Annotated in this window: 42 protein-coding genes and 1 pseudogene; 19 read left to right on the forward strand and 24 right to left on the reverse strand. The window is 61.7% G+C overall.

Features of this window, described 5'->3' with window-relative positions:
- Positions 1 to 192: outer membrane beta-barrel protein (locus tag FJW08_RS28595; RefSeq protein ID WP_140813237.1), on the forward strand; the 192-nt coding region annotated here is incomplete at its 5' end.
- A gap of 581 nt (positions 193 to 773) precedes the next feature.
- On the opposite strand, the gene FJW08_RS28600 is transcribed toward FJW08_RS28595, so the two are convergent.
- Positions 774 to 1,316, reverse strand: a complete 543-nt coding sequence (locus FJW08_RS28600; RefSeq protein WP_181183081.1) for a DUF4142 domain-containing protein — start codon at positions 1,314 to 1,316, stop codon at positions 774 to 776.
- Positions 1,317 to 1,929: 613 nt separating this feature from the next.
- Positions 1,930 to 2,724: a class I SAM-dependent methyltransferase gene (locus tag FJW08_RS28605; RefSeq protein WP_140813239.1), complete on the reverse strand. Its 795-nt coding sequence runs from the start codon at positions 2,722 to 2,724 to the stop codon at positions 1,930 to 1,932.
- Positions 2,725 to 3,914: 1,190 nt separating this feature from the next.
- Between FJW08_RS28605 and FJW08_RS28610 the strand changes: the two genes are divergently transcribed.
- Both FJW08_RS28610 and FJW08_RS28615 read left to right on the forward strand, forming a co-directional pair.
- A complete protein-coding gene (locus FJW08_RS28610; protein WP_140813240.1) occupies positions 3,915 to 4,847 on the forward strand; it encodes a PQQ-binding-like beta-propeller repeat protein in 933 nt (310 codons plus the stop codon).
- A 1-nt stretch (position 4,848) separates the two neighbouring features.
- Entirely contained in the window at positions 4,849 to 5,238 is a 390-nt protein-coding gene (locus FJW08_RS28615) for a hypothetical protein (RefSeq protein WP_140813241.1), read from the forward strand.
- A gap of 245 nt (positions 5,239 to 5,483) precedes the next feature.
- Here the strand turns inward: FJW08_RS28615 and FJW08_RS28620 are convergent, their stop codons facing one another.
- From FJW08_RS28620 to FJW08_RS28630, 3 genes are read right to left on the reverse strand one after another with little or no spacing between them, the layout of a single operon-like run.
- Complete coding sequence (locus tag FJW08_RS28620; protein ID WP_140765529.1) at positions 5,484 to 6,035, reverse strand: phosphatase PAP2 family protein; 552 nt, start codon at positions 6,033 to 6,035, stop codon at positions 5,484 to 5,486.
- 39 nt (positions 6,036 to 6,074) lie between these two features.
- Positions 6,075 to 7,214: a glycosyltransferase family 2 protein gene (locus tag FJW08_RS28625; protein ID WP_246682629.1), complete on the reverse strand. Its 1,140-nt coding sequence runs from the start codon at positions 7,212 to 7,214 to the stop codon at positions 6,075 to 6,077.
- Between the two features lie 17 nt (positions 7,215 to 7,231).
- Entirely contained in the window at positions 7,232 to 8,860 is a 1,629-nt protein-coding gene (locus FJW08_RS28630; protein ID WP_181183083.1) for a glycosyltransferase family 39 protein, read from the reverse strand.
- 372 nt (positions 8,861 to 9,232) lie between these two features.
- Here FJW08_RS28630 and FJW08_RS28635 point away from each other — a divergent pair, with 372 nt between their 5' ends.
- From FJW08_RS28635 to FJW08_RS28690, 11 genes and pseudogenes are all read left to right on the forward strand, one after another.
- A complete protein-coding gene (locus FJW08_RS28635; RefSeq protein WP_210241224.1) occupies positions 9,233 to 10,963 on the forward strand; it encodes a hypothetical protein in 1,731 nt (576 codons plus the stop codon).
- A 40-nt stretch (positions 10,964 to 11,003) separates the two neighbouring features.
- A complete protein-coding gene (locus FJW08_RS28640) occupies positions 11,004 to 12,548 on the forward strand; it encodes a hypothetical protein (RefSeq protein ID WP_140813244.1) in 1,545 nt (514 codons plus the stop codon).
- Complete coding sequence (locus FJW08_RS28645; protein ID WP_140813245.1) at positions 12,548 to 14,011, forward strand: pyridoxal-dependent decarboxylase; 1,464 nt, start codon at positions 12,548 to 12,550, stop codon at positions 14,009 to 14,011. Before FJW08_RS28640 ends, FJW08_RS28645 begins: the two co-directional genes overlap by 1 nt.
- A gap of 160 nt (positions 14,012 to 14,171) precedes the next feature.
- Positions 14,172 to 14,359: pseudogene (locus tag FJW08_RS28650) on the forward strand (transposase); the annotation flags it as partial.
- Between the two features lie 312 nt (positions 14,360 to 14,671).
- Complete coding sequence (locus tag FJW08_RS28655) at positions 14,672 to 15,691, forward strand: sugar ABC transporter substrate-binding protein (protein ID WP_140813246.1); 1,020 nt, start codon at positions 14,672 to 14,674, stop codon at positions 15,689 to 15,691.
- Positions 15,692 to 15,816: 125 nt separating this feature from the next.
- Complete coding sequence (locus FJW08_RS28660; protein ID WP_140813270.1) at positions 15,817 to 17,286, forward strand: sugar ABC transporter ATP-binding protein; 1,470 nt, start codon at positions 15,817 to 15,819, stop codon at positions 17,284 to 17,286.
- A gap of 13 nt (positions 17,287 to 17,299) precedes the next feature.
- On the forward strand, positions 17,300 to 18,325 hold the full coding sequence (locus FJW08_RS28665) for an ABC transporter permease (protein ID WP_140813247.1): 1,026 nt from the start codon (positions 17,300 to 17,302) through the stop codon (positions 18,323 to 18,325).
- 307 nt (positions 18,326 to 18,632) lie between these two features.
- Positions 18,633 to 18,893, forward strand: a complete 261-nt coding sequence (locus FJW08_RS28670; protein ID WP_140813248.1) for a phage integrase N-terminal SAM-like domain-containing protein — start codon at positions 18,633 to 18,635, stop codon at positions 18,891 to 18,893.
- Between the two features lie 329 nt (positions 18,894 to 19,222).
- Positions 19,223 to 21,694, forward strand: coding sequence for a caspase family protein (locus FJW08_RS28675; RefSeq protein WP_246682631.1), 2,472 nt, complete (start codon positions 19,223 to 19,225; stop codon positions 21,692 to 21,694).
- Positions 21,695 to 22,150: 456 nt separating this feature from the next.
- On the forward strand, positions 22,151 to 23,251 hold the full coding sequence (locus FJW08_RS28685) for an OmpA family protein (protein ID WP_140813271.1): 1,101 nt from the start codon (positions 22,151 to 22,153) through the stop codon (positions 23,249 to 23,251).
- Positions 23,252 to 23,258: 7 nt separating this feature from the next.
- A complete protein-coding gene (locus FJW08_RS28690) occupies positions 23,259 to 24,497 on the forward strand; it encodes a caspase domain-containing protein (protein ID WP_140813251.1) in 1,239 nt (412 codons plus the stop codon).
- A 53-nt stretch (positions 24,498 to 24,550) separates the two neighbouring features.
- On the opposite strand, the gene FJW08_RS33125 is transcribed toward FJW08_RS28690, so the two are convergent.
- The gene (locus FJW08_RS33125) at positions 24,551 to 24,778 is read right to left on the reverse strand and encodes a hypothetical protein (RefSeq protein ID WP_224615054.1); all 228 of its coding nucleotides are present in this window, start codon (positions 24,776 to 24,778) and stop codon (positions 24,551 to 24,553) included.
- Positions 24,779 to 24,787: 9 nt separating this feature from the next.
- On the opposite strand from FJW08_RS33125, the gene FJW08_RS33130 reads away from it, so the two are divergent.
- The gene (locus FJW08_RS33130; RefSeq protein WP_246682634.1) at positions 24,788 to 25,219 is read left to right on the forward strand and encodes a hypothetical protein; all 432 of its coding nucleotides are present in this window, start codon (positions 24,788 to 24,790) and stop codon (positions 25,217 to 25,219) included.
- 43 nt (positions 25,220 to 25,262) lie between these two features.
- A complete protein-coding gene (locus tag FJW08_RS28700; RefSeq protein ID WP_246682636.1) occupies positions 25,263 to 25,802 on the forward strand; it encodes an OmpA family protein in 540 nt (179 codons plus the stop codon).
- 83 nt (positions 25,803 to 25,885) lie between these two features.
- On the opposite strand, the gene FJW08_RS28705 is transcribed toward FJW08_RS28700, so the two are convergent.
- From FJW08_RS28705 to tagH (FJW08_RS28740), 8 genes are all read right to left on the reverse strand, one after another.
- Positions 25,886 to 27,118: a caspase domain-containing protein gene (locus FJW08_RS28705; RefSeq protein ID WP_140813252.1), complete on the reverse strand. Its 1,233-nt coding sequence runs from the start codon at positions 27,116 to 27,118 to the stop codon at positions 25,886 to 25,888.
- A gap of 231 nt (positions 27,119 to 27,349) precedes the next feature.
- On the reverse strand, positions 27,350 to 29,776 hold the full coding sequence (locus FJW08_RS28710; RefSeq protein WP_140813253.1) for a M23 family metallopeptidase: 2,427 nt from the start codon (positions 29,774 to 29,776) through the stop codon (positions 27,350 to 27,352).
- The gene (locus FJW08_RS28715) at positions 29,773 to 30,273 is read right to left on the reverse strand and encodes a DUF1036 domain-containing protein (RefSeq protein ID WP_181183084.1); all 501 of its coding nucleotides are present in this window, start codon (positions 30,271 to 30,273) and stop codon (positions 29,773 to 29,775) included. Before FJW08_RS28715 ends, FJW08_RS28710 begins: the two co-directional genes overlap by 4 nt.
- 12 nt (positions 30,274 to 30,285) lie before the next feature.
- Entirely contained in the window at positions 30,286 to 32,931 is a 2,646-nt protein-coding gene (locus FJW08_RS28720; protein WP_140813254.1) for a serine/threonine-protein kinase, read from the reverse strand.
- Positions 32,928 to 33,707, reverse strand: coding sequence for a PP2C family serine/threonine-protein phosphatase (locus FJW08_RS28725; RefSeq protein ID WP_140813255.1), 780 nt, complete (start codon positions 33,705 to 33,707; stop codon positions 32,928 to 32,930). The genes FJW08_RS28720 and FJW08_RS28725 overlap by 4 nt, the downstream gene beginning before the upstream one ends.
- A 135-nt stretch (positions 33,708 to 33,842) precedes the next feature.
- A complete protein-coding gene (gene tssM, locus FJW08_RS28730; protein ID WP_140813274.1) occupies positions 33,843 to 37,376 on the reverse strand; it encodes a type VI secretion system membrane subunit TssM in 3,534 nt (1,177 codons plus the stop codon).
- A 20-nt stretch (positions 37,377 to 37,396) separates the two neighbouring features.
- Entirely contained in the window at positions 37,397 to 38,884 is a 1,488-nt protein-coding gene (gene tssL, locus FJW08_RS28735) for a type VI secretion system protein TssL, long form (RefSeq protein ID WP_140813256.1), read from the reverse strand.
- Positions 38,885 to 39,194: 310 nt separating this feature from the next.
- Positions 39,195 to 40,526, reverse strand: coding sequence for a type VI secretion system-associated FHA domain protein TagH (tagH, locus tag FJW08_RS28740; RefSeq protein ID WP_348642700.1), 1,332 nt, complete (start codon positions 40,524 to 40,526; stop codon positions 39,195 to 39,197).
- Between tagH (FJW08_RS28740) and tssI the strand changes: the two genes are divergently transcribed.
- From tssI to FJW08_RS28755, 3 genes are read left to right on the forward strand one after another with little or no spacing between them, the layout of a single operon-like run.
- Positions 40,507 to 42,834 (forward strand): type VI secretion system tip protein TssI/VgrG, encoded by a 2,328-nt coding sequence (gene tssI, locus FJW08_RS28745; protein ID WP_140813257.1) that lies wholly within the window; start codon positions 40,507 to 40,509, stop codon positions 42,832 to 42,834. The two genes, tagH (FJW08_RS28740) and tssI, sit on opposite strands and share 20 nt — an antisense overlap.
- An 11-nt stretch (positions 42,835 to 42,845) precedes the next feature.
- Entirely contained in the window at positions 42,846 to 43,289 is a 444-nt protein-coding gene (locus FJW08_RS28750) for a DUF6484 domain-containing protein (RefSeq protein ID WP_140813258.1), read from the forward strand.
- Positions 43,289 to 43,624 (forward strand): hypothetical protein, encoded by a 336-nt coding sequence (locus tag FJW08_RS28755; protein ID WP_140813259.1) that lies wholly within the window; start codon positions 43,289 to 43,291, stop codon positions 43,622 to 43,624. The genes FJW08_RS28750 and FJW08_RS28755 overlap by 1 nt, the downstream gene beginning before the upstream one ends.
- A 44-nt stretch (positions 43,625 to 43,668) precedes the next feature.
- Here the strand turns inward: FJW08_RS28755 and FJW08_RS28760 are convergent, their stop codons facing one another.
- The 10 genes from FJW08_RS28760 to tagH (FJW08_RS28805) are packed head-to-tail and all read right to left on the reverse strand — an operon-like array spanning position 43,669 to position 56,381.
- Positions 43,669 to 44,598: a hypothetical protein gene (locus FJW08_RS28760; protein ID WP_140813260.1), complete on the reverse strand. Its 930-nt coding sequence runs from the start codon at positions 44,596 to 44,598 to the stop codon at positions 43,669 to 43,671.
- A 12-nt stretch (positions 44,599 to 44,610) separates the two neighbouring features.
- Entirely contained in the window at positions 44,611 to 45,570 is a 960-nt protein-coding gene (locus FJW08_RS28765; RefSeq protein ID WP_140813261.1) for a DUF4150 domain-containing protein, read from the reverse strand.
- Entirely contained in the window at positions 45,570 to 46,595 is a 1,026-nt protein-coding gene (locus FJW08_RS28770) for a 3-oxoacyl-ACP synthase (RefSeq protein WP_140813262.1), read from the reverse strand. Before FJW08_RS28770 ends, FJW08_RS28765 begins: the two co-directional genes overlap by 1 nt.
- Entirely contained in the window at positions 46,592 to 47,689 is a 1,098-nt protein-coding gene (locus FJW08_RS28775; RefSeq protein ID WP_140813263.1) for a DUF2169 domain-containing protein, read from the reverse strand. The genes FJW08_RS28770 and FJW08_RS28775 overlap by 4 nt, the downstream gene beginning before the upstream one ends.
- Entirely contained in the window at positions 47,689 to 48,231 is a 543-nt protein-coding gene (gene tagF / locus FJW08_RS28780; protein ID WP_140813264.1) for a type VI secretion system-associated protein TagF, read from the reverse strand. The genes FJW08_RS28775 and tagF overlap by 1 nt, the downstream gene beginning before the upstream one ends.
- On the reverse strand, positions 48,213 to 51,755 hold the full coding sequence (tssM, locus tag FJW08_RS28785; RefSeq protein ID WP_140813265.1) for a type VI secretion system membrane subunit TssM: 3,543 nt from the start codon (positions 51,753 to 51,755) through the stop codon (positions 48,213 to 48,215). The genes tagF and tssM (FJW08_RS28785) overlap by 19 nt, the downstream gene beginning before the upstream one ends.
- A 1-nt stretch (position 51,756) precedes the next feature.
- On the reverse strand, positions 51,757 to 53,085 hold the full coding sequence (tssL, locus tag FJW08_RS28790) for a type VI secretion system protein TssL, long form (protein WP_140813266.1): 1,329 nt from the start codon (positions 53,083 to 53,085) through the stop codon (positions 51,757 to 51,759).
- A 4-nt stretch (positions 53,086 to 53,089) separates the two neighbouring features.
- A complete protein-coding gene (tssK, locus tag FJW08_RS28795) occupies positions 53,090 to 54,424 on the reverse strand; it encodes a type VI secretion system baseplate subunit TssK (protein WP_140813267.1) in 1,335 nt (444 codons plus the stop codon).
- Between the two features lie 40 nt (positions 54,425 to 54,464).
- On the reverse strand, positions 54,465 to 54,917 hold the full coding sequence (gene tssJ / locus FJW08_RS28800) for a type VI secretion system lipoprotein TssJ (protein ID WP_140813268.1): 453 nt from the start codon (positions 54,915 to 54,917) through the stop codon (positions 54,465 to 54,467).
- Positions 54,918 to 54,920: 3 nt separating this feature from the next.
- Positions 54,921 to 56,381, reverse strand: coding sequence for a type VI secretion system-associated FHA domain protein TagH (gene tagH / locus FJW08_RS28805; protein ID WP_140813269.1), 1,461 nt, complete (start codon positions 56,379 to 56,381; stop codon positions 54,921 to 54,923).
- Between the last annotated feature and the right edge of the window lie 71 nt (positions 56,382 to 56,452).

Raw genomic sequence — 56,452 nt, forward strand, 5'->3', positions numbered from 1 at the left:
GGGTCTCGGGTGGGTTGGACGGCTGGTCTCGGCGTTGAATACGCTTTCAATGACCATTGGACCGCTGGCGTCGAATGGAATTATTACGATTTTGGCTCGAAAGATGGCGCGAGCAGCCTAGATCCGGCCTTCGTGCTCAGCGCTCGCGAGACCGAGAACACTGTCGTCGCCAGAATTAACTACAAATTCTGAGAGTACGTGTCGGTCGCTTAAGCAGAATTCTTTCGCCGGGCGATAGTGTACGCGAATTCTTGCCCGCCAACCTCGTCGGTCACTCGGATCCAGTCCTTCGCCCATCTTTTAAAGACAGTCTTGCAGGCATTCATTTCCGATGCAGCCGAATCAGGACTATTCGCTTGGACTTCCTTAGACCGAATGACGCGATCATAGTGCATTTCCGCAACAACATAGACAGGCATGCGACCTACCCAACAATGCTATATTTCCCCAATAGGTAGTATTGCGCAGCGCATGATCGACCGCAAGTGGTAGGCCGTATCGGAGCCATATCGCGGAATGTGCTATGGTTCTCTTCGTGGGCAAAAGGCAACGCGGGCTGGGGAAGTGGCTCGTGGAGCGAAGTTGACTGCCCAGTATCCGGTTTGACTGGGCTTCTTGGAAGCTTTTCGAACTTTTTGCCTCGCCCCTCCAGGTGAATTGCGGGCGTTTGTGAAGGAGGTCGGGATATAAAATCCGCTATCGGATAACTTTTGTTGACGCACTCACTCTTTGGACCAGTACCTTCTGGAGTTAGCCATGGCGTCGGCGAAAATTCACGACCCCTGATGCGCTTGGGTCAAGATCCTGGTCTGATCCTGCCTGAGGCTTGCCAATTCGTTGGTCGCGTACTGTTGAACTGAGCGGTCGCGGGAAGCGGCCGCTGCGTTGAAATGGGCTATAAAATAGCGGTAATCGCCTATTTCGTGGCGAATGAAGCTTCTATCGAAATTTGCGCTCGGAATTGATGCAAAGCGATTTTGGACCCTGAGATGCGTCGCCGACAGCCTGCTTGAAAGCGCAACGCCCAACCGGCTTGCAGTCTGTCTCAGCCGGGCCTCAGCCTGACGATGCCGCCCGAGAAGATAGGTGCCGAGTTCTCGGACCGCAGGGAGCTGCGCCCGCCTTTCTGCAATCCTTCCCATGTCCTGCTGTTGAATTTCGATTTGAATCGCCCACTCCAGGAAGGCACGGTCAGAGCGGCTCTGGGAACAAGCCGGCGTGGCTGCTGAAATTCCAGCAGCAAGCAGCAGTCCAAGAAGTGCCCGGAACGGCCCGTTGCCAGGATGATCAGCAACTCGAGCGATAGCGTGCTTCACGTCAGTGATCCATTGGTCTTGATTTAACGACAGTCTAACAAGGCAGCCCGTGCAACGGTTCCCTTCCATGCGATGAAAACGGTGGCTGCCGAAGGCCGAGCGGCAGCGCGAACAACCTGGATCGAATCGCCTGCGAAGCATTCCCACCACCAAAGGGCTCGTTGATGGAAGCTCGGGCATGAAGGTTCGAGCCGTTGGCCAAGCCGAATACCTTGATTCGTACCGAGCGGCTTCATACGCTCATCGAGCGGCTGAAGGGCATCAACGAGATGGCCGATGAGGCCGTGACAAGGCAATCACGGAAGCCGTGCTTGATGTTGGTGGCGTAGCGCCGCAAAGCTGGTGCGAGATTGACGTTGCCCCCAGTTTCTATCCAGTTCTGAGTTCGTTTCCGGCGTTGGGTGTGCCCTGCTGGGCGGATGGAGCGACGGGCGCTGGCGCGGAGCCGTTGGCGTAGCGCAGCGCGAGGGCTATCTGTTGTAGGGTCCAAGAACTTTCCGCGGCTCGCGGCGCCGAGCCGTTTGTTCAGCGCGGGCAAATTTACACTGCCACGATAGTCATCCCAATGGCTGCTGGCGTGCCTGAGATAGCACATCGATCTTGATGGCCGCATTCACCGCTTGCAAAGTCGCGCCACTAGGCCCCGAAAACCGAAGGGCAACCAAACCGTTTGAATATCGATTTGATCTGTTGCAAATGCACTCTGTCTCAAGAAATCTTCCAATCCTTTCCGATCAAATGTTTGCCGGGTTTCCGGACCAATGAATTGCAACCTTCTCCTGGAAGAGCAATCCGTCGCATAGATCGACATTGTTCCGCCCGGGCGGAGAACCCTGCGGGCCTCCGCGAGGGCAGTTCCGATCGGCAAACAAAAATAGATTACGTTTACGGCCAGAATCTTATTGACCGAGACGCTTTCCAGCGGCAGTCGCTCGAAGGTCCCCTGGATCAGTTTCAGCTTTCCATGTTGAATTGCGGCTCGATTTCGGACTTGGGCTTGGCGAACCATGACCGGAGATAGATCCACCCCGGTAATGGTGCCGCTGCGGACTCGTTTGGACATCTCCCTGAGCGCGAAACCCGGTCCGAATCCGATTTCGAGCACATCATCCTGCTCGGCGATGTCCAATATTTCGATAGCGCGCCTGTTGGGCAGATGATTTATCAGCCCCATAACCGCCCCTGTCACGCGCCCGCACATACCCTCCGGCATAGAAAACTGCTGGGCGATAAAGTTATGCAGGCCCAGGGTGCCATCAAGGGTTTTCAAGACCGACTCACGCTGCGGAACCGGAGGGGTGCACGGATAAGGCGCGCCTTGAAGGCCAAGCCCATAGTCTCCGGTGCATCTGTCGACCCTTTGAACCAATTGCATTACCGGCGATTCCTGGTTTGTTTTATCCAACATTCATTCTTGCTTCCGGTTGGAAGCCGACCAAGATGCGTCATTGGCAAGTCAACGATCGGGGGCGACAAATAGGCCCGTCGAGCAAATGATCGGCGAAGTCATGAAGCGCTAGAGTGGCTTTTGGCCATCATGCAATTCGGAGCATGGACCGATGTAAGCCTAGTCCACATATAGCCATTGCGCGACTCACAAATCCGTATGGTTTGGAAGCGGCCAGTCGCTACATGGCGTAGCTCGGCCGAGCACGGACGGCGAAACCGATCAGCCGGATGGCAAGAGGTAGAACGCTACGCCGGCCGCCATCATTGCCGGTTATCGTGGAACAGGCTCTATGCCGTGCCGGTCAGAAAGCAATCAGCCCATTCTGTCCATCACGAACGCGATGACGTTTTCTGGCGGAGTGGTATCTACGACCACGAACACACGCCGACGACGACGGAGCCGTCGCGCTACTGCACTAACGTGGCCGACGAGGGTCAATATTGCAAAGCCCGCTCCCGCGAGGAGTGGATCGCAGGAGTCAATGCCATCAGGAAGTCCGGTGCCCCGGTGAAGGACCATACCACGACGAGGTGTCCGGACGGCCGGATTGCTCTGCCTGTCCGCATTGGCAGACTCGATCCTTACGAAACCGTAAGTTACCGGACAACTGCCGGCAAGGATACTCTCTAGTATATAAGGTCAGCGGTACGCGAAGTGCGCTTCTGCGGCTTCTCTCACAGGCGGCGCGGCGCGTGCTGGAGCCACAACCTGTCATCGCACCGTGCTTTTCGGAGGGGAAGGTGCAGGGCCGAACGTCAAGTCCCCATACGATCCCGTCCACCCCCTGTTGGAGTTTCCTATTCGGCGTGGTGCTCCTCCTTCCTCAGCGATACTCTGCTGTCCTGGGCGCTCGTCTTGATCGTCATTCTCGTTCTCGACCGGCTGATACTCCAGCGGAAGGCGGGCGTCGTTTTCGAATCCTTGAAAGCATGGGTTACGGGCGAATCGAGGGAGCCAGCGCGACCTCGAAAGGACTCGTGACCCAACGGATGCGAGCTACCAAACCGATCCGGCGGGGACTCTTCTTCGCGACGATGGTCACGGTAGCTCTTCTGCTCGCCCGGCCCGGATATTGTGCGCCAGCCGAAAGCTCTCTCCCGGATCAGCCAATCAACACCCCGCCAATACCCATAAGAAAACCGCAGCCGGTGGATCCGGCAGTTGCAGCCACTCCTGCGGACGCGAGCGCGCTCGGCGACTACGACGTTCTCATCGCCGACCGCGGCAATAATCGCCTCCTCCTGGTCAGTCCGCAAAAGAAGATCCTCTGGGAATATCATTTCGCCGACGTTCCGCCCGGCTCGGGCGCGGACGACGCGTTCTTCGCCGACGGCGGCAACAGCGTCATCACCAATCTCGAACATCAGCAGGTGATCCGCATCATCGACCGGAAGACAAAAAAGGTGACCTGGGAATACGGCAGCCTCGGACGGCCCGGTTCGAACCCGGGCTATCTCGACTTTCCCGACGACGCCTACAAGCTGCCGAACGGCGACGTCATTGTCGCCGACATCCGCAACTGCCGAATTCTTGACATTTCCCCTGACAAGAAGATCGTCCGGCAGGCCGGGATCACGGGGCGATGCTGGGGAGAAGCCCCAGCACTCGACTCTCCTAACGGCGATAAGCCGCTGCCGAACGGCCACGTGCTCGTCAGCACGATCCATGATCATTCCCTGATCGAGCTCGACCAGAACTGGAAGGAGATCCTGCATCTCAAGCTGCCGATCCGGTATCCCTCCGATCCGCAAATGACTAGGGCCGGAAATTTTCTAGTGGCGGGCTACACGAAGCCCGGAAAAATCATCGAGATCAGCCGCGCTGGCAAAATCGTCTGGCAGTACAAGCCCAAGCCGGACGAAGAACTCAACCGTCCCTCGCTGGCTATCGAGCTGCCGAACGGCAACGTCCTTGCAACCGATGATCTCAACCAGCGCGTGGTCGTCATAGACAAAGCGACCAACACGGTGCTCTGGCAATATGGCGTCACGCAGCACCGGGGAAGCAATCCAGGCTATCTGCACATCCCTGACGGCCTCGACATCATCAAGACGGACCAGGACCTTGCAAAGGCAGACTGACATGAACAACCTTTCCATCCGGCGAATGTTCGCGTGCTCGGCGCTTGCCGCACTGATGATTCTCACCTCGGCTGCGACCTCGGCCGACGCCGCCGGTGCGCTGCATCGGATCGGCGCGGTCACATGGCAGCCGAAGCGCTATATTGGTCAGGAACTGGAACTTATGGGATTTCCGCTCGCGCGACATTCCGACTACGTGCTGTTCTCGGACGAGGCGCACGGTCGGATCTCGGCGCATGATCTGCCAGTTGTCGGATCGGGCATTGCCGGTCTGGAATTGCATAGGCGGTATCGAATCCGCGGCAATTTCGTCCGTGGTGGCCTCAAGGCCATCAACGGCAGCCAGTATCATCTGGAACTGACGGCGCCTCCGTACCTCACCGACCGCTAAGAGCCTGCCGTGGCGCTGACGATCGCCCCAACTCTCGTCGAATTCACACAGAAGTCAAGTTCGCTGGGTGCTCCGGTTTATCTGTCAAACGGCTTCCAAAACCCCCGACGCGCGGACCGGTTTGGCTCGGTCATTTTCTGAAATTCTGAGAGTATTTCCGGGAAATTCTGCGCAGGTATCGGACCACCCGCGCATTTTTCCAAAAATCGGGTGAGATAGCCGGTCGCCATTCGACTAATACCTCTTTACAATATGCCGGTGATCAAACGGTCGGCTCGCGTGTTCTGCCTGTAGGCTGCGCGCACCAGCGTAGCCGCCATGATTGCAGAGACGGCCCCGCCGAGAATGTCGCTGACATAGTGCGTTCCCAAATAAACGCGTGACAGCACGACCAGCAATGCGGCCGCCAGAAATGCGAGCCCGCGGCGATGCAAGCCGTGCACCAGAAACGCCGCCGCGATGGCAAAGCTCGCGGTGGCATGGTCGGACGGGAATGAGAAATCTACGGTCCGCCCGATAATCAGATGCGTGACATGAGCGTCGTAGGGACGCACCCGCTGTACGAACAGCAACACCAGCTGATTGATTCCGAGACCAAGCAAGAACGACAGGCCGGCTGCCACTACCACATGGCGCATGGTCCGGTCCGGCTGGGGCGGCCACCATTGCAAGGCGACTGCCAGCACCATGAGCGGAACGCCGAGCGTCGATATCCAGACCATGATGAAATCGACTGCGGGAGCATGTCCCGCCCAATTGTTGATCCAGGCGGTCACTGCGGCATCGATTTGGTACATTTGGGGATTTCCGTCTGTTTTCGGGCTCGTTTCGGGCGATCAACGCACGCGCCAGGTGATGGCGGAGTTGGTGATATAGTTCCAAGCCGAGCCGACGGCGGCGGCGGCAAGCCCGGCCGCCCACCACCGCGACGGACTGGTGTAAAGAAGCGTCGACACGCCGACGCCCGCCACCACACCAAAACTGCACAACGCCGCGAATATCGCGAATCCGGTGACGAAGCGCCAGCCCAGCCGGCGCTGGTCGCGATAGGTGAATGTGTTGTTCAGTGTATAGTTGAACGCCATGGCCGTGAACATGGCCGCGGTCTGGGCTACCGCGAAAGGCAGGCCATGGGCCAGCAGCGTATGCAGCACGCCGAGGTGGACCACGACACCGGCCGAGCCGACAAGACCGAAGGAGAGAAACCTCGTCGAGATCAGATCGCCCGACGCCTTGGCGACCAGCAGTCCCAGATATTCAAGCACAATCAGGGAATCGAGCTTGCTTTGTCCATGCAGGCGCGGACCGAACACATAGGGGATTTCCCGGATGTGAAGCGGCGTCGGCGACGATGCGACAATGTCCAGCAGGATCTTGAAGCCTTGCCGCGACAGGCGCGGCGCCACCGCATCGACGATGTCACGCCGCACCATGAAGAAGCCGCTCATTGGATCACTGAGCGGAACCCTCAGCAACAGCCGCGCGAGATGCGTCGCCAGCCGGCTGCCTCCCGAACGCAGCCGGCTCAGTCCACTGTTAGCATCGCCATCGTCTCCATAACGGCTGGCCACCACTAGGTCGGCCCCGCCGCCTCGCATCGTCTCGAACATCGCGGCAAGACATGTTTCATCGTGCTGGAGATCGCCGTCCATGACCGCAACGATGGGCGCCGAGCTGGACAGGACGCCCTCGAGGCATGCCCCGGCTAGGCCGCGGCGGGCGATGCGCCTTATACCGCGAACCTGACAATCATGGCTGGCAATGTCGCGGACAGCCGCAATCGTCCCGTCTTTTGAATCGTCATCGACAAAGACCACTTCCCAATTGATCCCGAGCAGCGACTTGTGCAGCCGCGCAACCAGCAGATCGATGTTGGCGCGCTCGTTCAGCGTTGGGACGACGACCGTGAGTTCCGCCCCGCGGCGTTGCAGCGATGCACCGCTGCTTGTATCCGCCGCCAGTTCGACGTCTGGCACTGGGTATGTCGCCTGGTTCAAGGACGCGGTCCGCCATCGTTTGCTTGGCCGTCGCCCGGCAAGTGTGCTTGCGATGCCACAATGCGGTTGACCGGCAGGATCAGGATTTCGAAGACGGGAAAGCCGGCGATGCGCTGTATCAGGCGCCGGGGCGGGCCATCGACGACGTATCGTCCGTCAAGGCTGTCGCGATACTCCTTCTCGCGAGCCGCTTCCTTGCCGAAGTCCAGGGCGCCGACGAAGAAGCCCGCGCTTCGCGTCTTCAAGCGCCCGTCGTCCATGAACTGGAAATGGCGCGGGTCGCCCGGCAGCACCTCTATCGGTACGTCCGGTCCAAGGGCGTTGGCGGCCCGCGCCGCCTGCATCCAGTTCGATGCGACCACATAGGCGTTGGCGCCGCTGAGATCGCTGCCCTGCGGCTCACTGGTCAACGCAGACCACTCGATGAATTGCCAATTGACGTCGAATTTCGGCGCTCGTTCATAAAACGCCCGCGTGAAGGCGCCGGTCCGGACCTGCACCGCAAACCCCATCGTCAGCAGCGGAACGACGATGGCGGCGATAGTGAAGGACAGCCGCAGCAATCCAGGTCGGCGTTCGGCAAGACGGCTGCACCATTGCCCGAAAAGCGGAAAGGCGAACAGGAAGCCGCTCATCGACCAGTGCGGCAGGGAATGGGCGCTGAACAGGGCGACCAAGTCGAAGAACACCACCGGCAGCGCCGCGATGGTCACGAAGAACCGATCGGCCACCGAACCGCTGCGGGCTGCGCCCCACATGCACCCCATGGCCAGAAGCCAGGTCGGCGGCCACAAATAGCCAGCCTGGCCCAGCAACGTGATGGCAAGATTTCCAGGATGCAGGGCATGGCCATCCTCGGCAAGGCCGCGGCCGGTCTGGAAGGCAAACGAGATCCAGCCATGGTCCATATTCCAGATGATGACGGGCAGCAGGCCAAGCGTCGCGATGGCGCCGGCAATCCAGGGGCCTGGCGTTCGCAGTTCGGCCCGGCCGGACTGCGTCGACACCAAGACAAGCAGGGCCGAGATGCCAAACAGCCCGGCCTGGTACTTCGACATCAGCGCCACACCGAAAGCGACGCCGACGATGATCCAGCGGAGCAAAGCGAAGCGCGGCCGTTCGCCCAGAACCATGGGCATGGCGGCACAGGCGCTGGCCAGAAGAAAGAAATCGAGTGGCCCGTCGGGCACGACGAAATGCCCTGCCGAAATAAGAAAGAACGGCGCAACGGTGAACCAGGCCGCGGCCCAGAATGCGGCAACCTTGCCGTAGGCATGGCGCGTCACTTCGAAAAGCAGCAGCGTCGAGAGCGAGCCGAGCAACACATAAGGCAGCCGGACGACTAGCCGGCATTCACAGTCGAAAACATCCGCCATCAGACGGGCCAGCGCGAAACCCAGTGGCGGGTGGTCGAAATATGAAAGCGAATGGCTGCGCGATACCACGACCGCATAGGCCTCGTCGATCGACAGCGGAATGACCGAGGCAAGTCCAATCCGGAGCACCAGAAATGCGACGACCACGACAATCAGCTGGAAAACAGGGGAAGCAGGAGTGCCTTTGGCCAGGCTTGCAACGCGCGGCCTGGCAGCACCGGTATCGTCCCAGAACTGATCCAACAGCATTGGGTTACCAGACCCAAAGCACGTAAGAACGTTCGTCCGCGAGCGGTCCATGGCCGGGCATGACGATCAACAGGCAGACAATGGCGAGAAGAGCCACGGTCGTGGCGATCCGGATCCACTTGCCCGATAGGGTGGAGTAACCGCAGTCCAGCATCTTTGGAAGTCACCCCTCGAACTCGCCAGCTTATGGACACGTAGCCGCTGCGGTTCGTCGGCGACTATGTCCGATCAAACATACGGGAGCGTTGCCGGGGTATTACAAATCCGTAAGGCCCGTTTGCCTGCATGCACAAGGCTCGCACAAGCGCTGAGAGCAACAATCCGCCATCGTGTTGGGCAACGGAGTCGAGGCCGGGACGGCCGCACCACCGCGTGACGGAAGGGCTTGAGACTTTGAAAAGCGCGGTAGCCAAGGCACAGATGTCGGAAAATTCGAACCTCATCTTGGGTAAGGCCCCCATAGTCCGCGCCGTCTTTGAAGGAAGGGATATTTCCCCAATATGGGACGGGCTGTTCGCGCGCGTTTCTGCTGATCTCAACGATGCCGCCGCGTTCCTGGACGTATCGATCCTTCTCCACGCAATCGGAGAGGAAGACAAGGCTGTCATCAGCCAGAAGGCCGCGCTCGAGATCAGTCGACAATACCGGATACGCAACGGACAAGGCACAGGACCGAACGTCCTTGTTTTCGTGACGGCCGGCGACTTCATGGCGAACACGCCGATTGAATTTCTGCTGGAGGGCTCCGACGCGAACCTGCTGCTCCACTACGTCGACGCCGACACCGCGGACCTGAACGATGTTCCCGAGCATGATGTCGCCTTCGTGGCCGTCGGAGAGTCCGCGGTAAATCTTCCAGTACTGGAAAACCTTCACCGGCTGCTGCGCGGCTGGTCCGGCCCCATAATGAACAACGCGCCACGTCTCATCATGGCCCTGTCCAGGGACGGGGTCGCGGAGGCGTTGAAGCATGAGCCTTCGATCCTTGCCCCGCCCGCAGCGCGCGCTGATCGGGCGCTGATCAAGAGGCTGGCTTCGGGGGAAATCGAGGTCGACGCAATCCTCGCGGCGGCCGCGTTTCCTGTGATTGTCCGCCCGGTCGGCACGCATGCCGGCAAGGGAATGGAGAAGATCTCCACGCGACCGGAGCTCTCCGCCTATCTGAATTCGCAGGACGAGAGCGAATTCTACATCACGCCGTTCATCGACTACAGCGGGACGGACCGCAAATTCCGCAAGCAGCGCGTCGCGTTCATCAACGGGCGGCCCTATGCCAGCCATCTCGCGGTCTCCGAGCATTGGATGGTTCACTACCTCAACGCCGGCATGACCCAGCACGAAGACAGGCGCGCCGAGGAAGCGTTGTGGATGGCAAACTTCGACAGCGATTTCGCGGTACGTCACGCTCGTGCATTCGATGCTCTTCATCGACGGCTCGGGCTGGACTACTTCGCCATCGATTGCGCCGAACTCGCAGATGGCCGTCTGCTGGTGTTCGAAGCCGATGTCGCGATGATCGTTCATTCCATGGATTGGGAGAGCATCTTCCCCTACAAGAAAAGCGCCATGCGCAAGCTCTTCGCGGCATTCGAAGGCGCACTGGCACGGCGCGTGGCGCGGACGACGTCCACGCCAGCGATCGAATGCGCCCATACGGGAAAACCTGCGATCTATCAGAGAACTGATGACGACTGCCTGGTCTGTGTCCTGGCGATGCTCACGGGCCGAACCTACGAACAAGTCGAGGAAATCGCACGAAGCTGCGATCCCGCATACCCGCTCGGCGGACCGATGAGCCATTCCATCATGCGGGGCGTGGCCAACAAGTGCGGTTTCGTTCTTCTGAGCAGTATCTACATGCTCTGGGCCAAACCCGCGATCATAGGCGTGGTTTCACCGACCGTTCCAAACACCGGCCATGCCGTTTTTTGGGACGGCGAGAAGATCATCGACCCGGGTTTTTGCGAACGCGTCGATCGATCCTATGTCGACCGATGCGGGTTGGAGTTCACTCAGCGGGCGAGCGATCTCGAACCGTTGATCAGTCATGACGCCAAGATCTCTTACCTGGCCGGTGCCGTGGCGGTCAGTGAACCGCTTTAACCGAAACCAGTTCGCTATCGCCCCGACTACGGAGAACGTCATGCCTGCAATTCAGCTTGGTATCCCGCAGGTGCCGGCGAATCCGACCTCGGAAATGGGTGGGTGGGATCGCGAGCTCCATTCGCCGGCCTCCCTTTCATTCCTGCTCGGGACAGGTGGCGACAGGCGCATCTGGCCGGATGCAATCACACGGCGCAATCGTTATGGAACGCGCACGACTTCGGCGGACGATGAGATCTCATTCTCGTCGACAACGGCCAGCAACGCCTCTCGGGAGGGGTTGATGGCGGCCGGGGTCGAGCTGCGACGCCTCATTGATATCGAATCACGTTCGCCTGTCGCATCCGATCGATGGTTCGGTGACATTCGAGAGCGAATTGTTTCCGATCTTGGCTGTACGGGAGCGCAAGTCATTCTCGCCGCTTCCGGGACGGATGCGGAGCTTCTCGCGCTCTGCACGATTGCAGGCCTCTCCAGGCGCCCCTTGACCAATTTGCTTGTTGCACCTGACGAAACAGGAAATGGGGTTCCACGGGCGGCGGCAGGGCGGCATTACTCGGATTTGACGGCACTCGGTAGCGCAGTCGAGACTGGTGCTCCCCTTGAAGGGCTGTTACCGGGCCGCATTGAAGTGCGCACGATTGCCATCCGCGACGAGAAAGGCAAGCCTCGACATCAGCATGAAATCGATGCCGACATCATCGCCATCGTCGAACTGGAGCTCAAGCTAGATCGAGATGTCCTTGTCCATGTGCTCGACACATCGAAAACCGGCTTGCCGGCCGTGACCCGACAAGCCGCGCGCCACGCCGCGGCTCTTGCCCCAGGTCGGGTGCGGGTTATCGTCGATGCCTGCCAGTTCCGTGGCTCAATTTCCCAACTGAAGCAGGATCTGGAAGACGGTTTCGTGGTGGCTGTGACGGGATCCAAGTTCATCGCCGGGCCTCCTTTTTCCGGCGCACTTCTCATCCCCGCGGGATTGGCCGGAGATATTGCGGCAGGGTCCGATATTCCGGCAGGCCTGGCGGAATATACCGCGGCTCAAGACTGGCCGGCGACCCTTCGCCAACGGATGACCTTCGCGTTCAAGTCGGAATTGAATCTGGGCCTGGGTTTACGGTGGGTCGCTGCGTTGGCTCATCTTGACCCCTATGCAGAGATCGATGAACCCCGGCAACACCTTGTCAAGGAACAGTTTGTTCGCCTGGTTCGCTCACGAACTGGTCCGCTCAGCGGTATTTCCCTGCATCAGGATGATGACGGCGACCATCTCGGCTCACGGGCAATGGTCCCGCTGACCGTCACAAATAGCGCGGGCTCCTTCGCTTCGTTCGAGGAGTGCCAAACCATTCAGGTGCTGATGCGCGGTCTCAACGAGGGCCCGATCTGCCACGTCGGGCAAGCCGTGCGTGTCGGTCCGCGCACGGTGTTGCGCGTCGCGGCCTCCGCCCAGGATGTGATCAGCGTCTCGAAGAGGATATCGGCGGGCCAGTCGTTGCATCAGGCGTTCGCTCCGATCGAATCAAGGCTCGATGTATTCTTCGAGAAACTATCTGCTGTCCTCCGACATCCGCTAGATGCCTGATGTCGCGATCCATCGAGCAGAAACGCCCAGCAGGAAAAGGTGTGGCCGAGACCTCCACCAGCCTTGATCCATCGAACTGGGATCAGTTTCGCGAGGTAGCGCACGGCTTGCTGGCCGACATGATCGCCCACATCGAAACGATCAGGCAGAAGCCGGTATGGCAGCGACCGACCGATGAAACGCGCGAGAGGTTTGCCCGCCCGCTACCGAACGGTCCTCGCGAATTGGGCGATGTCCTGGACGATGTGCGCAAGCACATCATGCCATTCGCGACCGGCAACCTGCATCCGTTGTTCATGGGATGGGTTCATGGTGCTGGTACGCCGATCGGAATGTTGGCGGAAATCGTAGCGGGCGGGCTGAACATGAACTGCGGCGGCCGCGACCATGCTGGCCTGGCGGTTGAACAACAGATCGTGCGCTGGATGAGCGAAGCCCTTGGCTACCCCACAGGCGCGAGCGGATTGTTTCTCACCGGCTCTTCGATGGCAAACTTCGTCGCGGTCACGATCGCCAGGAACGAAGCGTTGGGTCAGTCCGTTCGGGAGACCGGCCTGGGGAACTGCGACCGCCAGCTCGCCGCTTATGCGTCCAGAGAGGCTCATTCCTGCATCGCGCAGGCAATGCAATTGTCCGGGATCGGATCGGCAAATCTGAGGACCGTCGCGGTTGACGACGCCGGAAGGATGCTGCCTGACGCACTGTGCGCAGGCATCAGGGAGGACCGGGCGAAGGGACTTTTGCCATTTTTGGTCGTAGGTACCGCAGGTACGGTAAACACCGGGGCTATCGACCCACTTGCGGAAATCGCCAATATCGCGTCCGCGGAAAAACTCTGGTTTCATGTCGATGGAGCTATTGGCGCACTCGGCGTGTTGTCAGATTCCCTGCGCGGTTTGTTCAAAGGCATCGAAAAGTCGGCATCGGTGGCCCTCGACTTTCACAAGTGGGGCCAGGTTCCTTACGATGCCGGATTCCTGCTGGTGCGAGATGGCGATGCCCAGAAGCGTACGTTCGTGCAGCCCACCGCCTATCTACAGCGAGGCGAACGCGGGCTTGCCGCTGGCGAAACCTGGCCTTGCGATCTAGGTCCAGACTTGTCGCGCGGATTCCGCGCGTTGAAAACATGGATGACAATCGAGGCGCTTGGAACGGTTCGCATAGGAGAGTCGATCGCGCACACCTGCATGCTCGCACGTTACCTCGCGGAGCGCCTGACGAGTTGCCCTGCATTCGAGCTGAAGGCACCAGTGGCCCTTAACATCGTCTGCTTCGGCATTCGTGGGCGCAATGCCGAGTTTGTCCGGAATTTGGTCATGAACCTGCAAGAGTCCGGATTGGCTTCGCCCTCATGGACGTCCATAGACGGCGAGCTCGTGGTGCGCTGTGCTATTGTCAATCATCGCACGACTATAGCCGACATCGACGAGTTCATAGGATTTCTCGCCAAATACTGCGCCTAATTTGGTCGTGTCCCATCAAGTGGTGTAGCTGGCGGTTACGAAGCCGCTCGCGAGCGCGCCGTTAGTAGCGCTGTAGCGAGTGAGCGGGGTGTCGGTGGTCATCGGCGTTTTCCGGTAGGGTTTGGTTGTTGACGCCAACCCCATTTCGGAAGGACCACCGATGACCGACGACATGATGAACCTGCGCACGCTCGTGGAGAAGACCCCGGATGCCGATCTGCTGCGCGAGATGATCGGCTTTGCCGCCGAGCGGCTGATGGAAATGGAGGTGGGCGCGGCCACCGGCGCCGGCTATGGCGAGAAGAACCCGCTGCGGCTCGCCCGCGCAACGGCTACCGCGACCGGGACACGATCCGACCCGGACGGCCATGCTTTCGTGATAGCCACTCCAAACGCATGAATCTCACCCCCGAAGCACACAGGTTGCCTCGGGTCCTGGAGGCTGCCGAGGCACATGCCACGGTTCGGCGGTGGGCTGTCCGGATGCGTCACTTGTTTATGGTTGTCGGTTCCGGGACGCGCCAGGGCTCTGACGTCGAACGCCAATCACTGAATTCCGCGACGAGTCGAGCGACGTTTTCTCGGAACCTTGACCGCAACATCGGCGGGGCCATAATGCCTCCACGGGTCGCATTTCCATGACCCGTACTGGGAGGAATTATGAAAAACACAATAGACGACGATCGACGTAATTTTCTGACAGCAGCGGCTGTTGGCGGCGCCGCTGCTCTTCTGGGCGGCGTCGGGATCAGCCAGGCCCGCGCCGCCGCCGCTGCCTCAGGCCGTTCCGAAAAGTCGCTCAAGGCAGCGTTCTCGAACGCCGGACTTCAGGCGACTTGGTGCGCCCAGGGCAAGGCGGCGGCGGAATACTGGGGCAAACTGTTCAACGTTGAGGTGACTTGGTTCGACGGCGAACTCGATGCGGTAAAGCAGCGCGCGGCGATCGACAACATGGCTTCCCAGAAATGGGACTTCGTGGCGATCCAGGCGTTTGGCATCGGCACGCTGGTGCAGCCGGTGCAAAAGATGATCGACGCCGGGATCCCGGTCATCGACATGGACACGCTGATTGCGCCACTCGACAAGATCAATGTGCACAGCTTCATCGCGCCGGATAATGAGTTCATGGGATCATCGGTGACACAGGCGCTCATCACCGCCATTGGCGGCAAGGGCAAGGTCATCACCACGCAGGGCGCGCTCGGCCACACGGGTGCTCAAGGGCGAAACCGGGGCTTCGAATCCGTCGTCAAGCAGCATCCCGACATCGAAGTTCTGGAAAACCAGCCGGCCGACTGGGACGTCACCAAGGTGGCGCGGCTATGGGAGACCTATCTTACGAAATATCCGCAGATCGACGCGGCTTATTTCCACAATGACGACATGGCGCTTGCGGCGTACAACGTCATGAAGGCCCATAACCGGACCAACATCAAGATCGGCGGTTGCGACGCCATGCCCCCTGCAATAGCCGCCGTTGCCGAAGGTCGCATGCACGCCACCGTGCGCAATCCATCCTGCCGTATTCATGGCGGCGCCATTGTCGCCGGCGTCGCCGCCGTGACAGGTGGCGAGAAGTCGGGCGAAGGAATCCCGAAAAGCGTTGTAGCCGACGGTCCCGTGGTTACCAAGGAAAATGCCGCCGGCATGCAATGGATGGAAGACCATTTCCTGATCTGATCTTCGTCCCAAATGGCTGGCGGATCATTCGCCAGCCATTCGCCCAGCCACTAGACAATCGCCACGCGGACAGCATGAACGCTCAAACTGAAGCCGCCTTGCAAGAGGTCGCGCCACGCCTTCGCATGGATGGGATATCGAAATCCTTCGGCGGCGTGGTCGCGCTTCACGATGTGGATTTCGTGTTGCGCGCCGGCGAGATCCATGGGCTCGTTGGGGAAAACGGCGCCGGCAAATCGACCCTGATGAAGATCATCGCCGGTGTGCACGCCGAATATAACGGCCGCATGTTCATCGACGGAGAGCAGGTCCATTTCCGCTCGACCCGAGACGCGCTTGCGGCCGGCATCGGCATGGTGCATCAGGAACTGAGCGTCGTTCCCGATCTCACCGTCGCTGAAAACGTGTTCCTCGGCAAACAGCCGACGAAGGGAGGGCTGATCGATTGGCCCGGCATGGTGTCCGCTGCCCGGCAACAACTCGCCAGCCTTGGCATTGAGGTCGATCCCCGTGCGTCGATGGGGTCGTTGTCGATTGGCCTTCAGCAGCTAGTTGAACTCGCACGCGTGCTCTTCTCGGGGGCGCGGATCATCATACTAGACGAACCTACTTCGGCGCTGTCACCCCCTGAGGTGCATCGCCTGTTCGAGGTGCTTCGCAGTGTTCGTGCAAGCGGCCGCAGCATCGTCTTCATTTCCCATTTTCTCGACGACATCCTCTCGGTTTCGGACACGGTGACCGTCTTCCGGAATGGCCGCCGTGTCGTCACAGAAGCCGCGGCCTCGATCGACAAAGGCTGGGTTATCGAACGTATGATCGGCAGCGGTCACGAGGAGCTGGAGGAAAGCTATACCGGCGCCATCGCCCTCAACAGCAAGTCCGAGGCGCCCATCGTCCTTTCAGCGAGAAATCTTACGGTAGGAGGCGCGGTCGCCGATGTGTCCCTCGATGCGCGGGCCGGCGAGATTCTCGGCATCTACGGCTTTATGGGGTGCGGCCAAGTCGAACTGGCGCGGACACTGTTCGGTAAGCTCAAGCCGAGCACCGGGATGTTGGCCATCGAGGGCGCGGCGAAACGTTTCCGCAACACGGCGCACGCTCGTCGCGCGGGAATAGCCTTCGTTCCGGAGAGCCGGCGTTCCATGCTGTTTTACCAGGAACCGGTCTATAAGAATGTCTCGATCAGCGTGCTTGGCCGCATCTCGCGCCTCTGGTTGAACCTGGCAGTGGAACGCGAGATCGCCAGCCGCCAAGTCGAACTGCTAAATATCCGTCCGCCGAATGTGATGGCGCTGCTCTCCAGTCTTTCCGGCGGCAACCAGCAGAAGGTCGCGCTGGCGAAATGGCTGACATACATCCCTAAGGTGCTGATCTTGAGCGAGCCGACCCGAGGCATGGATGTTGGCGCCAAAGACGATGTCGTGAAGATAGTGCGTGCGTTGCGCGACCAGGGCCTTGCTGTCATCGTTGTCTCGGCCGAGCCCGAAACCGTCCTGTCGCTCGCCGACCGTATCATCGTCATGAAGAAAGGCCGGATCGTGCGCGAGTTCGCCAGCGAAACGATCAGCAAGGACCGGCTACTCGACGCCGCTTGAGGAAGAACGCCCTATGATCATGCCAGTTCAAGAAACCTTGAAAGGGTCGCAGTCGCGGGCTGGCGCCTTCCTGCGCAACCGGATGCGCAACATTGCGCCGTTCGCCACGCTGATCATCCTGCTCGCGTTCTTCAGCATCGCCAGCCCATCTTTCCTCAGCGTCGACAACGGGGTCAACGTGCTGACGCAGATTTCCGTCACGGGCGTCATCGCGGTGGGGCTCACTTTTGTCATCCTCTGCGCCGAGATAGATCTTTCGGTGGCGGCTATCGCCAATGCCACCGGCATTGCCGTTGCTTATTTCACAATGCAGGAATCTTACGTCAACATTCCCAACATTCCCCTGCCAGGCTATGCGGCGATCGGGTTGGCGCTGCTCATCTGCGCCTTCCTGGGCCTGGTCAACGCCTTTGGCACGACGCTGATTGGAATTCCCTCGTTCATCATGACACTGGCCATGATGCAGATCGGCGCTGGCATTTGCGCGCTTCTGGTGCGCGGCCAGATCGCCTATGCCGTTCCCGATCTGGTTACGATGATGGGTTCCGGCACGATAGCCGGATTTCCTTGGATCATCATCGTGCTGGGCTTATTCCTGCTGGTCGGTCATATTATTTTGACCTACACGCGCTTCGGCCGATATATCTACATGGTCGGTGGCAACCGCGAAGCGGCGGAATATTCCGGTGTCAACGTCAAACTGGTCTTAGGCGCGGTGATGGTCATTTCAGCGGTCTGTTCCGGTGTCGCCGGGATGATTGGCGTGGCGCATTTCGGCAGCGCCCAGCAGAACGAGTTCGACGGATATCTGCTCGACGCAATCGCAGCGGTGGTGGTCGGTGGCACCAGCCTCTTTGGCGGCCGTGGCGGGATTGGCAACACGATCATCGGCCTGTGCATACTCGGCGTCCTCAACAATGGCCTCGATCACGTCCAGATCGACAGTTTTTTGAAAATCCTCATCCGGGGGATCATTCTGCTCGTCGCGCTGATCATCAATGTCTATGTGCAGAATCTACGTGATCGGGAACGCGTCTGATGCCCAGCGGTTATTAAGGGGCCAGGCTGCGGCTTCCCGGCACTGGCTCTTGCGACAGATTTGGGCTTTTCACCGGCCGAAGTTTAGATGGCAACTCGTGTGCGCTGCGTGCGCTCAGCCGTCCAGCGACGCTCTCGAGCGGAACTAGAGCGGTTCACGAGTTGATGGAAAAGGGATTCCGGATCAGTCGGTTTTGTGATTGAACTAAACCGCTGCCGCGGTAGCTGATGCGCCGGTCTGGCCTGAGGAGGGTCCTTGTCTGAGAAGATTTGGTGTCGAGCCAACCTTCCAGACAGGAGAACCCCAGATGGAGCAGACCAGTCCTCTGCGTCAGCGGATGATTGAAGATCTGACGATCCGCAATTTGTCACCGGAGACCCAGCGATCCAACGTGCATCACGTGGCGAAGTACAGTCGATTTTTTTGGACGATCACCGGTCAACTGGGATACGAAGAGGTGCGCGCTTATCAGGCCCACCCGGTGGGCCGAAGGGTCTCGTGGGGCGCGTTGAACCAGACCGTTTGCGCCTTGCGTTTCTTCTTGCGGCGTGACGCTGGGTCGATCTGATCTGCCTGGACAGAAGGTACAGGCGTGTAGCAACCTGCCTGCAGGGCCCGATACCGCCGTTGATTGGTCGCACTCGCCCAGCTTATTGCGGTACCGACGCCACTGGGCTATTTTAGCAGTTGTGGGAACAGCATCTGCCATCCATCGCGGGTGCGACCTTGCCGTTTCGGCAGATTGGAAGTCTTTAACAGATCAGGTTGTCGCAAGCTGTGTCTTGTGCCCTCCAGGTCATGAGCAGTTAAGGATGCGCCATGCTGCGATGTTTTGCGTTCATTGCGGCCCTGATGCTCGCGTGCTTCACGGCGTTCCAAGCTTGTGCCGATCGAAGGGTGGCCCTTGTCATCGGCAATTCCGAATATCGCGAGATTCCGGCCCTCAAGAATCCGGACAAGGATGCCGAGGACGTGTCGAGCACGTTCCGGCTAGCCGGATTCGATGTGTTCGTCGCGAAGGACCTCACCAAGATCGAATTCGAAAAGCAGTTCCGCAACTACCTCGCGGCGGCGGACGGCGCCGATCTGGCGATCGTGTACTATTCCGGCCATGGCTTTCAGATCGGCGGTAAAAATTTCCTCATCCCGGTCGATGCATCGCTCAAGAACGCGGCCGACATCGAGGTCCAGGCCGTCAAGCTCGACGATGTGCTGCAGCAGTTGAGAGCGAAATCGAAGATCCAGGTGATCATCCTCGACGCCTGCCGCAATAATCCGTTTCCGCGCAAAGACTATTGGTTGCGAGACCAACTGATCACTGCCGGCGACACCGGCCTTGCGCAGGTGAAAAGTTCGCTGAACACGCTTATTGCCTTCGCCACCGAGCCCGGTGCCGTCGCCTATGACGGAAGTGGCGACCTCAGTCCTTTTTCCTCCGCCTTCTCGCGTCGCGCACTGGCGCCGAACCAGGAGATACGCTCGGTCATGGCGGCCGTTCGCCGGGATGTGGTCGAGGCCACGGCCGGTAAGCAGGTGCCTTGGGAAAACTCATCGCTGATCGACGAGGTCGTCCTCATGCGTCGCGCCAGCCGGCCCGCACTGCCGCCCGTGTTGGAAAAGGTCGTGCCATCCGGCGTCGGCCCTGTCGCGCTCGACCTGCCGGAGCCGCTGGATGTCGATGGCGGCCCGGTCACCGTCAGCATCGAGAGACCGCCGGCGCTCGGGCGTCTGATTTTAGACGGCAAGCCGGTTGCGGCGGGTGAGCCGATCGCCGGCAAGGATCTCCCGCGATTGCAGATGGACGTGCCCAAGGGCGCCGGCATCCAGGAACAAGTCGACATGCTGGCCTATGCCACACGCGACGATTGGGGTGGCGAGTCCCAAGGCATCCTGGTCTTCCGGGTCAAGAATGGTGAGGGGGCCGAGGGCAAGCAACTCGTGGCCTCGCTCGAGTCCGAGCAGAAGCGGCAGGCGGTGGAACGCGGCATTCATATTGCCGGCGCCGCCGAAGCGATCGAAAACCGTGACGTCCAGGTTCCAGTCGGTGTCGGCCCGGTTCCGTTGAAGCTGGATTTCCCCACCAAGGATCCGGCGGTCAGCCTGAAACTTGCGAGCTATCCGGCAACCGGGACGCTGTCCCTGCCGGATCGGACCTTGTCTCCGGATTCGAGCATGATGGCCGATGAAGTCGACAACTTGCGCTACGAACCCCAGATCGGCGCCGTCAAACCACTGATAGTCGGCTTCGAAATCAGGGCTGACAACACGTCGCCAAAGCCGGCGACGATGAAGCTGTCGCCCAGCGTCGAACCTTGCGACAGGGAGGCCGGGGAACCTCTTGACCTGCAGGGCGTCGTCCCCGGTCTGTTGCCGAATGAGATCAGCGGCAACGCCGTGGACGTCTGCAGGGCGGCGGTGAAAGCCTACCCGGACGTCGCTCGCTTCCGCTACCAGCTCGGCCGGGCACTGCTTGCCGCCGGGAAGGTCAATGAGGCCTTGAAGGCGATCCAGGAGGCTGCCGACAAGGGGCATGTGCGCGCAGTGTTCGAGCTTGGCTACCTCAACGCGACGGGAACAGGAATGCCCGTCGATCGCAAGCAGGCCAATGCCTTCTATGCTGCAGCGTCCGACAAGGGCGATCCCTATGGCATGACCTCGTGGGGTCGCGCCTTGTTCAACGGCTACGGCGTCGAACGTGATACCACCAAAGGGCTGGACCTGCTGCTCAAGGCAGCGGCGATGGGGCACACTTATGCCATGAACGATCTCGCTGCCATCTTCACCGAAGGCCGTAATGGCGTGCCTGCCGATGCAGCTCGCGCCGTGGCCTTCCTCAAGGCTGGCGTCGAGCGGCAGGACATGTATTCGATGAACCTGCTCGGCCGCAATTACCTCGCCGGCACGGGGGTCGAGAAGGACCCAAAGACAGCGCTCTCGCTTTTTCAGAAATCGATGGATCTCGGCCAGCCCTACGCTCCCGGCAGCCTAGCGCGCATGTACAGGGACGGTGTCGGCGTGCAGCAGGATCTTGCAGAAGCGCAAAGGTTGTTCGAGCTGGCGACCGACCGCGGCGATCAGTCGGCTGCGTATGATCGCGCTGCCCTTGAGATGCAAAGGGGCGAGAAGGCGGACCAGACCGTGGCGGTGCGCTACCTTGCTTTCGCCGCCGCGCTCGATCTTCGCAACGAAATTCCCGATGCCAGGAACACGTTGGCGAAGTTCGGAGCCAAGGCGAAGACGGCGGCCCTGAAGCAGTTGGGTGGGACCCTCAAATCGAAGATTTCGGCGGACGGCTCATTGGACGATCAACTGGTCAAGACGGCCAGGGCGGTCTGGGAACAAGCCAACCCGCGTCGGGACTTGTTCTGATCAACATGGGAGGCAATGTGGTGGTCTGGGCATTGAAACAGGCAATCGTCGCATCGATCTTATCCGGCGCTCTGGTTGTCGCGGGGTGCACGACCGTGACGCCGAGGGTCGAGCCGACCTCGACGACGAACCACAAGACGAAGGTCGTTCGCACAACGACCGCGCCAAAGGTCGTCAGCCGGAAGAAGGCCACCGCCAAGAAACTGATCAAACCGGTTCAGGATGAAACCGCACCTGTCATTGGACCTTTGGGCGGCGGCAGCGGCAGCGGGGGCAGTGGAGGCGGCGGAGGCGGTTGGGGAGGATGAGCGCCCAATAGCAGGCAACTCCGCCGGCGCACGGCAGGTTGGCGTCACTGATCGAGGCCGACTCGAACCGCTCGCCAAGCAACGGCAAGTGCTTTATGCTCCCATTTCCTGCGGTATCGAGATAGGTTCTCCTGGGCGGGGGCGTTCCATGTTCGAAGTCGTCGTATTCTGTCGAAAAGTGCGCGCGAAGGCCGCGGCCCTTAGCCTGGTCCTCGCAGCGTTGCTGGGCTTGCTGGTCTTCGAATCGCACGCCGCCAACGCCGCGCCGAACTGGACGCTCGATCCTGACGCCTCGGTGCTCACCTATCAGTCGGTCAAGAAGAACACGATCGTCGAGACGAACAAGATCAGGAATATCACCGGCACGCTGAGTTCCGCCGGTAACGCCAGGATCAGCTTCGATCTCAATTCCGTCGACACGGGCGTCGACCTGCGCAATGTGCGAATGCGCTTCCTGTTCTTCGAAACATTCAAATATCCGACGGCCGAGCTGACGGCGAAGCTGGACCCGGCCGCCTTTGCCGACTTGCCGGCCAAACGCCGGATCAAGGCAACATTACCGTTCCGGCTGAGCCTGCACGGCGTCGACAAGGATCTGGGAGCGAGCGTCGTCGTAACCATGATCAGCGACACTCAGGTTTCTGTCGCGTCGGAGGCTCCCGTCGCGGTGCATGTCGAGGACTTCGGCCTGCTGCCGAACGTCGACAAGCTGCAGCAGGCCGCCAATGTGACGAACATCGTGCCCACCGCCTCGGTGTCCTTCGACTTCGTCTTTGTCGCCGACGGCAGCAAGCCGGGCGCGGTGCAGACAGTCGCCGCCGGAACCGGCGATGTCGGTCCCGTGGCCACCGACGCCGCTAAGGCCAATTTCAGCGACGAGGAGTGCCTCAACCGGTTTGCCGTGCTGTCGCGCACCGGCGCCATCTACTTTCGCTCGGCCAGCGCCCGGCTCGATGCCAAGAGCCGTCCGCTGCTCACCGAAGTTGAAGGGGTCGTCGGCAAATGCCCGACCCTGAAGGTGGAGGTGTCCGGCTACACCGACTCGGACGGCTCGCCCGAAGCAAACAAGGCGCTCTCCGAACGGCGAGCGCAGGCGGTTGCCGATGCGTTGGTCGCCGGTGGCGTGCCGCGTCAGCAGATCAGTGCCGCCGGCCATGGCGAGGAGAGCCCGGTTGCCGCCAACGACACGCCAAAGAACAAGGCGCTCAACCGGCGCATCGAATTCTCCACCACGAAGCTCGCGAACTGAGGTCGGGGTGGGCTCCCGTGCAATCGCATTTTGCACCGTCTTGCTTCGCGGCTCCGGCCTTGTCGCGCTTGTCCTGCTTTTGACTTTGACGGCCGCCAGTGCCGAGCGCCGCATCGCGCTGGTGCTCGGCAACTCGCAATATCAGCACGCCGCGCCGCTGGCCAATCCCGCGCGCGATGCCCAGGCGATGGCCGAGCGCCTGAAGAACCTTGGTTTCGAGGTGGTCTCTGGCTTCGATCTCACCAAGCAGCAGACCCAGACCACGGTCGCCCAGTTTGCCAAGCAGGTGCGCGGCGCCGATGTGGCGCTTTTCTTCTATGCCGGCCATGGCCTGCAGGTTTCAGGCAAGAACTATTTGCTTCCGGTGGATGCCGCACTCGAGGACGAGACCTCGCTCGACTTTGAGGCCGTGTCGGTCGATTTCATTTTGCGCCAGATGTCTCGCGAGACAAGCATACGGCTGGTGTTTCTGGACGCGTGCCGGGACAATCCTCTGGCCGATGTGCTGGCAAAGACCGCCGGCATCAAGGGTGCAAGCAGTGGCCTTGCGGAAATTCCGATCGAGAATGGCGGCGCTGGAACGCTCGTCGCCTTTGCCGCCAGTCCCAACCAGCTCGCCTATGACGGGTCTGGCGACCACTCGCCCTTCACGACGGCATTGCTCCAGCACATTGGTGAATCCAATGTCTCCATCACCGAAGCGATGAACAGGGTGACCAGTGACGTCTTCAAAGCGACCGCCGGCAAGCAACGCCCCTGGATCAACGTCTCTTTGACCACCGAAGTTGTCCTGCACAAGGTCGATCTCAACGCGCCGCTGATCGTCGGCGAGGCGAGCACCCGGCAAGCTGAAGCCGGCTCTGACGCACGCAACACCGGCGCTTCGCCAAGCCAGAATGCCGATCAGCTTGCGCTTGATACCCTGCGTGCGAAAATCCCGAAGCTGGCTACCGACGGCCCTATCCTTTTCGATCGTCCCATCAAGTTCGGCGACCCGGCGATCGACGGCAAGAGCATCGCCCAACTGATCAAGAGCGAACCGCTTTTCAGTCCGGTGGAAGGCCTCGACAAATCGGTCTGGGAAGGCAAGCACTGCGAGACCTGCCATCAGTGGAATGAGGCCCGGCTTTGCGAGCAAGCGAAGAATTTCGCCGCCAACGACGTCTCGGTCCTGCGCCTGCAGCATCCGCTCGGTACCCGCTTCAAGGTCGCGCTGGCCAGGTGGGCGCAAGGCGGCTGCCAATAATGCCGGACTGATGTCGGCGATGACGGGCGGCGCGTAGGGATCGGCGAATGCCGTTACGCCTCCATCTCCGCCATCTGAATGCCCATTTCGACGAAGGCCGAAAGCACGGCAAACCGGTCCGCCAGCGAGGCCCGGGCCAGCGCGGCCAGAATTCCGGCATTGACGGCATGGGCGGCAGGAAATCCGGTCGACACCATGTTGAGGGTCGGGTCGCGCCACACCGCTGCCAGAGCGATCCAGGCGGCCGGCGTCGCTGGCGGCAGGTCCAGGGAATTGCTCAAGACCGCTTGATGGTCGGGATTGTCAGGTTCGCCGACGCGGTCGTGGACAAGCGCCAGCAATTCGAGATCCCGGTCCGCGAGGAGCTCGGCGAGAGTGCTCAGGCATTCATGTCCCCACCAGACGGCGGCTCGCTCGGGCAGGAGGTAGGCACAGAACGTGATTGCTTCTTCCGGCACGCGCCCGGCAAGCAGGGCTCGGCAAAAATCAAGCGGCGGCTGGCCGGTGGCCAGCGATTTCATGTCCCTGGCGATGGCGGGACAAGCAAGAAACAGATCCCGTGCCGTTCTGTATCCGAGTTCATTGGCCATGGCTGCCATACCCCGAGAGCCACCAGAACAGCACTCAAGCCTGTGGCCGAGCGCCGGTCAAGCGTCAGTCGTTGGCAGGTGGCGGCCAAGGGCGGCATGCGTTTGTCCACAGACAATCGCTTCCCGATTTGATATGATGCCGCCAGCGAAATCCACTTACACAGGAGTGACGGTCATGCGATGGGGCAGTTCAGCCTTGGCATTGGCGGCCATGCTTCTTGCGACGCACGTCTTTGCCGATCCGCTTCAGAAATCGGAAGACATCGTCAAGTTCTTCGCCGGACAGACCGGCAATCTGGGTGCCGCGCGCGGCATCTGCGTCGGCACGGAGGAAGAGTGCAAGAGCAAGGCCGAGAAGACCGGCTCAGATCAACAAAAGACCGGTCTCGACATGATGATCAATTTCGCCCTTGATTCCGCGCAACTCGACCAGATCGCGCGCACCGAACTCGATGAGTTCGCCAAGGCACTGAAGGACAATCGGCTGAGCACGTTCAGCTTTGTCGTTGAAGGTCATACCGATGCAACCGGCCCGGATCGCTACAACCAGGACCTGTCGCAGCGGCGGGCCAAGTCGGTGGCCGCGTTCCTCGAAGCGAGCGGCGTTCAATCGGCGCGGCTCGAAGCGATCGGCCTGGGCAAGTCGCACCCGCGTGTCGCCAATCCCTACGATCCGGTCAACCGACGCGTGGAAATGCGCATCAGGACCGAGTAGGTGGTCGCCGCCAGGCCGATCCTTAACAGCGACACTGGCAAGGGATCTTGTCAAAACGCCGATTCCCCCTTGATGCCTACTGATCAATGTTTGAGCGCGCTGCCGATCACAACGCCGCTGCCGAAAACGAGCGCCCTGGCCAGGAAGTCATTGTTGTCTCTCGGCGGCGGCTCGTCGCGCACAATGGTCTCGCTGCTGCGCCTGCGCTGGACAACCTTCTGTTGCTTGTGTGGCACCGGCTTCAGGGTGCGGGACTTCTGCACGACCTGTTTCTTCGGCGGCGCCGTAGTCTGCTTGCCCGCCTTCAGCTGGTCGATGTCGAGCCTTGCCACCGTGGCGAAGCGGCCGCTCGGGAATTGGTCGAGATACGCCTCGTAATAGGGAATGGCGTTGTTTTTCGAGGCCTCATCCCAAAGGCGTTGCTCGACCTCCCAGGATGGCGGATCGCTGGCCACCGGCTCAGGGGCGGGCGAGGCCGACGTCTTGGCTGCATCGGCGATCGGCGCCGCCGCGGCTTGTGCCGCTGGCTTGCCAAGGAAAACCTCGCGCCCCAGCGATGCGTTGTGCCATGGGCGCTGCCGACCTTGCGTGGCTTCCGTCACGTCGCCGCGCACGCGCGTCAGCGCACTCTGGATCTCGACGCCGGCTTCGGTCAGGTGCTTGGCCAATGCCAGGGAGTAGGGGCTGTCGACGCCGTTGCCGTCGAAAGCGACAGCACCGGGATCGGTCGCATAAGCAATCAAGACACCGCCGGTGCCGACGCCGTCTGCCTTTGCATCCACCGGCGCGAGGCCGGCGCCGAGCGAGCGGCTCTTGGGCAGCGCCGTGGCCAGCGTGCGAGCGAGCGGATTGTCGCGGCAGGCATCGAGGATGATGATGCCGACGGCGGGATCGGCAGGCAGCGCCGCCATGAACTCGTCGATCTGAACTGTGCGCGTTTTGAGATAGGCGGGTGAAGTCAGGTCGGTATCGACCGGTATGAGATAGTTCTTGCCGTCGACCTGCATGCCGTGGCCGGCGTAGAAGATGACCGCGAGGTCCGCGTTGTAGGATTCTTCGGTGAATTTGCTGATCAGGCCATGCATGCCGGCATTGTCCTGGTCGACGCCTTCGATCACTTCGAAGCCGGCGTTGCGCAGCGTCGACGCAATCAGGTGGGCATCGTTCGCCGGGTTAGGCAAGGCAACGGCGTTGACATATTTGCTGTTGCCGATGACCAGCGCGACACGCTTGCTCTCGGCTGTTGCGGCCTGGACGCCGAAGGCGGCAAGGATGGAAAGGACAAGTCCGCTCAAAAGGATGGCAAACAGTTTCATGGATCAGCCCTCCGGCCCATCGGGGCACGGTATTGATGTCTGTGCATGCTCAATTCGTCAGCGACAATGTCGCTTCGTCAAAAATGGCTCTCAGGCTTATGTCGCCCCGACGACAGTTTAGGTTCACCGGGTGCACTCTGGCCTCTGCAAATATTTTGCCGATATACTAGCCGTCAGTGTCAAAATCGTCGACCAGGCAATCGTTGTGTCGCTTTTGAGCAGGGACGGTCACTAACCTGGCTCAAGCCTCTCTTGGATTGAATTGAGCAGCGCGGTTATCGCCTGCTTGTACTTCTCGAACTCCGGCGACGTCTGCCGCACCTCGGTCGTGGTGGTCGTCGGCTGGGTCTGATCGGTCACCACGCGCGGCACTTTCTGCCCCATTTTCCGCTCGGCCCAATCGATGACGTAACCGACGGTCTTGCCGGTCAGGAACGGGTTAGCCTGGATGACGGCTGATCCCAGCACGGCGCTCAATTGCGACGAACCCGGCGCCGCCAGCACCTGGTGCGCCCCCTCCATGCCAAGGAAATGGCAAAGATACAGGCGACCGGCGGTGATCTGGTGGCCGCGGGCGCGCAGGTAGGCCTCCCCTTCGCGCGCCAGATTGCGCACCATTTCGCGCGACAGCGTCGCGTCATAGCGAAGCGCGAGCAGGTCGCCGGTCGAAAGCGATCGGGCAAGGTCGGGACGATAGGTGTTCATCATCCGGATCCAGGTCTTGGTGATGAACTGGCCGGCGCCGGTTGCCGACGAGTTGGGGTTCTTGGCGCGGGCGCTGCCGCCGCTTTCGACGTGGACGATCCGGTCGGTCAGCGTCTCGACCGCGGAATCGCCGGGCCCGCCGGAACTGGCGGAAACGGCGGTGGTGACTGCGGTGACTGTCCCGAGCGGGTCGATCGCCTCGCCGTTCTCGTAGAGCTCGAAATGCAGATGCGGGCCCGTCGAAAGCCCTGTAGTGCCGATATAGCCGATGACGTCGCCGGCCTTCACCTTGGTGCCGACACCGCTGGCGATGGCGAATTTTTGCATATGCGCGTAGCGCGTCTCGCGGCCGTTGGCATGCGTGATCTTCACCAGATTGCCATAGCTGCCGCCATCGCCCTGGAAGGAAATCTCGCCGTCGAAAGCGGCCATGACAGGCGTCCCGACCGGAGCCGCCCAGTCGACGCCCTTGTGGATCCGAACCGTGCCGAGGATCGGATGCTTGCGTGGGCCGAAGGTCGACGTCATCACCCCGGCGACCGGCGTGACCATGCCGTTGCTGACGGTCAGCGAACGAACCTGATCATCGCCGGTCACGCAGGCATACTGGCCATCGCTTTGCTGGAAGACGAAGCAGTCGAGGTTCTTGTCCTTACCCTGGACGCCGACATAAAGCACCCGTCCGGAGATCTCGCCCTGGTCGCGCGGCCTCTGCGAATAGATCATCACCAGACGCTGGTCCTCGCTGGCGAAAGCGTCGAGATCCTGTCCCCTCGACAGATACATGATCGCTTCGCCGATCACGCTGGTCGGCACCTTGTTGCGTGCCGCGGTCGAGTAGATTGCGTCGAGCAGGCGGTACTGCCGCTTGGGCCCGCCCTGGTCCGAGGCACCGGAATAGTTGAAGAGGTCCTCGCTCACCCAGGGGTCGACCCCTGAAACGAAGGCGCCCGCTGCGTTGCGCGTCAGCGTACCGACATAGACGTTCCTTGCGTAGACCGAGACCTGCATCAGCGACAGCGTCGTCGTCTCGCGGTTCGGCCGGAAGCCTCGCATGGCGACCACAAAACCGGCCTCGAGCCCATCGCGCTTGAACAGCGCTTTCAGCGCCTCGCCCGCAAGCCTGGCGTCCTCCTCGGAGAAATGCGCGTCGAGCGCCACGCTTTCCAGGCTGCGGTCGTTGAGAATTTTCACGAAAGTGTCCTCTGTCGCCGCGAAGCGCTGATATTCGCTGGTGACGGTCGCGACTGTGGTGTTGTTCTCGATAGCGGTTCTCTTGAAGGCGGGGAGCGCTGCCTCTCCCTGGTCGATGGTCTCGCCCCAGCCGGCCTCGGGGGAGTCTGCGTCGGCTTTGGGCGCCGAACCGGCGGGGATATCGCCCGCGTCCGGCGGCGCCTGCAGGTCGTTCGCCAGATCGCCCGGTTGGTTGTTGGGCGAAGGTGCGGGCGAGGTCGGTTGCTGATCGTCTGGGCCAGTTGAAGGCTTCGGAGCAGTCTGCCGCTGCGCCTTGAAGAAGGCAAAATCCTCCTGCGTCGACGGGATCGTCGTCATGAACTTCTCGCTGGCGCTCAGCATCACGTCGGACAGAATCTCGATCTGCGGCGAGGCCCCGGAACTATCGAGTTCGGCCGGGCGCGCAACCGTGTGGCCCTTCGCGGCGGTGTCCGCATCGGGCGCCAGCGTGATCCACATCGGGTCACCGGCAAGGTCGATGATGGCCGGCACATAGACCGAGGCGTCGGGCGGCACGTCTTCCATACCTTCGACGGGATGCAGTTCCTCATCCTCGTCGCCGAACGACCAGTTGTCCTTGGTAAGATAGAAGCCGGTGGCGATCGCGATGACGGTGAGCGTTGCAACGCCAGCAAGAACGCGGCGCCAGAGTTTGCGTCTGCGCTCGGCCAAGCGCGCCAGCTTCTTCTGTTTGAAGCTCGTGTCGATGCTGTGCGTCACGGGCTGTTTCCGGTCAGGAAATAGGTCCAGCGCACCTGCTCCAGCGTATCGACCTCGACGAAACGCGCCGCGATGTGACCGCGCTGCCAGCACTCCTCGATGCCACGGATGGAGAAGCGGCGCCGATCAACGCACATCTCGGTCGATCCGTTGAGGATCGCGTGGCCGAACACGTCGGTCGCGTAGAGGTAGATGTAGCGGTTGGCCAGTTCCTCGCGGATGATGTTCACGCACTGGTTGGCGCCGATGGTCCACCAGCCATCGGTCTGATCGGCATTGTCAACCTTCTGTCCGACGGCGAGGTTGACGACGTCGAGCGTCTGGTTGCAGACAGTGAATTCGGCATGCGCCCTGCTCGTCGAGAGGACAACGAGCAGCGCCGCGCCGAACAGCGCGGAAAATGCCAGGCGGTGGGAAAAGTCCGGCAATAATCGAAACCAGCTACGCTTTGTGCGTGACGAGGGCTGGCAAAATGAATGCGAGGGGCGAAGGTCCATCGGCGTTCATATCTATCCGCCGAGCCGGAAATATTTGGCGGTGGCGGAAAACCCCGAGCCGTCGGAGCCGATCTCCTCGAGGATCTTTGGCAAAAGCTCGGAGACCGGTGTCGGTCTCGAGAACATCGCGGCCTGGATGTCCTTCGGTCCGGTGATCACCAGCATGATCTGCGGCAGGGCCTTGCCGGCCGCCTTGTCGGCGGCGCCTAGACCGATGGGGATGTTGAAAGTCGCCTTGTCGGCTTGCGCCACGATGCGATCGTCGAGGTTGAAGGCGATGCCCCTGTGGTCGATCAGCATGACGTTGGAAACCAGCCCGCCATGCGTTACCAGCGTGCCGCTGATCGGCGCGCCATCCGGCACCGATGTCCGGTCGAGAACGAGCTGCGGACTTTCCGCACGGTTCCGGTCGATGAAGCGCAGGAAGTTTGTCACTTCACACTGGGGTTGCTCGATGAGACGGACGCTGATGTCCGGCTCGACATGGAACCTCGACCGAAAATCATTGAGCATCCGCTCGAACGGCTGCACGGCCCTTGCGAAGCCCTCGATGGCGGGGGCGCTGGCATTGTCCGGTGTCAGCGACGCGTAGAAGCAGTCGCCGCCGCTGAAGTCGCGCACCCATGAGGCGCGTTGCGCCGTCTCGTCGACCGCCTTCGCCGGCGGAACCGCCGGCTTGGGCACATTGATCGCGACTTCGGTATTTTCGGGCTGCGTGGTTACCGGCAACTGCGGTTGTTGGGACGGCTGCGCCGCCTGCGTTGGCTCTGATGGCGCGGTTGGTTGCGGCTGGCTGGCGGTCGGGGTCGGCGCCGGCTGTTCAGCCGGCGGGCTGGTCGGCTGCGCCGGCACGGGGCTCTGCGCAATCGGAGGCGAGGAGGCGTTCGGCTTGGCCAATTTGGACAGGGTGTCGACGAGGTCGGTTGCGCTTGGTTTTGTCGCCGGCGGGGTTGCCTCCTGTGCCGGCTTGCCCTCTGCCACCACCTGGCCTGGCTCGAACGCCTTCGGCGGCGCGCTGGCTGGTTTTGACGAGTTCGCACTCTCCTCAGCCTTTGGCACCGGCACTGCCGTTGGCGGGTTCGCGGCCGGCGTCTGGGCAGGCTTGGTCTCGACCGAGGGCACTTGCGCTCGATTGTTGTTGGCCGTCAATTCGGACTGGGCGGCCGGCGCCTGCTCGGCGGGGTGCCGTGATTCTGTCGCCGGCGGCACCTCGGGCTTGGGGGTCGGTACGGGGATTTCGGTGGGCTTGGCCGGCTCCGGCGTCTGCTCGCCCGCCGCCTCCGCCTGGTTCTCAGCCGGTATTGGGGTCTTCACCTGTACATCCGGCAGGGCAGGTGGCTTCACCGTTTCGACGGTGGCAGCGCTGTCAGGTTTTGACGGCTCCGGCCGAGGCTGCACCGGTGATTGTGGCTGAGGTTTCGATGCTTCCGCTTGCGGTGTTTGGGCCACCGGCTTCGGTATCAGAGGCTTGAGTTCCTTTTCGGCCGGCGATGGCGCCAGCATGCCACTGAAGTAAACGCCGCCCCCCAACAGGACCGCCAGCGTCACAAGGCCGCCAGCGATGGCCGGCATCCGCGACGATTTTCGCGGCCCAGCCGGCGTGGTGGCGCTGGCCGGCGCGGGCGTCGGCGCGGACCCTGGTTGCGACAGATGCGCCGGCCGCACGTGTTCAACGAAGCGCTGTTCGCCCGGAGACGCCGAAGGCTGGAGCCTGGACTTGGGCAGTGTCGTCCAGCCGGCGCGCAGCAAGCCCGAGCGTTCACGCGAACCATACGATACCGGCGGCAACGTCACGTCGACATCCTCGCCACGCGTTTCCCTGGCGATCTCGGCCATGCTGGCCGGCCGATCGCGCGGATCCGGCTGCAGCATCGCGGCAATGAGCTCTTGGAAATCGGGATCTATGTCAGACAGGTCCGGCACGGTCCGGCGTTTCTCGATCACCTCGTATTGCGAGCCGCCCATATCGAGCGGCTTTCCGCGCAATGCCGCGGCGAGCACCAGGCCGAGGCTATAGATATCGGACTGCTCGCTGACCTCACCGCCATAGAGGCCGAGCTGTTCGGGCGAAACGTAATTGTATTTGCCGGCGAACTTCCCGCCGATCAGCGTTTCACCGCCTGCGGCCGCCGACCGGGCGATGCCGAAATCGATGATCTTGGCGCTTTCCACCCGCCCGCCAGGCAGAATGATGTTGTCCGGCGAGAGGTCCCGGTGAACCGCGCCCGCCTGGTGCACCGCGGCGAGCCCCGATGCCAGGCGATGGCAAAGCCGCCGCACGTCTTCCGCCCGCATCGGTCCGCGACGCATCACGTCGAACAGGGACTGGCCGTCCACGAACTCCATCGCGAGATAAGGGCGGCCGATCCTCGGATCGATGGTGAAGACGTGATAGCGCACCACAGCGTCATGCGACAGGTGATTGAGGATCGACGCTTCCTTGCGAAACAGCGACAGGATCGTCTGATCGCGGGCGAATTCTGGCAGTACGATCTTGATCGCCACATGGTCGCCGGTTTGGATGTTGTGGCCGCGATAGACTTCTCCCATGCCGCCGGAGGCGATCCTCTCGTCGAGTTCGTAAATGCCGCTGAGCTGCGTGCCGACGCCGGCATAGATGTCGTTCGTCGATATCCGGGTCTTGTCGTCGTCGCTCATCTCGCCAGGCTCTCCGCTTCGGACCGATCCGAATGGAGCGCACCGTTGCGCCCGCCGCCGATCTTCACGAGTACGATGGTCACATTGTCGGTTCCGCCGCGCGCCAGCACCGTCTCCAGCAGGCTTCGGCACGCCGCCTGGGGCGTTGCGGATATCACCGCGGCTTCGATCTCGGCGTCGCTGACATGCGCCGTCAGTCCGTCGGTGCTCAGGATGAAAACATCCCCCGGCATCAGCTCGCCCTGCTGGAAATCGATCTCGAGTTCATCGCTGACGCCGACGGCATGGGTGATGACATGGCGGCGCGGCCAGGTAAGCGCTTCCTCTGCGCTGATCATGCCGCGGTCCAGCAACTCCTGGACCTCGGTGTGATCCTTCGAGACCTGAAAGATCGCGCCGTTGCGGACCAGATAGATGCGGCTGTCGCCGGCCCACAGGCCAGCGAACCGTCCGTCCATGGCAAGCAAAGCCGCGAAGGTCGAGCCGATGGTGATGCCGCGGGATCGCGAGATGGTACGGATCTCGGAATTGGCGCGGCTCAGCCGGTCTTCGAAGCGCGCACGAAGGTCCGGCGCCGAGCTCGCAATGCCGATCGTCGCCAGATGATCGACGATGCTGGCCGACGCGACCTCGCCGGCCTCGTGCCCGCCCATGCCATCGGCCACCACCCACAGGCCGGTCTGCGGCTCTATCAGGTAGTTGTCCTCATTGTGGTCGCGCACGCAGCCCTTATGGCTCACGCCGAAGCTTTCGATGGGAAGGGCGACAGAGCTCAATTTGCCACCAAGCGCTTCGCGAGCGTCCTCTGTGACCAAGCATGGGCAGGGTGCCCAGGTCACTCTGCCACAAGCGCATACGTTAGAGTACCGAAATGAACGCTGTGGCTGGCGGTGCGCTGGAACACAGCCATGTCAGAACGCCTTCGGACAGCTGAAGCCGGACAGGGCCGGCAGCAGGAAGGGATTGGGCCCGGGTCCGGTCTGCATGGTGTAAGCGACGTCTCGTCCGCCGATCACGAAGCGGGCTTCGGTGTTGGCGCTATTGGCGGTGATGGTCGCCTTGTCCAACAGACGCCTCAAGGCCCACGGTCCTTCGAATCTGAGAGCGGAGTCGCGGCCTGGCATTTCCGGCATCAGGCTGAGGCTGGCGGAACCAGAGGCTGTGCTGTTTGGCCAGGTCACTGTGCTTGGCGCGCTCCCCGTCTGGCTGCTCTGGACGGTCTGGCCGTCGATGTTGAGAACCGCGTTGTTAGCGTCGCTATTCAGCGAAAAAGGCGTGAAGGTAATCGAAACCGACGGCACCGAGCCGCCGGAAGGGAAGAAGGCGCTGCGGATTTCGGCGGCCGCCTGAAATGATTTCAAGGTCGACTTCGCCAGGTCGCGGCTGGAGCGGACATCCTGCCTCCAGGTCCATTCCTGGCCGGTCATATCGATCAGCGGCGCAAGGTTCTGCGCGAAGAAGCGGTCCATCAGCCCGCCCGGCGCGAAGAGTTTGGCGAAATCCGCTATCGAGATCTCTTCGGTGCCGTCACTGGCGAAGGGATAGCGACCGTTGACCGCCTCCTCGCAGGCTCGCGTGACCGTCTGGTCGAGGTTCTGGTTGAGGTTGGCCACCGAGGCTTCGGCGACATTGCCTTCAAACTCGTCCGCTGCCGCGTTGACCATGCGCGCCAGCGGCTTCGGAAGGCGGGAGGCATTGGCGCGCAGCGTGGAGATCTGCAACTGCAGGTTGGCGTTGACGCGTTCGGTCTGTGAAGGGACATCGGCCGAAAGCTTGAGGCTTTGAAAGATGTCGCGGAAATTCCGCGTCAACGCATCGAGCGGCCGCCTTCCACTGACGCCGCTAACCAGGGCCTGGAACGATCGAAACTGTGCCTCGACGCCCGCGCCGGCATTCTGCGCGACAGCCGAGTCCAGTCCGGCTCGGCTCTGCGACTTGCCGCCGGCGATCTGCAGGCCGATGCGTGCCAGACCTTTGGCCATGCTGGGTGGGTCCTCTTGCGCTGCGCTGCTCTCGCCCTCGGCCGTGGTGTTCTGCTTCGTCAATGCAGTCTCATCGGCGATCGCCGTGAACAACTGATCGAGAGGCGAGTCCGACGCGGCGAGGGCGGAAAGCGCGAGATATTGCGGCTTGTCCTTGAGCAACGCCTTGAACTTCAGCTGGTCGAGCACGCGGTTCCATGCGGAGGAGAATTCCTCGCCGTAGCGGTCGATCAATTCGGGACCGAGCTTGGGCAGGTCCTGGTCGATGCCGCCCTGTTCGCCGCCTCCGCCGAGCACCCACTGGTCGCTGACGAGCATTTGCGCGATGCGCGACAGCTGTGGCAGGAAGAAGCGGTTGAAGCCGGCGCGCGTGTAAAGTCCAGGAACGTTGAGATCGGCGAGATCGCTGCCATCCATGCGTTCGAACAGCAGCTGCGCCTCGGGGCCGGCTTTCGCTGCAACGGAGAGGTCTTCCAGCCTTGCGGCGTAGACCGCCGACTTGATCAGCGCCGAAGCGCGGTCGGCAAGGCTCATGCGCCCAAGCGAGCGTTGCGCGGCTTCGATCAGTGGCTGGTTGAGTTCGAAGACGGGATCGTAGGCGTCGTCGAGCGCGAGCATGGCGCGCAGATGCTTTTCGAGCTGCGCGCGGCCCTCGCGGTTGCTTTCGCCGGGATAGCGGTTCTCTTCCCAATCCTGCCTCATCCAGGAAACGATCAACTCGTCATCGACCTTCGGGGCCTTGCCGCCCAGCATCAGGTAGATCTTCAGGGGCTCGTAGAGCGCGATCGGATCGGCCATCTTGGCCTGGATGGTGCGCTCGGCCTGCACCAAGAGCCGCGAGCGGAATGTCCGCTCGAGCGCTTGCCGATAGGCAGTTCTGGAGGCAGATAGCAGCCTCTCGTGCTGGCTAAGCCCGAACGTCTCCTCGATCGACTTTGCCTGGTCGCCGTTCTCGAAGCCGGCGGGCAGGTTGCGCAGCTGGTCAAGCGGGCCGATGACGTTTTCCAGGTCGACGTCGGTCACCGTCGTGCTCTTGAGCAGCGAATCGGCGCTGTCGCGATACTGTGCCATAGCCTGCCTGGTGGAGGTGATCAGCGACTTGTTGGCGAAGAAGCTGAGGCCAAAGGCGCCGAGCGCCGCCAAGGCCGCCAGCGCAATCGCGGCGAGGCCGACAAGTCTCGCGAGCCTGGTGCGCCGTTCGGCCGTTCGGTCGAAGGATACCCAGCCCGATTCCGGGAAGATCACCTTGGTCAGGAGATCGTGCAGGAAGAAGCTCTTGCCTGTGCCGGAAAGATGCGCCTGCGAGGTGGTGCCGAAGCTGCGGCCGATTGCGCCCAGCACCTGATCGAACGGTGTTCCTTCCTGGGTACCAGAGGAGAAATAGAGGCCCCGAAGGCTGACATTCACCCGCAATCGAGAGGCATCGAACAAACTGCCGATGAAATGCGTTATCCGGTTCCTGAGGGCACCGAACTGCGCCGGGAAGCCGAAGATGGCGATGCGCGCTACCGGGTCGGCCTCTTCCTGCAAGCGATCGACAACTTCTTCCGCCAAGCGCTTCGCCAGACCGTCGAATTCGGCCGGCGCCTCGCCGGCCATGTTCCTTGTGCGATCGACGGTCTGGAACGTCGTGCCCCACACCTTGCGCCTGCGCGATCCGTCGAATTCACCGAAATACTCCATGAAGCCGGAGACGAGATCGGCCTTGGTGAAAAGCAGATAGACGGGAAACTGGATCTTCAGCGTCTCGTGCAATTCGCGCAGGCGGCTTCTTATTTCGGTGACATGTGCCTCGATATGCTGGTCGTCGAGGCCAATGAGATCGGCGAGGCTGATGGCGAGGATCACGCCGTTGATCGGTTGCCTGGCGCGGCTTTTCTTGAGCAATCCGAGGAAAGCAAGCCAGCTTGCCTTGTCGCGCTCGCGGTCCGATTCCTGCGTCGTATAGCGGCCGGCCGTGTCGATCAGCACCGCTTCATCGGTAAACCACCAGTCGCATGACCGCGTGCCACCAACGCCCGCCACCGGCTGGGCATTGCCGGAGCCCGCAAGTGGAAATTTCAGCCCGGAATTGACCAGCGCCGTCGTCTTGCCGGCGCCTGGCGGGCCGATGATGATGTACCAGGGAACGTCATAAAGGAAGTTGCGCTTGCGGCTCGTCCGCTTCAGCGTCGCTATGGCTTCTCTCATGCGCGCTTCGAGCATCTGTGAATCGTCGCTCCGCTCGTCGCTGCGCACAATGGCCATTTCGAGCGCCTTTTGCGCCTTGCGCCTTTGCCAGGAGCGAATGCCATAGAACAGCGCCAGCACCGCGACGGTCACGCCGATGATGACCGCCCTCAGCCACACGGATCCAAGCGGGCGGGTATCGGCGAAGCGGATCAGCGGTCCGGCATACCATACGGCGGCCGAGAAGCCGACCAACGCAAGCACGCTGAAGATCCGCAGCACCCAGCGGATCAGCCGCTCCTCGCCGCGCCCGCTCACAACGACTCCTCCTTCGGGATCATCACGTCGACGCGGCGGTTCTTGGCGCGGCCGTCCGCCGTCGCATTGTCGGCGATGGGCTCGTCTTCGCCCTTGCCGTCTATGCTCAGACGCGATGGATCCTTCAATTGCATGGCGATCATCGCCTGCACGGCCTTCGCGCGGGCGACTGAGAGATCGAAATTCGATTTGAACGCGCTCGACTTCTTTGGCTTCACATTGTCGGTGTGGCCGACGATCTTGATCGGTCCGGGTTCGGCGTCGAGGGCCTTGGCGATATCGGCCGCGATAGGCTGGAACTGCGGCTTCAACTCAGCTTGGCCGGATGCGAACAGAAGCCGGTTGCTGATCTCGACAACGATGAAGTCACCCTTCGTACCGACGTTCAGTCCGCCGGCGGCGACCTCCTGGGCGAGTGCCGTGCGGATGCGGTCGATCTGCGTGGTGTTCGGCGGAGCGGGTGGCGGCGGGTTGGCTTGCACCGGTTCGGCGGGTGTCGCCACGCTGGCGCGTTCAATGGTGACCGGGGTGGAAGGATTGAGCGCCAGCAACTCGCCGGCGGTCGCGTCGCCTTCGTCCGTGATCAATACACGCAGCCCGAAAAAGGCGGCCGTCACAAGGGTCGCTGCGGCGGCTGCGATCGTCCACAGAGGCAGCCGCCCTCCTGGCCTGGCCATTGCCGCCGCCATGGCTTGCCACCGAGGCGAAATGTCCTCGGCGGCGCGCGGCCTGAAATAGCGCAGCGTGTCGTAGACGTCTTGCCGAACGCGCTCGAGTTTGTTCCGTTCGCCGGACAATCCCCGATACTGGCCCTCGAACCCCAGCGACAGGCAGGCATGCATCAATTCGAGCAGGTCGTAATGCGCTTCAGGCTTGGCGAGGATGTTGTTCAGCGCTTCATAGAAGCCGGTGCCTGTCGGTCGTGTGTGGAAGAACTGCACCACCAGACTGTGCTGAAGCCAGGTTTCCTTGTTCGGCCAGGGCAGGTTGCCGACGAGATCGTCGGCGGTCTCGCAAAGCGCAAATTTCGCGATCCGTGCGTCTTCTTCCCCAATACCGGCTTTGGCAATGGTATGGTCGAAGGTCTCGATGGCGTCTGCGATATGCTCCGCCAAGGCTGCGGCTTGCCGTTCGACCGGTATCAGCCGCAGCTGACCGAACAGCATGAGCAAGGGGGCTGCGGCGGCAAGGATAGGATTTGTCGCGGCATACTTCACGCCAGCGGTGGCGTCGAGCAAGGCGTCCTGCTGCAACGCCGGTGCCGCCGCGGGCTCAGCTCCGTGGCTGGCCCCCTGAAAGACCACGGTTCCGGACGACCAGCCGGGGGGGATTTGTCGGCCGAGGCCGGGGTCGAACACCGTCGATTCCCTGGCGGGTGATGGAGCACCGGAACTATCGGGAGCCACGCGCGGCTTTTGCCTTGGCCGTGGCGCACGGATGACGGTTTTGTCCGGCGGCTCGGAGGGATCGTCCTTCGAACTCATCGGCGCACCACCGTCGAGGTGCTATGGGGATATTCCAGGCGGGATGATAGGGGCGTACCAGGCAGGGTATCAACAGCGTGCCGGATGGAAAGACTGATCTTGCCGAAACATGACATTCCTGCACACGCCCCAAGCCACGCCGCTTTGCCAGCCAGGCAAGCACCCATGCGCTATCCTAGTCGCACCCGAAGCCGATTGAAATCGGAAAGCAGGAGGATCAAGGAAGCGGCTCCGTCTAGCGGTCCCTCACACAGCCCGTAAGGGCGTTGCTGACGACATTGGCCGAGCGCGGCTATTTCTGCTTGCCAGGCTATTTCTGCTTGCCAGCCTTCGCGTAGGCTTCTGCGAAATAGGCGAGGAAGACGTCCAGCATACCGTTTTCGTGCTTGTCCTCCATCGTCCGCCACGTTGCCACGAGCGCATCCCAGGCTTGGCTTTTCCTGGATGAAAAGGACGCAGGCGGGATTCTTTTGGCGATCGCCTCCGGCGACAGGTCGTCGAGCAGCCTCGAGAGCGCGGCCTGCATGGCGGCGTAGGTCGCGATTTCGTGGGTCTTCAGGTCGCGGAACGCATCCTCGATGCTATGCCTGGCGTCGAGATAGCCGGCCCGGCGCTTGGCAAACATGATCTCGAGTATGTCGTCGGTGCCCGGCACGAATTTCAGTGGGTTGTTGTCATCGGCGCCGATCATCGTGCGGTGCGCGCTTTTGGCGAGCACCTTGGCCGCCGCGCGCGCCTTGAGCAGCAAGGACAGTTGCTCAACCGTGGTTCTCAACACCGCACCGATCTCGGCAGCGACATCATTCGGGTCGCGCGACTGCAACAACTCCGGCGATAAGCCGGCCGCCCTGGCGATATCGCGCAGTATCCCGTCCGCTTCCCCTGGCTGCCTGGCCGGGACAGCGGGGCTGGGCTGCAGCACTGGGGACGTCGACACCGGCGTTGCCTCCGCCGGCTTGTGGAATAGTGCGCTGCCCAGTTCCAGCGGCGTTCCCGTCGAGGGCGGCAACTCGCGTTGCGTCGAACCGGTCCTGGCTTGGGGATGACCGGTGGCGACGCGCTCTTCGTCGACCGAAACGGCGACGACATAACGGCCGATCAGCAGCCGGTCGCCTTGGGCCAGCCGATGCGGCGCATTCATGCGCTGGCGGGAGCCGTTGACGAAAGTGCCGTTGCGCGAGACGTCATGAAGCCAGAACGAGCCAGTTTGATAGCGGACTTCGCAATGCCGGCCCGAGATGATTTTTTCAGGGTCCGACAGTGTCCAATCGCAATTTTCGCGCCCGATTTCGAAGCTGCGGTCGCGGGCGGTATAGCTCGTCGCGATGCCTGGCGGCAGTCTGTCAACATTGCTGATCTGGAGCGAAATGAACATTCGACGCCACTGGCAACCCTGAAATCCTAGACATTCTAGCATCTTGCCAGCGCAGTGGGACAGGTGTCCTTCACATGAATGCATGCCACGGTTTAGCCATTGCTTCTGTTTGGCCTCCATCAAACATATGCTAGGCTTGCAGCGGTCCGATGCGGTGAATTCGAATACCTCTCGTGCGTAATGCAGTTTACGGAGCGGGGGCTTCAATCCATCACACTGGCGGCCGCGTCCAGGAGGGGCACGACCCATGCCGAACGAACGTGCCACGGTTGTACACACGCCGGTTAGCGCCGATGTGCTGACCTTTACCCATCTTGTCGGCCGTGACGAGATCAGCCGAAGTTTTGCCTATACCGTCGGGTTCGTCAGCAAGAGCCGTGACGTCGATCCACTGAAGATGCTGGGCGGGGTCGTTTCGGTCGAAGGTGAATCCGATCCAAAGCGCTGGTTCAGCGGCCTGGTGTCGGATTTCAAGCTAACTCGCATCGAGGACCGGCTGGCGTTCTACGAGGCAACTGTCAGGCCATGGCTCTGGTTCCTCGGCAACACCACCGACTGCCGTATTTTCCAGAACATGACAGCGGTCGAGATCGTTGAAAAGATATTCTCGAAATACGGCATCGCCAAATTCGAGAAGCGGCTGCAGGGGTCTTATCCCTCGCGCGAATATTGCGTGCAGTACGATGAGAGCGATCTCGATTTCGTGCAGCGGCTACTTGAGCACGAAGGCATCTTCTATTTCTTCGAGCATGACGAGGGCAAGCACACGCTGGTGCTGTGCGATGCGATGAGCAAGCTGAAGCCGGTGCCCGGCTACGAAAAGGTGCTCTATAATTTCGAAGGCCACGGCTCGCGGCGCGACGTTGAATACATTACCGAATGGATCCCAGGCAGCGCGGTGCGACCAGGCGCCTATGCCCATGCCGACTATGATTTCGAGAAGCCTGGCGCCGATCTGATGGCGAAATCGGCCCAGCCCTTCAGCCATAAGGAAGCCTCGGGCGAAAACTATCGCCAGCCCGGCGCGCATCTCGATGTTGGGCGGGGCGATAAGATTGCGGGTATCCGGCGCGAGGAACTCCAGGCGGTGCACCAGCACAGCACGGCGGTGGGCACCGTGCGCGGCCTTTTTTCAGGCTGCAAATTCACGCTCGAAAGCTTTCCGCGCGACGACCAGAATACGGAATATCTTGTTGTGAGCGCGGAATACCGCCTGTTCGATCCAGGCTATCGGACCCAGAACGAGGCCCACAGCGAGAATTTCAAGGTGGTGCTGGGCGTGGCGCCCATCAAATTGCCCTACCGGCCACCGCGCATCACGCCGCGTCCGATCATGCGCGGCCCGCAGACAGCGACCGTCGTCGGCCCGTCGGGCGAGGAAATCTTCACCGACAAATACGCGCGTGTGAAGGTACAATTCCATTGGGACCGCCTCGGCAAGAAGGACCAGAACTCGTCCTGTTTCGTGCGCGTGTCGCAGACCTGGGCCGGTAGCGGCTGGGGCTTCATCCAGATCCCGCGCCTCGGCCAGGAGGTCATCGTCGATTTCATCGAGGGCGATCCCGACCTGCCGATCATCACCGGCCGTGTCTACAATGCCGCCGAAATGCCGCCCTACGCGCTGCCGGCCAACGCGACGCAATCGGGCTGGAAGTCGAATTCCTCGAAAGGCGGCGGAGGTTACAACGAGCTAATGTTCGAGGACAAGGCCGGTTCCGAACTGGTCAATTTCCAGGCTCAGAAGGACCACCATCTGCTGGTCAAGCACGACCGTAAAAAGACGGTGCAGCACGACCAGTCCGACCGCATCGACCACGACGCCAAGCACTCCGTCGGCCACAACCTCGACGAGGATGTCGGGAACGACAAGACGGTCAAGGTCGGGGTCAATCAGACCACCAACATCGGCAGCAACGACACCGAGACGGTGGGCGCCAACCGCTCGCTGACGGTCGGCGCCAATGAGACGATCCATATCGGTGCCAATTCGTCGGAAACAATCGACTCCAACCATTCGCAGACGGTCGGGCTGGTACAGACGGTGACGGTGGGCGCGGGTCGCATCGACACCGTGGGCGCCACAGAGACGCGCAGTGTCGGCGCGGCGCAGACGAACACGATTGGTGCGTCGCGCAGTGTGACCGTGGGCTCGGCGCAAAGCCACGACATCGGCGCCGCAGACAGCTGGAATGTCGGGGCGGGGCAAACGGTCAATGTTGGCGCCGATCAGAGTTTCACTGTCGGAGGCGAGCATACTTCCGAAATCGGCAAGGGCCGCACCACCAAGGTAGCCAATGATGATTCCACTGAGGTGGGCGGCGCGCGCGCGCTCAAGATAGCAAAAGGTAGCGCTGTCGAAATCGGCGAAGACGGCGCCATCAAGGTGGGCAAGGCCCTGCTGATCGAAGCGGGTGATTCCATAATGATTAAATGTGGTTCGGCGGGAATTGCTTTGAAGAAGGATGGAACGATCACGATCGAAGGAAAAGACATAACCATCGTAGGTTCAGGTGAGATTGGCGTCAAAGCCTCGAAAGACATCACCATGAAGGGCAGCAAGATCAATCAGAATTAGGGTTGGCTCGTATGACGAAGGCCGTTGGGAAGACCAAGATCAGTGAAAAGATCGAAGGCGTGGTGATCGGCGTTTTCCTCGGCTTCGGTGAGGACGCGCCGCTAGTGGTTTTTCCGGGCAATCCGAAGCAGACCGCCATTCCGGCTCGTAGCTTGACGGAGCTCAACTCATCGATGATCGGAGCCGAAGTGGCGTTATTGTTTCAGGAGGGCGATCTGGGACGGCCTCTTATCGTTGGCCGGATCGTCGAGCCAGCGCGCAAGGCGGCGCCGGCACGGGTTATCCGCGACGGCGAGAATGTAAAAATCGTCGGCGACGAGCGGATCGAACTGCGCTGCGGCAAGGCCACGATCATCATGGAGAAGGATGGCCATATCACGATACGTGGAACCTACCTGACCAGTCACGCCAGCGCCGCGAACCGTATCCGCGGCGGATCCGTGAATCTCAACTGATGCCAGTGCCTGTTCTCCCGGAAATCGTCCGTCAGCATGCCGAGATGGCGGCGTTCCTATGGACGGTGTACGACTATCACCTGCTTCATCCAGACGAGAACCCTGATATGGACGAGGTGCGCCTGGCGCGCCTTGTTGCAAGGATCGAGGCGCATTTGGACGGCTTGAGGGTAGCGGGGCCCGAAGGGCTGGCGATCGCCACAAAAGCATATGAGGCGTTTCCGGAGGCGGGCGAGCTCTTCGTCCTGCGCATGCTCTCCGTACCCGATCCACCGCGCATTGCGGCGCTCGATCTCGAAAAAGTTCGAGGCTATCTGGCCGCTGCAAAGCGATGATTGCAGGCCTTTTGACGCGGCCTGGCGTTTTCGGGCGACATGTCTCACAAGAACCTGCGAGACATGTCGATTATGCTGGCATGAAGGCCCTTGTCATATCCGAACTCGAATCCGGACCAGGTTGACCCGTCGAACACGAAGACTTCTTTCCAACCAACCACGACCATGAATTCGCTCGACGCCTGCATCGCATATCCGTACCCCAACTCTCTGAGCGGGGCGAGCTTCAGCGCCTTCTGGACATAGAGGCCATACTCATCGTCGCCCCAATAGCGCTTGCCCTTGAATTCGCAAATCGAGAAGAAGTCCCGGTCAGGCGCTTCGATGGCCGTAAGGTCGTCTTCGAAGTACTGGAAGCAATAGCCGTCTTCGCAGCCTATGTTTACAACCTCGTCCTCGGCAACTTGAAGCGCATTGATCGAGCGGTTGAAGTTCAGAGGAATTCTCTTCCAGCCGCTGCCAGCAAGGCGAAGTAACGTGCCGTCGTCTCCCGCCACATGAACAGGCCCGTTGCGCGCGCCATGCATGGCCCGTAGGAAAGATTTGGCGATCGGCTTGATTGTCCGCCAGGCATGGCCTTCGGCAACGCAAACAGTTCCATGCTCGCCATACAAATAAACCGCGCCGCCTTCATGATGGTAGAGCTTGTTAAAGAATAGGTCGGGGGTTCCGCTGGCAGCATGTGCGGTGCCGTGGAGGAAATGGGTCGTGCCGCCGATTTCCAATGCGACGTGGTCGATTGGGGTAGGGCTGACATGCGCGAGGATAAGATTTGGAACCTCGAGCAGTGTCTCGTAGCGAAGTGTCTTTCCATCGAACAGGACTTTCAGCAGATATGAGTGCCCGATTTCGTCGTTTTCGTCACTCATCTGAACCGAGACGCTGAAATATCTCCCCTCTAGATGAAATCCGCTCATTACCTCTACGTCGATCTGATCCGGCCTGAGATGGGCGAATGGGTTTTTCGACGTCATCGCTAAACGCTCCTAGCGCATCGTATACATATTATTAAGTTTTTCTTGTGTTTTTGCGGGAACGACGACGCTCTGTATATAAGCCATAAAGATCATCTTCAGACATTTCTGGATATTCTCTCTTGTCTTCGGGCTCGCGTTTTTGGTCTCTTTATGACTGACTGCAACAGCTTCGGCAGCCTTGTCGACGCCACCTCTCAACTTTGGTGGTTGCCCCTGATTGAGCCGCCTGGTATTGTAATCACTCATCATGTTGGTTTTTAGATTATGCGGAGAGCCCTTCTTGCTACCCTTTCCTGTTTGATACCCGCCACCCTTTTTATGCTTGTACGATCGAATACAGACGCAAGGTGCGGTATTTTGATCGTAATTCCTCCATTTTGGGTATGAGATATTCTTCGCACGATCGCTCTGAAAATATTCATTGCTGACGAAGTGCTCGGATTCATATCCGTCGGGACATTTCTTGTCTTCGTGGGCATGCAGTCTCATGTTGTGCTTCTGCAGAAGGGTTCCGCAAGTCACGTTTCCCATATTGACTGTCAGGATATGAGCCCAGGGGATGGCTGCCGTTGCGGCAGTCGAGGCGTGGTTGTTGGTCGACAGATCGGTGAACCGGATCACCGGCTCTCCGTCGAACTTCACGTCGTTGGACCAGGAATTGAAATATTCCTTGCCGGTGTTGGTCGAGGTGATGATGCCCTTCTTGGCCGCACACCCGGCCTCGTCGCCAGAGGTCTTTGAAAGGTCGGACTTGTTCTTGATGTTGACGGTTTTGCCGGAGATTTTGACCGTTCCGGTACCCTGCTCGGTATCGCTGGACACCCCGAACAGGGGGTACGGGACAGGCACGCCAGGGGGCGTTGCGGGATTTTCCGGGGGCGTGAAGCAAACGTCCGGGAAGGCAGCGATTGTCTTGCCATCGCTTCCCTGGCCAGAAATTTCCAACCCATTGGCGAAGACGTTTCCCATCAGACGGCCCGCCCAGTGAAGACGGCCGCCCCGCAGGCACCCGTGTCGTTGGAAGCTTCAACGAGCACGGAATCGCCCATAGCATAGCCCTTGGCCGCAGCGGTGAATGCCCAACCCAGCATGAGCGGCACCACGGCCGCTCCAACATTCCCCAGGGTTTCGCCGGGCGACCAGATATCCATGAACTCGCGGCGGCCACGGGTCAGACGCAGGGTGGCTAGGGCGCTCTGCCTGAACCAGTATTTTTCGCCGATCAGGTCGGAGATGCGATAGCCGACACGATGCATGGCGATACCGGTCTCCTCAAGCGCGGTCAGGTAGGCGGCGGTCATGCCGTCGCCCCGCGACGCCAGATCGTCCGGATTATAGATGAAGGCAGGCTCTCGGCTGAGCCCGAGGCCATGCAGGCGAAGACCGCCGGTCGTTGGGCGGGGGCAACAAAGGATCGCGGCGGCCGCCTCGCCGGGGATGAATCCGTCCGGATTGTCTGTGACCAACAGTCGGTTTTCGGCAAAGTAGTGCGTGACAGTGCCCGCCGTCAGGTAGCTGTCGACGCCGACGATCATCACGAAAGGAGCTTCGCCGGCCGAGAGGATTCTACGAGCTTGTTCCAATGCGAGCAGCCCGGAGGGACGACCATGCGCCACGATCCGTGCTTTGTTGGGACTGGTCAACTTGGTAATCGAGGCCATGCGAGCGAGCATACGCTGGCCGTCCGAGGCCGGTCGGCCGGGGCGATCGTCTTCGGCAAGGCACAGAATGAGGGCAGCGGAGCCTCGCGCTTCCGGCGCACCGGCAAAGGCTTCGGTGATCGCCATCGCGGCAAGGTAGGCCATACGCTTCTCGCCGACCCAGTCACCGGGCAGGGGAACGGGCGCGCCGATGAGGTGCTCTCCGCCCGAAGCGAGAAAACCTGTCTCCTGAAATCCGTCTATTCCAGCTCGCATCGCTGCGCATGACGAGGGTGCGTCGAGACCGACGGCGGTTACCATGCCGATCGAAACGACGTCGATCGCCGCGCTCATGCAGCTTCATCCTCGGATGCGACCCCCGTGGCGCGAACATAATCCCGGCCGGTGGCTCGCGCTCGCAGCATCGACTGGGTCGGCGCACCGATCCAGCATTCGGTGAAGTCGAGGATCGTGCGGTGAATGCGCTGAGATACACGCCAAACTAGGGAGAAGCGGCGATTCTCGGGGTCAAACAAAATGGTATCGGGAAGGATTTCTTCTTGAAATGAGAGTTCTCGCTCCCTGAACAGCGTCATCGGCAATGCGGCCTGTGGCAGGTGGAAGCTTACCCGGCCCTCAGGGGTCAAGTTGACCAGTTGCACTTCTTCGCCGCCTTTCGGCTGCTCGATCTGCTGGTCGGGCGGCGCCATTTGGAAATAGCGTTCATCAAAATCCGGAGGCAGGAATGGGAAGATGTTGGCCACCCAGTTGTCGTCGTAGGTGCCGCCATATTCGATCCGGCCGGGCCAGCCGCGTCCCATGGGTCCGAAACTCATCGGCTTATAGTCCCCAAACGGGGAGCGTATGTCCTCGCCAATCACCTGTGTGTTGGGCAGACGCAAACCCGGGATCAGGTGCTGGTTCCTTGCGCGCGACCAGCCTGTTCCGACCGGGTTGTGCTTGTAGCTGGCTGCAAGCTTGTCCTCCGGATCCAGCCTGTCGACACCGCCCCAGGCAACATCATATGAAATCGGCAGTTTCAGGAAAGGTTGCGGTGCGGTCGCGGTGAAGACCGGCCCGATCGCGCGCCACTCGCGATGCCCGACCACTTCGAACAGCTTCGACCAGTTGCCGACCTTGATGCCTACCGGAACGCGCTCGGCTGGTGTGCCGTTTGGCGCATGGGCGCAGCCATTGACGATGACATCGCAGTGTGGCTTGCGGAACGCGAAATCGGTCTCCCAAAGCGTTGCCGAGAAACCGGGCACCCCGGTCTGCGTGTCGGCCATGACCAGCGGTATCTGTTTCGCCGATTTCAGCACCGGCCCGCCGGGCGTCGCGGGAAAGTCGAAGGTGCCTTTGACCACCACGACAATCCACTCATGGGCAGCCTTGTCCGTGCCCACGGTGAACTGATGGAGATAGCCCATCTGGTTCCAGATCTGCATCAACGGATCTCCCGGTTTGCGGCGAAGATCTGCTCCAAGGTCGGCTGAGGCGCCTGCGGATCGACATCGAAAATATCCGAACAGGCGATCCAAACGACCAAGTCGTCAACGACATCGTGATCTGGTTCGACATCCGGCACCGGCAGAGCGGACAACGTGGCGTCCAGTTCGTCCGGTGTTAGTTCGCCCCGTTGCGCGGCGAAGGCGGCTTCTTCGATATTTTCGAACCAGGCATCGGCATAGGCAAGCTTCAGCGGTGCATCGTCAAGGCGCACGACGACGCTCAGCGGAAATTGCCTGCCAACCCGATCGGCGCTCTTCAGGACGATGCCGGCCGAGGCGCCGAAGAAGATAGGCCCTGCCAGAAAGCGTAGCGACATGTCCTGCGGCCAGGCTTCGACCCCAAGCAGCGGCACGATATGCTGCGCCAGCCACCGGTCCCAAGAGCGCACGAAATCCGCCGGCAGCCGCCGCGTCACGAAATCGCCGGTGGCGGGCATCTTGCCGTAGAAGCCGGGCAGGATCAGATCTGCGGCGGACATGTGAATTTCTTGAACATTTCGAGCGTATATGGGTTCTCGACGCTGGCCGCCTTGAGCTCGAAATCGGCCCAAACGCCTTTCGTGCCGAGCCGCAGGCTGTAGACGTCGGTGAGCTTGGTCGCGGCGAAGCGGCCGCCGCGCAGCATTCTGAGCCAGGCCCAGCTGCCGGTCTCGTTGAGCATCACTTCGGGCGAGCCGTCGACCGGCTGGAAGGCGAGCGAGATCACGCCGGTTCCGTCCTTACCGGGCCATGTCATCGGCTGCGGCCTGCTGGCATTGTTGTAGTAGACGAGATTCTGGCCATCGAGGTTGAGCGTGACCCGCGCCACGTTGGGTGAGAGGTCCTTGGGTTCCAGCGTGAAGTTCATCACCGGGCCAGTGCCGCCTGGAAACAGGTCGTCGCGGATATGCCTGGCCTGCTCGAACGCTGCAAGCGCCGCCGGGTCGAGTCCGAAATCGGCCCGCCATTTCCATGGTTCGCTGGCGGTGTCGACATAGTTGATCAGGTGGTCGTTGATGAACGCATCGATCATGCCGGTGGGTCCGAACAGACGCTGAAAGTCGCGCACATTGACGTCCACCGCGCTGTCGGCGCTGAATGGATAGCGGTTGTTGAGCGCCGCCTGGCAGAAGGGGAGTATGTCGGCCCGCCAGATGGCGTTGAGCTCGTTGGTCACGGCCTTCTGCGACAAGCCGCTGGTGTCGCCGGCGATACCGCCGAGCCAGTCGTTGATCGGCGAGGGCAGGATCTGCGCCTGCCTGGCGACCGCGCCTGTCAGTTCGGCAAGGCCGCCCTGTTTCTTGATCGCATCCTGCGGGTTCGGATTGGCGGTGACCGTCTGCAGCACATTCGACAGCGCCGTCAGCGCCACTATCGCCGCGTCGAGCGCTGGCGGCTGGCCGTCGACCTGGGCGATGGTGCCTTTGAGCGGCTTGAAATGCTCGGCAACGAGGCTACCGGTCATGTCCACCTGGCTGGCGGATCCGGCGCGCGGCAGGAGCTTCGCGCCTGTGGTCACGACCTTGCCCAGCTTGCCGAGTTTGCTGAGCAGCTTCGAGCCCGTGCTGGCGGCAGCGCCGCCTTTGTTGCCTGCTGGCGCATCGTCGGAGCGGGTGAGGTCGGTCTCCTGCACCACTGTCGTCAACAGGCGCTTCAGCGCGGAGTCGGCGCTTGAAAGGTCCTTGAGGTTCTCACTGGCGATGTTGAGATCGGTAAGCGGGGCAAGCCGCATGTCACGCAGGAATGAGTCCCATTGCGCGATATAGTCGTCATAGTAAAGCTTCAAGATGTCCTGCGAGAGTGCTGAAACCGACGTCTCCGAATTCTCCGCGCAGCCACCGGCAAACACCGCGCGATCGAGGGCCGCCTGTCCCGCTACATCCTCGACCCGATCGAGGATCGCGTCGTGGAAGCCGGCATAGGTATAGGGGCCAGGAACACCGACGCGCAACGTCTTGTCGGAGCGGCGCGCGAACACTTTGGCGCCGTTCGGCCCAGCGAAATTGGCCGGCACCCATTCCTTGACGGCCGCCACTTCCGGGTCGGCCAGGAGCTGCCTGTAGGCGCGCTCGGGCAGCGAGATCGTGCACACCGTCTTCAGCGCCTCGGCGACCAGCTCCTTGTCCGGCCCGATATAGCTGTCATCGACGGCCATGCGGCGGATTGCGGCGAGCTGGTGCTCTTCGGCGTCGGCGGTGGGGAAGGGCGGAGCCGGCGCGAATTGCGGCAGGCTGTTCACCCACCAGTTCTGGACGAAATCGGTGTCCATCTGCGAAAGGCCGGTCATCATGCGGTAGGTCTTCAGCGCGCCAAGCATGAAATCCGGATCGCGGATCTGGCGCCACATAGTCGCCTCCAGCAGCGCGACCATATGCGGCTCCAGCATATTGCGCAGCGTATGGTCGTAGGTATCGGTCTGTGCCCGCACCAGCTCCGCCGAGGCGGTCGGGCCCAGCAGGTTATGGACGGCATCTGGCGGCGCCGTTCGGGCGGTCGCCACCGCGTCCATCGCCGCCAGCGCGCCATCCATGGTCGGCTGCTCGACCGCCGCCGGCGTGGCGGCGACTTGGGTGAGCGGCCCTTGCAGGGCTTCGAACTGGCCGGCCTGTTCGGTGATCGCATTGCGATTGTCGAGATAGGACCAAGTGAATAGTCCGCCCGCCAGCAAAGCCGCGAGTGCGCAGGCGGCGGCCGCCCCGCGCCAGATCCAGGCGCGGCGACGCTGCGCCAGCGGATCGAATGTGCCGAGGCCGGCCTCCTTGAAGATCACCTCGGTGAGAAGGTTCCTGAGGAAGAAGCTGCGCTTCTCGACGCGCGCCGCCGGCATGGCGCGGCGCGGTGGCAGGCCGAAGGACGACGACAGCGCCGCGGTCAGCCGGTCGATGGGAGCGCCTTCCTGTGTCGCCGATGTGAGGTAAAGGCCACGCAGCCAGGCTGCCTCCTCGTAGCGACTTTCGCCGAACATCGCCTCGATCAGTGTTTTGATCGGCTCGCCAAGGCTCGCCAGCTGCGCCGGAAAGCGGAAGATCTCGGCGCGGGAGCCAAGCTTGTCTTCATCTTCCAGGCGCGGTACCAGCCGCCGCTCCAGCTCGGTGGCAAGCCCGGCAAGTTCCGCCTGGATTGTTCCGGCGTCGACACGGGCGTCGAGCGGGAAAGTCGTCCCCCACACCTGCTCGCGCGCTGTCGTCGACAAGCCGCCGAAGAAGGTTTCGAAGCCTTTGATAAGGTCTGCCTTGGTCAGCATCAGGTAGACAGGCAGACGGATCTCCAGCCGATCGTTGAGCTCCGCCAGCCGGCGGCGGATCTTGCGCCCATGCGCCTTGATCGCTTCGTCGCCCTCCGAGAGCGCATCGATCGACAGCGCGACAATGACCCCGTTGAGCGCGCGGCGGCCGCGGTGCCTTTTCAAAAGGTCCAGGAAGCCCAGCCATTCAGCCGCGTCCACGTCCGGCTGGCTCTCCTGCTGAACGTAGCGGCCAGCAGTGTCGATCAGCACCGCGTTTTCGGAGAAGAACCAGTCACAATTGCGCGTGCCGCCGACGCCTTGCAAATCATCGGTGAGATCAATTGGAAAATTGAGGCCTGACTGCCGCAATGCCGTGGTCTTGCCGGTGGCCGGCGGCCCGACGATCACATACCAGGGCATCTCGCGCAGGAATTTTCTGCCGCCGAGCTTGCGGCGCTTGAGCTCGGCCATCACCTCGCCGAACTTGGCCCCAACGGCTGCAACGCTCTCCTCGCCGGGTGTGAGCTGTTTTTCGGCCACCGGTGCCGCGATCTCGGCGACAAACATGCGGTTGGCGCGGATGGCTCGCCGCTGCGCGAGGATCAGCCAGATCAGCCACAGGATGATCAGCCCCGCGATCATTGCGATGCGCACATTGTCGGATTCGAATGGCGCGTAAGGCCCGACCTTTACGATCGGGCCGAACACCCAGATCAACAGCGAAAGCAGCGTAATGCCGAGCAGCGTCCACAGGAAACGCGAGGTGATGACAGCCCAAAAGAAGCGCAGGATGAACATCTCAGAGCCTCTTCTCGACCAGGACCTCGACGCGCCGGTTGAGCGCGCGGCCCTCGCGCGTCGCGTTGTCGGCCACCGGATCGGTGTCGGCGCGGCCTTCGGAATGGATGTGCTCTTGCGGCACGCCAGCCTGAACCAGGAGGTCCGCTATGGTTTGGGCGCGCGCCTCCGAGAGCCGCTGGTTGCTCGCGAGTGGGTTGGACCGTTGCAGGCGCACATTGTCGGTATGGCCGATGATCGTGATGTTTCCGATCAGCTCCTTGTTGTCCACGATCACCTTGGCGATGGCGGCGATCAGCGGCTCATAGCCTTGGGACAGCGTCGGCCGCGAGGACTGGAACAGCTCGGGGTTGGAAGACTGGATGATCAGCTTGGCTAGCGAGACGCTCTCGGTGCCGCTGAGCGCGCCCTTGAGGTCGGCCGGCGCTTCGGCCTTGAACGCGGGCAACAGCGCGAAATCGACCGACTGTGGCGGTTCAGGTTCGGGCGCGTCCTGCTTGGGGGCGGCGCGGGTAACGTCGCCGCGTGAAGCCGGCGGCAGCGTGCGCACGAGTGCGGAGAGTTCAACCGCCTGGCTGCTCAAGCTCATCGACAGACCGATGTAAGCGGCGGCGGCGGCGGCAATTGCGGCAAGTGCCATCACCCAGATCGGGACGATGAAGCGCTGCGGCTCGTCCGAAGCGATCACGCCCTTCCAGTGCGGCGACAGCGGGGCGTCTTCGGCGTCGGCGTTACGCAGGAAGCGCGCCGCGGCGACGCGCACGGCGTTGAGCGACCGGTCGCCGGCGCGGCCAGGCACGCGATATTTGCCGCGGAAGCCGAGCGCCAGGCAATAATACTGAAGCTCCAGCATCTCGCGGTCGCGGTTCGGGTGACGCTCCAGCTCGTCAAGGCGGGTGAAAAACTGGGTGCCGGCATCGACGTCGCCACGCAGCATGACCACCAGCGGCTGGCGTGGCCAGGCGCTGGTGCCGCCCCAAGGCGTGTTCAACGCGAGGTCGTCGAGCAACGCCGCCACGGCCCAGGCCGCCTGGTCGGCGCGCTCCAGCGAGAAGCCCGCTACCATCGCGGCGTCGCGCGCCTGAACCAACTCGTCGAGCAGGCGCGTGCGCATCGCTTCCGGGTTCTCCGGCGCCAGCGCGCTTTCGAGCTCCGGCGCGAATTCGAGCAATGGCGCGAAGATATTGATGAGCGTGTTGGGATGGGCGCGCGCCATTTTGACCGGGATGCCCGGTGCCAGCGGCGCCATCGGCCGTGGCGCAGCCCCCGCCAGCCTGATCCGTGTGCGTTCGCGATCCTCCGACAGTCCGAAAGGATCATCCCGGCTCATGGCGTCACCTGTTCACTGAGTAGCAGTCGACCTGCGGCTCGCTCGGCAGGACACCGGAAACGCCGATGACGAAGCCGGGGGCGTCGAGCAACGAGGCCCAATGCTCGCTCTTCTGATCAAGCTCCAGGCACAGCCGGTCGCCATCGTAGGGAATCTCGCGTGGCTGCGAATGAAGCGGTTTCAGCGGAATGCCCGGCAGGCGGGACTTCCAAAGACCTTCGAACTGGTCAGCGGCGCCGACTGTCGCCTGGTTGACGAAGATCTTGCGCAGCGCGTCTTCCGACAGTTCCGATCCGACGCGGATGACGATGCGGCTGGCGACCAAGAGCTTCGGGTTGTCGATGCGCACTTTCCAGACATTGGTCGCGTGCCGCATGACCGGCAGCACGCGCGATTTCGGCTCGATGTAGCGCAGGCTCAGAATGAGCGAGCGCAAGGCGTCGGCCAGCGCCATATAGGCGGGGCCGGGCGCCATGTGATCGTAGGCCGGCAATTCGCCGAGCCGCCGCGAGCTCGAGCCGTAGGTTGCCATCTCGCCGGCCAGTCCGGCAAGTTCGAGATAGAGTTCGGCCGGATGAAAGACATCCTGCGCGAGCATATGGGCAAGCCGCGGGCGAGCGGCATTGGCGAGGTGCAGCATCAAAAGGTCTTCGACGCTGCGACCGGCGCCACCCATCACCATCTTGCCATGCGCTTCAGCGATCTGGTCGAGGCCGGTGACGACCTCCTGCAGCAATTGCCGGTACCAGTGGACTGCGCCGGTGATCAGCGTCGGCGGCAGGAACGTCTCATCGAGCGAGATGCCGCCGTCGGCGCGCACACCCTTTATGTCGGCGATCGGCAAGGCGGTATAACCGCCGACCGACTTGCCGGGCGCAAGCAGGGCGGCTTGCGGCCGCGCGATCTCGATCTCTTCCGGATCGGCGCCGCTCTGGACGGCGTCGCGCACCGAAACGATCTTGCCGTGGTAGCGCGCGCCCGTCGATGCCGCATGCGCCGGATCGAATCCGACGCCACCGGCTGGCTCAAGCGGCAATGCGACCAGCACCGGCCCGGCGCCGGTGTCCGCCGTGACCGGCAGCGGCTTGGGCGCATCCATCAGTTCCGGGATGGAGAAAGGCGTGCCGTCCGGGAAAATGCCCCGGGCGGACACGATCGAGACCTGGCCGGCATCGAGCAGCGACTGGTCGAGGGTCAGTTGCTGGAAGCCGAAAGTATGGAGCTGGCCGGCCTGCAATGCGCCGCGCACCATGCCCTCGAAGAACCGATCCTGCTGCTGGAAGTGCTGGGTCCTGAGAAACAGGCCCTCCGACCACAGCACCCTGTTTGCATCGCTCATGCCACTACTTTCTGCACACAACCATCCGCGGCCCCTGTCGCTAGGCGGAAATACCGCCCTTGCCGAGGCTGACATTGATGGTGAATTTCGACCCTGGCGATACCGACTTGGTCGTGCGCCAGTTGCGTCCGCCTGGCTCGCGGATCAGCGCCACGAAGCCGAGTGCCGTGGCGTTCGGCTCGACCGTGATGGTCTTGGCCGCCGTCTTGCCGGGCGCAACCGAGATCGTGTCGGAGCCGATGAGGTCGGCACCGAGCGTCGAGCTCGCGTCGCCCTGCAGCGCGAAATAGTCGGCCGAGTTGAACTTGCCGGTGCTGGCAAGCCGCATCACCAGGACCGTCACCGGCCTGTCGCCGCCGCCCGGTCCTGGATTCATGCCGGCGCTCCCCGTCACGTTGACCGAGATAACCGATGGTTTCGGCGGGCCGCTCTGGCAAGCCGCAAGCAGCCCGGTAGCGCCGAGGGCAACGACGAATTCGCGTCTGTCGATCATGTCCTACTCCTCCTCTTCATATGCGTCCCTGAAGTCTGCGCCGATCTCGCCCAGGAAACTCGATTCCGCGCTCTGGGCGATGTCGCGATGGCGTTTCTGGTAGAGCTCCCACAGCTTGGCATTACGTCCGCCGGACAGCAGATTGCCGATGGCGGAATTGGACTTGAGCTCTTCCTCGATCACGGCCGGATCGAAACGGTCGATCATGCGCCGAAGCGCGGCCTGAACGCCGCGCCAAGCGCGTACGTGATGCTGTGCAAGATCCTTTACCGCATCGTTGATCGCCGCCTCGCCGGATAGAAAGCCCGGACTGCGTTCCGAGATGATGGTGACGATGACATCGTCGGCCGTCGGCAGGAATTTAAGCGGGTTGACCTCGGAAGCGCCGACCACCGTCTGGGCGACGCGCGCGCTACCCTTCTCCTCGGCGCGCTTGCGCAGGAGTTGCATCAAGCCATCCAGCATCAGCCGGTATTCACGCCCGAATTTTTCCATTTCGGCGATCGAATCGCGGCCGGGAAAATCGGCCTCCTCGACGCCCATGCCGCGCAAGAATGCGGCACGAAGCGCCATATCGCTGGATGCGGGCTGCGCCGGGCGCGCCGGCCTGGGCGTTGGAGCGGCGCGTCGCGGCGGCGGTGGCTCGGCTGCCTGCACCGGCACATCCCAGGCATGCCCGGCGCGCGGCTTTTCAGCCTGATGCTGCACACGTCCTGCCGGGTCGGCTCCGTTGGCGAGAGGCGGGGTCGCCGCCGGCCCAAAGCTGAAATCGTCATCGAAGCTGGCCGGCTTTGCCGCATGCCCTGACGCATCGTTGCGCGAAGGCATTTCGCCGAACCCGAACGGATCTGGCTGACCTGGAGCAGCGACATCACCGGATTGCGACGTCGCCACCGGGTCGAGGCTGAACGGGTCGTCAAAGGCAGGCGAACTGCGTTGGCTCGATGCGCGATCATAAGCCCCCGGAACAGGCTGCTCGAACGGGTTCGGCAGGTCCGCCGGGCGTGGCGGGCGTGGTTCTTCCTCGACCTTGGCCGAGAAGAAGTCGTCGCCGCCGATGCTGGCAGGCGTTCGCACTCCCGGCGATGACGACGCAGGCGCGGGTTGGCTCGCGACAGGAACCGGGCCTACTGACGTCCGGTTCGCTTTGGATTGAACCTCGACATGGAACACATAGTCGCCCATGCGCAGCCGCATGCCGCTCTGCAGCCGCATCGACCTGCCAGGTCCTAGGGGGCTGTCGGAGTCATCGACGAACAATCCGCTGCTCGACGTGTCGGTAATGAAATAGCCATCCCGGTTGCCGCTGATCTTGCAATGCGCGCGCGAGACGAACATGTCCGGGTCGTCGATCTGCCAGCCAGCATCGGCGCTACGCCCGATCACCAGTTCGCCCTCGTCCAGTCGGCTCTGCCGGACCACTTGCGAGCGGGGGCCTTGTTCCAGCGTCAGCAGCAGGCTCATCAGGCAACCTCACGATTGCGTTGAATCAGTTTAGGAGCTGATTGGGCGTTGGTCCCGCGCCACCGTGACGA

It is taken from the genome of Mesorhizobium sp. B3-2-1, from assembly GCF_006439515.1.
In the GTDB taxonomy this organism is placed as follows: Bacteria; Pseudomonadota; Alphaproteobacteria; order Rhizobiales; family Rhizobiaceae; genus Mesorhizobium.

Excerpts from the sequence above, each read along its gene's own strand:
- FJW08_RS28770 (WP_140813262.1), bottom strand. The coding sequence starts at position 46,595 with ATGAGCGCGGCGATCGACGTCGTTTCGATCGGCATGGTAACCGCCGTC.
- FJW08_RS28775 (WP_140813263.1), bottom strand. The coding sequence starts at position 47,689 with ATGCAGATCTGGAACCAGATGGGCTATCTCCATCAGTTCACCGTGGGC.
- FJW08_RS28665 (WP_140813247.1), top strand. The coding sequence starts at position 17,300 with ATGATCATGCCAGTTCAAGAAACCTTGAAAGGGTCGCAGTCGCGGGCT.
- FJW08_RS28760 (WP_140813260.1), bottom strand. The coding sequence starts at position 44,598 with ATGACGTCGAAAAACCCATTCGCCCATCTCAGGCCGGATCAGATCGAC.
- FJW08_RS28715 (WP_181183084.1), bottom strand. The coding sequence starts at position 30,273 with ATGGACCTTCGCCCCTCGCATTCATTTTGCCAGCCCTCGTCACGCACA.
- FJW08_RS28615 (WP_140813241.1), top strand. The coding sequence starts at position 4,849 with ATGAACAACCTTTCCATCCGGCGAATGTTCGCGTGCTCGGCGCTTGCC.
- FJW08_RS28620 (WP_140765529.1), bottom strand. The coding sequence starts at position 6,035 with ATGTACCAAATCGATGCCGCAGTGACCGCCTGGATCAACAATTGGGCG.
- tssK (WP_140813267.1), bottom strand. The coding sequence starts at position 54,424 with ATGAGCGATGCAAACAGGGTGCTGTGGTCGGAGGGCCTGTTTCTCAGG.
- tssJ (WP_140813268.1), bottom strand. The coding sequence starts at position 54,917 with ATGATCGACAGACGCGAATTCGTCGTTGCCCTCGGCGCTACCGGGCTG.
- FJW08_RS28605 (WP_140813239.1), bottom strand. The coding sequence starts at position 2,724 with ATGTTGGATAAAACAAACCAGGAATCGCCGGTAATGCAATTGGTTCAA.
- FJW08_RS28720 (WP_140813254.1), bottom strand. The coding sequence starts at position 32,931 with ATGAGCGACGACGACAAGACCCGGATATCGACGAACGACATCTATGCC.
- FJW08_RS28755 (WP_140813259.1), top strand. The coding sequence starts at position 43,289 with ATGCCAGTGCCTGTTCTCCCGGAAATCGTCCGTCAGCATGCCGAGATG.
- FJW08_RS28705 (WP_140813252.1), bottom strand. The coding sequence starts at position 27,118 with ATGAAACTGTTTGCCATCCTTTTGAGCGGACTTGTCCTTTCCATCCTT.
- FJW08_RS28765 (WP_140813261.1), bottom strand. The coding sequence starts at position 45,570 with ATGGGAAACGTCTTCGCCAATGGGTTGGAAATTTCTGGCCAGGGAAGC.
- FJW08_RS28640 (WP_140813244.1), top strand. The coding sequence starts at position 11,004 with ATGCCTGCAATTCAGCTTGGTATCCCGCAGGTGCCGGCGAATCCGACC.
- FJW08_RS28630 (WP_181183083.1), bottom strand. The coding sequence starts at position 8,860 with ATGCTGTTGGATCAGTTCTGGGACGATACCGGTGCTGCCAGGCCGCGC.
- FJW08_RS28645 (WP_140813245.1), top strand. The coding sequence starts at position 12,548 with ATGTCGCGATCCATCGAGCAGAAACGCCCAGCAGGAAAAGGTGTGGCC.
- FJW08_RS28750 (WP_140813258.1), top strand. The coding sequence starts at position 42,846 with ATGACGAAGGCCGTTGGGAAGACCAAGATCAGTGAAAAGATCGAAGGC.
- tssL (WP_140813256.1), bottom strand. The coding sequence starts at position 38,884 with ATGAGTTCGAAGGACGATCCCTCCGAGCCGCCGGACAAAACCGTCATC.
- FJW08_RS28655 (WP_140813246.1), top strand. The coding sequence starts at position 14,672 with ATGAAAAACACAATAGACGACGATCGACGTAATTTTCTGACAGCAGCG.
- tagH (WP_140813269.1), bottom strand. The coding sequence starts at position 56,381 with ATGAGCCTGCTGCTGACGCTGGAACAAGGCCCCCGCTCGCAAGTGGTC.
- tssI (WP_140813257.1), top strand. The coding sequence starts at position 40,507 with ATGCCGAACGAACGTGCCACGGTTGTACACACGCCGGTTAGCGCCGAT.
- FJW08_RS28685 (WP_140813271.1), top strand. The coding sequence starts at position 22,151 with ATGTTCGAAGTCGTCGTATTCTGTCGAAAAGTGCGCGCGAAGGCCGCG.
- FJW08_RS28660 (WP_140813270.1), top strand. The coding sequence starts at position 15,817 with ATGGATGGGATATCGAAATCCTTCGGCGGCGTGGTCGCGCTTCACGAT.
- FJW08_RS28670 (WP_140813248.1), top strand. The coding sequence starts at position 18,633 with ATGGAGCAGACCAGTCCTCTGCGTCAGCGGATGATTGAAGATCTGACG.
- FJW08_RS33130 (WP_246682634.1), top strand. The coding sequence starts at position 24,788 with ATGGTCGGGATTGTCAGGTTCGCCGACGCGGTCGTGGACAAGCGCCAG.
- FJW08_RS28700 (WP_246682636.1), top strand. The coding sequence starts at position 25,263 with ATGCGATGGGGCAGTTCAGCCTTGGCATTGGCGGCCATGCTTCTTGCG.
- tssM (WP_140813265.1), bottom strand. The coding sequence starts at position 51,755 with ATGTTCATCCTGCGCTTCTTTTGGGCTGTCATCACCTCGCGTTTCCTG.
- tagF (WP_140813264.1), bottom strand. The coding sequence starts at position 48,231 with ATGTCCGCCGCAGATCTGATCCTGCCCGGCTTCTACGGCAAGATGCCC.
- tssL (WP_140813266.1), bottom strand. The coding sequence starts at position 53,085 with ATGAGCCGGGATGATCCTTTCGGACTGTCGGAGGATCGCGAACGCACA.